Annotated in this window: 61 protein-coding genes (2 of these 61 running past the window's edge); 35 read left to right on the top strand and 26 right to left on the bottom strand. The window is 56.9% G+C overall.

The genetic code is table 11. The annotated features are described in order from the left end of the window. Together SCT_RS10345 and SCT_RS10350 are read right to left on the bottom strand one after the other, a co-directional pair. Nucleotides 1-1,261: the 5' portion of an ATP-binding protein gene (locus SCT_RS10345; protein WP_189799656.1), read on the bottom strand. 83 nt of this gene lie to the left of the window's left edge; only the first 1,261 of its 1,344 coding nucleotides appear in the window; its start codon is at nt 1,259-1,261; its stop codon lies off the left edge, out of view. Nucleotide 1,262: 1 nt separating this feature from the next. Then, nucleotides 1,263-1,985: a response regulator gene (locus SCT_RS10350; RefSeq protein WP_189799657.1), complete on the bottom strand. Its 723-nt coding sequence runs from the start codon at nt 1,983-1,985 to the stop codon at nt 1,263-1,265. Between the two features lie 168 nt (nt 1,986-2,153). On the opposite strand from SCT_RS10350, the gene SCT_RS10355 reads away from it, so the two are divergent. Then, a complete protein-coding gene (locus SCT_RS10355; protein ID WP_059422592.1) occupies nt 2,154-2,582 on the top strand; it encodes a Spy/CpxP family protein refolding chaperone in 429 nt (142 codons plus the stop codon). Nucleotides 2,583-2,684: 102 nt separating this feature from the next. On the opposite strand, the gene SCT_RS10360 is transcribed toward SCT_RS10355, so the two are convergent. The 13 genes from SCT_RS10360 to SCT_RS10430 form a co-directional block, all read right to left on the bottom strand. After that, nucleotides 2,685-3,290 (bottom strand): DUF4202 domain-containing protein, encoded by a 606-nt coding sequence (locus SCT_RS10360; RefSeq protein WP_059422593.1) that lies wholly within the window; start codon nt 3,288-3,290, stop codon nt 2,685-2,687. An 85-nt stretch (nt 3,291-3,375) separates the two neighbouring features. Next, a complete protein-coding gene (locus SCT_RS10365) occupies nt 3,376-3,603 on the bottom strand; it encodes a DUF924 family protein (protein ID WP_059422595.1) in 228 nt (75 codons plus the stop codon). Between the two features lie 53 nt (nt 3,604-3,656). After that, nucleotides 3,657-3,992, bottom strand: a complete 336-nt coding sequence (locus tag SCT_RS10370; RefSeq protein WP_059422597.1) for a DUF2288 domain-containing protein — start codon at nt 3,990-3,992, stop codon at nt 3,657-3,659. 10 nt (nt 3,993-4,002) lie between these two features. Continuing rightward, nucleotides 4,003-4,239 (bottom strand): GDCCVxC domain-containing (seleno)protein, encoded by a 237-nt coding sequence (locus SCT_RS17675; RefSeq protein ID WP_082098293.1) that lies wholly within the window; start codon nt 4,237-4,239, stop codon nt 4,003-4,005. Between the two features lie 427 nt (nt 4,240-4,666). Beyond that, entirely contained in the window at nt 4,667-4,930 is a 264-nt protein-coding gene (locus tag SCT_RS10380; RefSeq protein ID WP_059422601.1) for a Txe/YoeB family addiction module toxin, read from the bottom strand. Further along, a complete protein-coding gene (locus SCT_RS10385) occupies nt 4,927-5,169 on the bottom strand; it encodes a type II toxin-antitoxin system Phd/YefM family antitoxin (protein ID WP_059422603.1) in 243 nt (80 codons plus the stop codon). Before SCT_RS10385 ends, SCT_RS10380 begins: the two co-directional genes overlap by 4 nt. A 756-nt stretch (nt 5,170-5,925) precedes the next feature. Next, complete coding sequence (locus tag SCT_RS10395) at nt 5,926-6,498, bottom strand: GNAT family N-acetyltransferase (RefSeq protein ID WP_059422606.1); 573 nt, start codon at nt 6,496-6,498, stop codon at nt 5,926-5,928. Between the two features lie 29 nt (nt 6,499-6,527). Further along, nucleotides 6,528-7,031 (bottom strand): GNAT family N-acetyltransferase, encoded by a 504-nt coding sequence (locus SCT_RS10400; protein ID WP_059422610.1) that lies wholly within the window; start codon nt 7,029-7,031, stop codon nt 6,528-6,530. Then, the gene (locus SCT_RS10405) at nt 7,031-7,663 is read right to left on the bottom strand and encodes a DNA-3-methyladenine glycosylase I (RefSeq protein WP_059422613.1); all 633 of its coding nucleotides are present in this window, start codon (nt 7,661-7,663) and stop codon (nt 7,031-7,033) included. Before SCT_RS10405 ends, SCT_RS10400 begins: the two co-directional genes overlap by 1 nt. A 102-nt stretch (nt 7,664-7,765) precedes the next feature. Next, nucleotides 7,766-8,314, bottom strand: a complete 549-nt coding sequence (locus tag SCT_RS10410) for a D-alanyl-D-alanine carboxypeptidase family protein (RefSeq protein ID WP_059422615.1) — start codon at nt 8,312-8,314, stop codon at nt 7,766-7,768. Between the two features lie 115 nt (nt 8,315-8,429). Further along, nucleotides 8,430-8,822, bottom strand: a complete 393-nt coding sequence (locus SCT_RS10415) for a hypothetical protein (protein ID WP_159107895.1) — start codon at nt 8,820-8,822, stop codon at nt 8,430-8,432. Nucleotides 8,823-9,401: 579 nt separating this feature from the next. Then, nucleotides 9,402-9,962, bottom strand: a complete 561-nt coding sequence (locus tag SCT_RS10425; protein WP_059422622.1) for a hypothetical protein — start codon at nt 9,960-9,962, stop codon at nt 9,402-9,404. 80 nt (nt 9,963-10,042) lie between these two features. Continuing rightward, complete coding sequence (locus tag SCT_RS10430; protein ID WP_059422625.1) at nt 10,043-10,429, bottom strand: hypothetical protein; 387 nt, start codon at nt 10,427-10,429, stop codon at nt 10,043-10,045. Between the two features lie 152 nt (nt 10,430-10,581). Here SCT_RS10430 and SCT_RS10435 point away from each other — a divergent pair, with 152 nt between their 5' ends. After that, the gene (locus tag SCT_RS10435) at nt 10,582-10,797 is read left to right on the top strand and encodes a hypothetical protein (protein WP_059422627.1); all 216 of its coding nucleotides are present in this window, start codon (nt 10,582-10,584) and stop codon (nt 10,795-10,797) included. 65 nt (nt 10,798-10,862) lie between these two features. Here SCT_RS10435 and SCT_RS16805 read toward each other — a convergent pair whose 3' ends face one another. From SCT_RS16805 to SCT_RS17135, 3 genes are all read right to left on the bottom strand, one after another. Next, nucleotides 10,863-11,111, bottom strand: coding sequence for a DUF2798 domain-containing protein (locus SCT_RS16805; protein ID WP_202812143.1), 249 nt, complete (start codon nt 11,109-11,111; stop codon nt 10,863-10,865). Nucleotides 11,112-11,118: 7 nt separating this feature from the next. After that, entirely contained in the window at nt 11,119-11,547 is a 429-nt protein-coding gene (locus SCT_RS10440; RefSeq protein ID WP_059422628.1) for a carboxymuconolactone decarboxylase family protein, read from the bottom strand. Between the two features lie 186 nt (nt 11,548-11,733). Beyond that, entirely contained in the window at nt 11,734-12,105 is a 372-nt protein-coding gene (locus SCT_RS17135; protein ID WP_144408260.1) for a hypothetical protein, read from the bottom strand. Between the two features lie 150 nt (nt 12,106-12,255). Between SCT_RS17135 and SCT_RS10445 the strand changes: the two genes are divergently transcribed. From SCT_RS10445 to SCT_RS10500, 12 genes are all read left to right on the top strand, one after another. Further along, nucleotides 12,256-13,239 (top strand): integron integrase, encoded by a 984-nt coding sequence (locus SCT_RS10445; RefSeq protein ID WP_059422632.1) that lies wholly within the window; start codon nt 12,256-12,258, stop codon nt 13,237-13,239. Between the two features lie 47 nt (nt 13,240-13,286). Then, the gene (gene lnt, locus SCT_RS10450) at nt 13,287-14,804 is read left to right on the top strand and encodes an apolipoprotein N-acyltransferase (RefSeq protein WP_059422784.1); all 1,518 of its coding nucleotides are present in this window, start codon (nt 13,287-13,289) and stop codon (nt 14,802-14,804) included. After that, the gene (locus SCT_RS10455; protein ID WP_059422634.1) at nt 14,801-15,043 is read left to right on the top strand and encodes a GIY-YIG nuclease family protein; all 243 of its coding nucleotides are present in this window, start codon (nt 14,801-14,803) and stop codon (nt 15,041-15,043) included. Before lnt ends, SCT_RS10455 begins: the two co-directional genes overlap by 4 nt. A 73-nt stretch (nt 15,044-15,116) precedes the next feature. After that, nucleotides 15,117-15,344, top strand: coding sequence for a ParD-like family protein (locus SCT_RS10460; protein ID WP_059422635.1), 228 nt, complete (start codon nt 15,117-15,119; stop codon nt 15,342-15,344). Then, nucleotides 15,337-15,612, top strand: coding sequence for a type II toxin-antitoxin system RelE/ParE family toxin (locus tag SCT_RS10465; RefSeq protein ID WP_059422637.1), 276 nt, complete (start codon nt 15,337-15,339; stop codon nt 15,610-15,612). Before SCT_RS10460 ends, SCT_RS10465 begins: the two co-directional genes overlap by 8 nt. Before the next feature lie 81 nt (nt 15,613-15,693). Next, a complete protein-coding gene (glyQ, locus tag SCT_RS10470) occupies nt 15,694-16,614 on the top strand; it encodes a glycine--tRNA ligase subunit alpha (protein ID WP_059422786.1) in 921 nt (306 codons plus the stop codon). After that, nucleotides 16,611-18,731, top strand: a complete 2,121-nt coding sequence (glyS, locus tag SCT_RS10475; RefSeq protein WP_059422639.1) for a glycine--tRNA ligase subunit beta — start codon at nt 16,611-16,613, stop codon at nt 18,729-18,731. The genes glyQ and glyS overlap by 4 nt, the downstream gene beginning before the upstream one ends. Nucleotides 18,732-18,752: 21 nt before the next feature. Beyond that, nucleotides 18,753-19,295 (top strand): D-glycero-beta-D-manno-heptose 1,7-bisphosphate 7-phosphatase, encoded by a 543-nt coding sequence (gmhB, locus tag SCT_RS10480; RefSeq protein WP_059422788.1) that lies wholly within the window; start codon nt 18,753-18,755, stop codon nt 19,293-19,295. Then, nucleotides 19,292-20,008 (top strand): 1-acyl-sn-glycerol-3-phosphate acyltransferase, encoded by a 717-nt coding sequence (locus SCT_RS10485; RefSeq protein WP_059422641.1) that lies wholly within the window; start codon nt 19,292-19,294, stop codon nt 20,006-20,008. The genes gmhB and SCT_RS10485 overlap by 4 nt, the downstream gene beginning before the upstream one ends. Before the next feature lie 2 nt (nt 20,009-20,010). Continuing rightward, the gene (locus SCT_RS10490) at nt 20,011-20,754 is read left to right on the top strand and encodes a M48 family metallopeptidase (protein ID WP_059422644.1); all 744 of its coding nucleotides are present in this window, start codon (nt 20,011-20,013) and stop codon (nt 20,752-20,754) included. A gap of 180 nt (nt 20,755-20,934) precedes the next feature. After that, complete coding sequence (gene gloA / locus SCT_RS10495) at nt 20,935-21,312, top strand: lactoylglutathione lyase (RefSeq protein ID WP_059422646.1); 378 nt, start codon at nt 20,935-20,937, stop codon at nt 21,310-21,312. A gap of 100 nt (nt 21,313-21,412) precedes the next feature. After that, nucleotides 21,413-22,591, top strand: a complete 1,179-nt coding sequence (locus tag SCT_RS10500) for an ATP-binding protein (protein WP_059422648.1) — start codon at nt 21,413-21,415, stop codon at nt 22,589-22,591. A 173-nt stretch (nt 22,592-22,764) separates the two neighbouring features. Here SCT_RS10500 and SCT_RS10505 read toward each other — a convergent pair whose 3' ends face one another. The 5 genes from SCT_RS10505 to lptD all read right to left on the bottom strand — a co-directional run bounded on the left by SCT_RS10505 (nt 22,765) and on the right by lptD (nt 29,881). Then, nucleotides 22,765-23,148, bottom strand: coding sequence for a Rap1a/Tai family immunity protein (locus tag SCT_RS10505; protein WP_059422653.1), 384 nt, complete (start codon nt 23,146-23,148; stop codon nt 22,765-22,767). 951 nt (nt 23,149-24,099) lie between these two features. Further along, entirely contained in the window at nt 24,100-24,870 is a 771-nt protein-coding gene (gene rsmA / locus SCT_RS10515; RefSeq protein ID WP_059422657.1) for a 16S rRNA (adenine(1518)-N(6)/adenine(1519)-N(6))-dimethyltransferase RsmA, read from the bottom strand. Further along, nucleotides 24,867-25,877: a 4-hydroxythreonine-4-phosphate dehydrogenase PdxA gene (gene pdxA / locus SCT_RS10520; RefSeq protein ID WP_059422659.1), complete on the bottom strand. Its 1,011-nt coding sequence runs from the start codon at nt 25,875-25,877 to the stop codon at nt 24,867-24,869. The genes rsmA and pdxA overlap by 4 nt, the downstream gene beginning before the upstream one ends. An 82-nt stretch (nt 25,878-25,959) precedes the next feature. Next, nucleotides 25,960-27,291: a peptidylprolyl isomerase gene (locus SCT_RS10525; RefSeq protein WP_059422661.1), complete on the bottom strand. Its 1,332-nt coding sequence runs from the start codon at nt 27,289-27,291 to the stop codon at nt 25,960-25,962. Continuing rightward, on the bottom strand, nt 27,263-29,881 hold the full coding sequence (gene lptD, locus SCT_RS10530; RefSeq protein WP_059422664.1) for an LPS-assembly protein LptD: 2,619 nt from the start codon (nt 29,879-29,881) through the stop codon (nt 27,263-27,265). Before lptD ends, SCT_RS10525 begins: the two co-directional genes overlap by 29 nt. A 135-nt stretch (nt 29,882-30,016) precedes the next feature. Here lptD and SCT_RS10535 point away from each other — a divergent pair, with 135 nt between their 5' ends. The 7 genes from SCT_RS10535 to SCT_RS10565 all read left to right on the top strand — a co-directional run bounded on the left by SCT_RS10535 (nt 30,017) and on the right by SCT_RS10565 (nt 36,273). Further along, nucleotides 30,017-31,015, top strand: coding sequence for an aminoglycoside phosphotransferase family protein (locus SCT_RS10535; RefSeq protein WP_059422666.1), 999 nt, complete (start codon nt 30,017-30,019; stop codon nt 31,013-31,015). Nucleotides 31,016-31,109: 94 nt separating this feature from the next. Beyond that, a complete protein-coding gene (gene murU, locus SCT_RS10540; protein WP_059422668.1) occupies nt 31,110-31,799 on the top strand; it encodes an N-acetylmuramate alpha-1-phosphate uridylyltransferase MurU in 690 nt (229 codons plus the stop codon). A 3-nt stretch (nt 31,800-31,802) separates the two neighbouring features. Continuing rightward, nucleotides 31,803-33,110, top strand: coding sequence for an aminopeptidase P N-terminal domain-containing protein (locus SCT_RS10545; protein WP_059422671.1), 1,308 nt, complete (start codon nt 31,803-31,805; stop codon nt 33,108-33,110). A 5-nt stretch (nt 33,111-33,115) separates the two neighbouring features. Then, nucleotides 33,116-34,432, top strand: a complete 1,317-nt coding sequence (locus tag SCT_RS10550; RefSeq protein WP_059422673.1) for a UbiH/UbiF family hydroxylase — start codon at nt 33,116-33,118, stop codon at nt 34,430-34,432. A gap of 31 nt (nt 34,433-34,463) precedes the next feature. Next, the gene (locus SCT_RS10555; RefSeq protein ID WP_059422675.1) at nt 34,464-35,204 is read left to right on the top strand and encodes a DsbC family protein; all 741 of its coding nucleotides are present in this window, start codon (nt 34,464-34,466) and stop codon (nt 35,202-35,204) included. Then, nucleotides 35,201-35,806: a cyclopropane-fatty-acyl-phospholipid synthase family protein gene (locus SCT_RS10560; RefSeq protein WP_059422677.1), complete on the top strand. Its 606-nt coding sequence runs from the start codon at nt 35,201-35,203 to the stop codon at nt 35,804-35,806. The genes SCT_RS10555 and SCT_RS10560 overlap by 4 nt, the downstream gene beginning before the upstream one ends. Nucleotides 35,807-35,847: 41 nt before the next feature. Beyond that, the gene (locus SCT_RS10565; RefSeq protein WP_009207687.1) at nt 35,848-36,273 is read left to right on the top strand and encodes a bacterioferritin; all 426 of its coding nucleotides are present in this window, start codon (nt 35,848-35,850) and stop codon (nt 36,271-36,273) included. Nucleotides 36,274-36,331: 58 nt separating this feature from the next. On the opposite strand, the gene SCT_RS10570 is transcribed toward SCT_RS10565, so the two are convergent. Next, complete coding sequence (locus SCT_RS10570; RefSeq protein WP_059422680.1) at nt 36,332-37,303, bottom strand: sigma-54-dependent Fis family transcriptional regulator; 972 nt, start codon at nt 37,301-37,303, stop codon at nt 36,332-36,334. A gap of 225 nt (nt 37,304-37,528) precedes the next feature. Between SCT_RS10570 and SCT_RS16810 the strand changes: the two genes are divergently transcribed. The 14 genes from SCT_RS16810 to SCT_RS10640 all read left to right on the top strand — a co-directional run bounded on the left by SCT_RS16810 (nt 37,529) and on the right by SCT_RS10640 (nt 53,749). Continuing rightward, the gene (locus SCT_RS16810) at nt 37,529-37,918 is read left to right on the top strand and encodes a DUF2946 family protein (protein ID WP_082098296.1); all 390 of its coding nucleotides are present in this window, start codon (nt 37,529-37,531) and stop codon (nt 37,916-37,918) included. Nucleotides 37,919-38,159: 241 nt separating this feature from the next. After that, nucleotides 38,160-39,158: a transporter gene (locus SCT_RS10580; protein WP_059422687.1), complete on the top strand. Its 999-nt coding sequence runs from the start codon at nt 38,160-38,162 to the stop codon at nt 39,156-39,158. 175 nt (nt 39,159-39,333) lie between these two features. Next, nucleotides 39,334-41,673, top strand: a complete 2,340-nt coding sequence (locus SCT_RS10585) for a TonB-dependent receptor (RefSeq protein WP_237759659.1) — start codon at nt 39,334-39,336, stop codon at nt 41,671-41,673. A 13-nt stretch (nt 41,674-41,686) separates the two neighbouring features. Beyond that, a complete protein-coding gene (locus SCT_RS10590) occupies nt 41,687-42,916 on the top strand; it encodes a sialidase family protein (RefSeq protein WP_059422689.1) in 1,230 nt (409 codons plus the stop codon). Continuing rightward, nucleotides 42,916-43,401 carry a hypothetical protein gene (locus tag SCT_RS10595; protein ID WP_059422691.1) on the top strand — a complete coding sequence of 162 codons (486 nt, stop codon included), beginning with the start codon at nt 42,916-42,918 and terminating at the stop codon, nt 43,399-43,401. Before SCT_RS10590 ends, SCT_RS10595 begins: the two co-directional genes overlap by 1 nt. 263 nt (nt 43,402-43,664) lie before the next feature. Then, on the top strand, nt 43,665-45,953 hold the full coding sequence (locus tag SCT_RS10600; RefSeq protein WP_082098297.1) for a TonB-dependent receptor: 2,289 nt from the start codon (nt 43,665-43,667) through the stop codon (nt 45,951-45,953). 24 nt (nt 45,954-45,977) lie between these two features. Further along, entirely contained in the window at nt 45,978-46,874 is an 897-nt protein-coding gene (locus SCT_RS10605) for a hypothetical protein (protein ID WP_059422699.1), read from the top strand. Then, nucleotides 46,874-47,926 (top strand): 4Fe-4S binding protein, encoded by a 1,053-nt coding sequence (locus SCT_RS10610; protein WP_059422792.1) that lies wholly within the window; start codon nt 46,874-46,876, stop codon nt 47,924-47,926. The genes SCT_RS10605 and SCT_RS10610 overlap by 1 nt, the downstream gene beginning before the upstream one ends. Continuing rightward, entirely contained in the window at nt 47,919-48,590 is a 672-nt protein-coding gene (locus SCT_RS10615; protein WP_059422701.1) for a sulfite exporter TauE/SafE family protein, read from the top strand. The genes SCT_RS10610 and SCT_RS10615 overlap by 8 nt, the downstream gene beginning before the upstream one ends. Nucleotides 48,591-48,621: 31 nt before the next feature. After that, on the top strand, nt 48,622-49,290 hold the full coding sequence (locus tag SCT_RS10620; protein ID WP_059422707.1) for an energy transducer TonB: 669 nt from the start codon (nt 48,622-48,624) through the stop codon (nt 49,288-49,290). A 12-nt stretch (nt 49,291-49,302) separates the two neighbouring features. After that, nucleotides 49,303-49,959 (top strand): MotA/TolQ/ExbB proton channel family protein, encoded by a 657-nt coding sequence (locus SCT_RS10625; protein ID WP_059422710.1) that lies wholly within the window; start codon nt 49,303-49,305, stop codon nt 49,957-49,959. A gap of 4 nt (nt 49,960-49,963) precedes the next feature. Next, on the top strand, nt 49,964-50,404 hold the full coding sequence (locus tag SCT_RS10630) for a biopolymer transporter ExbD (protein ID WP_059422712.1): 441 nt from the start codon (nt 49,964-49,966) through the stop codon (nt 50,402-50,404). A gap of 179 nt (nt 50,405-50,583) precedes the next feature. Beyond that, entirely contained in the window at nt 50,584-52,854 is a 2,271-nt protein-coding gene (locus tag SCT_RS10635; protein WP_059422714.1) for a TonB-dependent siderophore receptor, read from the top strand. 136 nt (nt 52,855-52,990) lie between these two features. Next, a complete protein-coding gene (locus SCT_RS10640) occupies nt 52,991-53,749 on the top strand; it encodes an energy transducer TonB (protein ID WP_059422717.1) in 759 nt (252 codons plus the stop codon). On the opposite strand, the gene SCT_RS10645 is transcribed toward SCT_RS10640, so the two are convergent. Continuing rightward, the gene (locus SCT_RS10645; RefSeq protein ID WP_059422794.1) at nt 53,722-54,945 is read right to left on the bottom strand and encodes a murein transglycosylase A; all 1,224 of its coding nucleotides are present in this window, start codon (nt 54,943-54,945) and stop codon (nt 53,722-53,724) included. The two genes, SCT_RS10640 and SCT_RS10645, sit on opposite strands and share 28 nt — an antisense overlap. A gap of 260 nt (nt 54,946-55,205) precedes the next feature. Continuing rightward, nucleotides 55,206-55,324: the 3' end of a Co2+/Mg2+ efflux protein ApaG gene (gene apaG, locus SCT_RS10650; RefSeq protein ID WP_059422721.1), read on the bottom strand. The gene runs 265 nt beyond the window's last position; the window shows 119 of its 384 coding nt (coding positions 266-384); its start codon lies beyond the right edge, outside the window — the gene reads right to left on this strand; the stop codon is at nt 55,206-55,208.

Consider the following 55,324-nt stretch of genomic DNA (forward strand, 5'->3'; position numbering starts at 1 on the left):
CGATGTTGCGCGCGATGGTGATACCTATCCCAGTGCCGCCGGTGTCTCGCGAACGCGAGCCTTCTAGCCGGAAAAACGGGTCGAACACCGCTTCCAGCATATTCTCCGGGATTCCGGGTCCGCCATCCCGCACCTGCACGATCGCTTTATTCTTGTCCAGGCTGGCGGTAACCCGCGCGTATCCGCCGTATTTCACCGCATTGTCGATCAGGTTGGTGAGGCAGCGCCGCATTGCATTCGGCTGCGCCGCGATGGAAACCCCGGTAAGCCCGCTCAGCGTTACGTCCTGCCCTGCTTCCGCTGCGTCGGCGCAGACGCTGTCCAGGATCGAATCGAAATCCGTGCGCTGCATCGGCTCTTCGGAGTTCATGCTGCGGGCGAGATCGAGCCCTTCCTTGATCATGGTTTGCACTGCCGAAAGATCCTCGACCAGTCTGGCCTGCAGTTCCTGATCCTGAACCTTCTCAAGGCGAAGCCGAATCCGCGTCAGCGGTGTTTGCAGGTCGTGCGTGATGGCCGCAAGCATCTGGGTACGCTCCTGGATGTAGCGGCGAATTTGCGCCTGCATCGTGTTGAATGCGGAGGCGGCATGGCGTACTTCGGTCGGGCCGCGTTCGGCTAGCGGCGGTTGCTCGATGTTGCGGCCAAGCTCGGTAGCCGCCCGCGCCAGTTGCCTGAGCGGTCGAACTGACATGCGCGCGACTGCGTAGGCGAGCAGGCCGAGACAGGTCGCAAAGAAGAATAGATAAAGCAGCAGCCGCGGCTTGGGCAGTGTGACAGGCGGAGGGCTGCGGGGTTGCAGGACCAGGTGGAGAAACATTCCATCGTGCAAGGAGAGGGATACTGTTCGGCAAACGGCTTGTGGTCTGTATTGCGGCGGAGCGCCAGGTGTCTGTGACATTGCGGCGCAATCCGTTTTCTGCGACACGATATGGCGGTCTTCGCCCAAGCGCTGGAGCAGGGCCGAGGTGAGTGCGGTGTCCGGTTCCCCTTCATCGCCGATCCCGGTGCTGGCAATTTTGGCGATGAAGCCGTTGCGGCTGGCCGCGGCAGCAACCGGGCCTCTTGCTTCCCGGGGCGCCGCGTCGAGCATGAGAACGAGTTGTTCCACCCGTTCGGCGATGTGCAGGGACCGGATATGCGAAATGTCCGCCTGACGTGCACTGTCGGCAAGAAGAAAAGTGAGTGCGCCCGAGGCAAAAATGCCGCCCACCAGGATCAGAAAAACCCGGCCCACCATCGAGCCGAAAAATGTTTTCACGTCATTTCTCCACGCTTACCGGCGTCGCCAGCACATAGCCCTCGTTGCGCACGGTCTTGAGCAGCATTGGCACCTTGGCATCCTCTCCCAGTTTCTGCCGCAGCCGGCTGACTTGCAGGTCGATGGATCGATCGAAGGGGTCGGCGTCGCGCCCATGGGTGAGATTGAGCAGTTGATCCCGGTTCAATACCCGATTGGGATGTTCGAGAAAAATCTTGAGCAAGCGAAATTCTGCGCCCGAGAGCATTACCACAGTGTTTTGCGGGCTGATCAGATGGCGTGCCGCCAGGTCGAGAATCCATCCTGCAAAGCACAGTCGTTTCGCATTGAGCGGCTCCAGGTTCGGGGGCAGTGCTTGCGTGCGGCGCAGCACATTGCGGATGCGCGCGATCAGTTCGCGGGGTTCGAAGGGTTTTGCCATGTAGTCATCGGCCCCCATTTCGAGCCCGAGAATGCGATCGAGCGGCTCGCCGCGGGCGGTCAGCATGATGACCGGCAGATTGGAGCGTGCCCGCAGCGTGCGGCAAAGCGTAAGTCCGTCTTCGCCCGGCAGTGTGAGATCCAGCACGATCAGGTCGATACGCGTGCTGTCCAGTATCCGCCACATGCCCGTTCCGTCGGCTGCGGTCAGCGTGCGGAAGCCGTTTGCGTCCAGGTATTCGGCGAGCAGCGAGCGTATGTCGCGATCGTCGTCTACAAAGAGAATGCAGGGTTGAGTATCCATGGTGGCCATTATGCCGAAACCGCGGGGCTGTCTGTGGGTTGAATTGTAGCGGGGGGTATCGAATGATCGAATGGACAAAGAACGATACAAACTGAACATATTCCAGATACACAAGGCTGGTGAAATAGGCACTGTGCGAGTTGCACTAAACCATCAGGAGATTCAACCATGACCAAGTTTCGCAGAAACATTTTTCTCATCGGGCTTGCCGCTATCGGCCTTGGAACCGCACCGGTCCTGGCTCTTGCCAATACAGGATGTGGCCCCATGGGCGCCGGATCAGACAAATTCGCCGAGCGGATTGAGAAGCGCCAGGTTGAGTTGCATGACAAGCTCAAGCTTACCTCGGAACAGGAAACCGCATGGAAGTCGTTCCATGAAAAGATGAAGCCTGCTGTAGCCCGTAACCGGCCGGATCCATCTGAACTTTCTGCGCTGCATGCGCCAGAGCGCCTGGAGCGGATGCTTGCCTTGATGAAGGAACACGAAAGCCGGATGGCCGATCGGGTAGCCACTGTCAAGGAATTCTACGCGGTCTTGACGCCTGAGCAACAGAAGCTGTTTGACGATCAGTTCTCAAAACATCGCCGGCGTTGAGTTTTGCTTGCCAGACTGCTTTTAGTCGAGTGAAGTTGTAGTTGAGAAAAAGTAGCAGCAGTCGCAGGGCTCGCCTTGAGCGCCCTGCGACACTGAACCCCTCTAAGCGCCTGCCAGTGCTTTTTGTACCGACGCAAGCAAGTCTGCCGGCCAGAGTGGGGCGAGCGTAAGCGCTGTCTCGTGACCGCGCTCCGACATCTTCTTCCAGGTCTTCTGCACGATGCTGATCAGCTTCGGCTCGGTGTAATGCGGCGCGAAGGGGACAAAATAAAATTCCAGAAACACCAGGCAGATCACGTCTTCAAGAATCTGTCCATCGGGGTCGCCCAGTTTGATGCGGTCTTTCAACAACAGCGACTTGACCGTCTCGCACATCGCATCGTCGTAGCCCACCTGCCTCATGATCGCGGACGTGGTGTCGCCGTGAAATTTTGCCAGAGTGGTGCGCCAGTCGTTGTAGCCCTTGCGGTTCATCGGATAGTCGCTGCGCGGTATCTTCCAGCGGCAAATGTGCTGGGCGCGGGCGGCAAGCTGCAATGCCTCGGATGCGTTGGGTTCGAACTTGTCCAGCCACGCGGTCATGCGCTGTGAATACAGCAGTTCCTTGGGGTATTCCTTGCCCTCGAATATTTCCTTGTTGGGGTCAGTCCCGTTGGCGGCGTCGATGCGGGCAATTGCGTCCTTGAAACGGTCGGATACGGTGGTCATGGTGTCTCGCTCGAAAATGAATCAGGGTGCTATGGTAAACAAGGCGCAGCGCTTTGTTAACAAGTAGTTTTTATGCCGCAAATAATCAGCCCAGGAATACCTCGCCGGAATTGAAGTATTCAATTTCCTGGATTGTGCTTTCCCTGCCAGGGAGAGCGTTCCGATGCGGAAATCGGCCGAATTTGCTGGCGATATCCCTATGCCGTTTGGCAAAGCATAAATTGCTTTCCAGGCGGGTTTTTTCAAACAGCTTTACCAAAGGCTTCTGGTCCTCGTCCCGTTCAGGAATCGATGAAAACCAGCGCTTCCGCATTTCATCCGATTACCAGAAACCGATTATTTTTTCGCAGGGGATTGGGTTGGGCATTATTGGTACTGTGCAAGAGAGGTATCTTGGCCTTTGTGCTGAACCAGAATCCACGGGTTAACCACCACCGCCCATAGCGTGGCATCGGCATCCAGCCATGCCTTGGCCTGAGCATCGGACACTTTTTCGACTTTATGCGCCATCAGCCATTGTTCGATTTGCGTCTTGTTGTCGTTCGAAATCTGAACGGCCACCTCGATCAGGTCCAAGCCCTCATCAACCGCAATCACACTGCCGGCAGCAAAAAAACGCAGCAACTCCTTCCACGCGATCCGGGATGTTTCCAGATTGAGTTTTGCCCGGAGTATCTCATCCTGATTTTCTGATGTGCTCATGGATAAAACCTCAGGGATGGCCGCAGCAGGAACCGCCGGGTTTGCCTTCTAGCTGGATGGGCGGACACGGGACTGAGCCGTATGAACAAAACACGCAGCAATCGCCTGCTTTCGGGCGCAGCAAGACATGGCAGCTGGTGCACTCGTAAAACCACTGGCAAGCGTCGGTCGGCATGGTTTCGTGCTTCGAGTGACCGCAATGCGGGCAAGTGATGATGGATTCAAGGACGGGTTCAGTGCTCAGCATTTGTACCTCTAAAACTTGTTCGTACCACGCCGCTTTTGGCGCGTCCGCTCGACTGATGAGGGTTAAAGCACTTCCATTCGAGAAACGCAAGAAAAGTGGCCATAGCGCAACCTACTGCGAGAATTGTGAAAAGCCATACGACCTGATTGAGATTCCCGAAGCCATAGCGATTGGGGTAGTGCTTAAATTTCTCCTGTTCGCTGAGCGGGAGGTACGACAATTCTTGACCCCAAACTTTGGCGATAACAGAGTACGGTAAAGAGTTGTGCGTTGACACAAGCAACGACGCGTCGTAGGCCAAGTAGGCGAATGCAAATGTAAGGAATAGCAGAAGCCAAGGAAACATAGCGTGCTCTAACGTAAAAGTTCAGAGGCGCGGCGCTGCTTTATCGCGCAGCGTCCTCTGCAACGATAGGTTGGGCCGCTCTCACTCATAGTGCGACCACATGCGAAGCACACGAACCACGCGCTCTTTGGTGAAGACTTCATAGACCAAGCGATGCTGAATATTGATGCGTCTTGAATATGCGCCGGCCAAATCCCCTACGAGCTTTTCGTATGGAGGAGGATTCTGAAACGGGTCGGCGGCAAGAACGGCTAACAGTTCTTGTGCCTTGGTCTTTAGGCCAGCTGCAGCCAGCTTCTTCGCATCTTTCTCGGCATGCTTTGAATAGACTACCTGCCAACTCACCAGTTAAGCTCCTTGGCATTTTTGCCAAGAGGCTCGGCCATGCCTTCCTTGATGGATTCGCGCATGCCTGGAATCGAGAGCAGATAGAGCGTTTCTTGGATTGCCTGCCAATCCTCGGTGGACAGAAGAACGGCGCTCGTTCGTTTGCCTACGATGTGGATTGGCTGATGTGATTCAGCAGCCTGGTCGATGAGGCGATACAGATTGGCGCGTGCCTCGCTAGCAGTGAGTGTGGCCATTTGGGGTCTCCTAAAACCACAATGGTACGTATTGTCGTACGTTATGTCAATCCGCCCATTGAGAGGCACAACGTCGAAGCTAAGGGGCAAGCTGGAGGTGGGCGAAGCCCGCCATAAGCCTGTCCCGCTTGAGCGCCTTGTTATGTGTGGCCCTCCGTTTGTTTTAAGGGGGGTTGACCCTGCATTATGCTGCCGCGCACGGGACGAGAAAAGAATGTTTTCTTCAACAATCCGACTGAAAATCGTTCATCACGATTCCACGGAAAGAGCGATACACAGCGTGCCATCGTACAGTAGCCAAATATCAATTGTGCCCACGTTCCCACAGTAGGCACCCAATAAACTATCTGCAACGGTTCTGGGAGCGCAACAAGAAGAAGCATCAAATACCAAAATCGAACCTGGACTGGAAAAGCAGTAATGCTGTGCTCTCGTATTGTGAAGTGTATTAACTGGAATATAGTGAGACCTATGGCAAAGAAGAATCCAATTGGGTATCCGGCAACACCTGCAGTAAGAAGGCATGCGGTCACAAACCAGTACCGCCAGCTGAGTTCTTTGTAATCGATCATAAACATAATATCCCCCCTAAAGTTTTCATCACACATAACGTCCAAATTGAGGGTGCCGGGGCTGGCCGATTACAAAACTTGGCCGAAGCCCCGAAAGTTCAAAAATTCACAGGCCGTAAAGAGAACGCATATCGGCCAGTCCCGCTCGAATGCAGAGTTAGGCTGGGTGCTTGATTGCAAGATTTTACCCCGCGACTTTTTGTTGTGCCACCCATTGATCATATGACAACCGATACAAGCAGTGTTGGCGAAGTGAACTACCCACCGGCACATGGGGGTGCTCAAATGTTTCGGCAGTCTCACACATGCCAAGCCTTTCCATAACTGTACGTGACCTGAGATTGCGAGCTGTGGTAAAGGATACGATCTCCGGCAAACTAAGCAACTCGAAGCCAACGCGAAGAGCAGCCCTTGCGGCCTCAGTAGCGAAACCCTTGCCCCAGTATTGGAAGGCGAGCCGCCAGCCAATTTCGATACACGGAGAAAATGGAAGCTCGGCAATCGGTACGTGCAACCCTACAAAACCAATGAATTGACAGGTTTCCTTCGTTTCGGCAACCCAAAATCCCCAACCGCGCTCTGCGATTAGAGATTGGCAACGGTCAGCCATTGCGTCGCTTGCTGTTCGATCAAGCGACGCAGGAAAGAACTCCATGACCTTCGGGTCTGCGTTAAGCGTAGCGAATGGCTCACGGTCATTTGGGTGCCACTGACGCAAACGGAGGCGTTTAGTCTCGAACTCGATTAGGTTGGTCATTAATTCGTGATGACGCTTAACGTAGGAATTCAGCGGACGAAAAACACGTAGCTTTTGGCTGTACGCTGGAATGAAAGGTTAGGCTGTACCTCTGGATACAATTGGTTCTCCATCAGGAAGAACTCATCATCGTCGTTCACAACAGTCCAGCCTTCTCGTTCATAGAATCGCTTTGCCCCAGTGTTAATCTTGAATACTCGTAGCATTAGGTTTTTGCCGCCATCGTGAGAAATTTTCAGGATTTCTGACAGCACCTTTGCTCCAATTCCAATAGACCTTGTTTCAGGCTTGAGAATCAACATTCGCAGATAGTCTGTTTTTTCACCGAGTTCGACTTGGAAGTAGCCGGAAATAATTGAATCAGTTTCAATAAGGTAGGTCACAGAGGATACGAAGGCTTTTGCAAAGTCGGTGTCTTGCCATGATTGATCCCAACCCCAAATACACTCGATGTAGGCCTTCATAGCTTCATCGTAGAGCTGCCGAACTATGGACATTTCCTCTGGAAGTGCTGCTCGGGTTGTGGTGTTCATTAACGGCTTAACGGTAAAGCTCTGTCGCGCCGCTTTCTGGCGTCGGCTGGAGCGTCTTGTTGGGCGATCTTCTTCACTTCATCATGGCGAAAACAACCAACGACGTGGTCATTCACCATCCCGACAGCCTGCATGAAGGCATAACAAATAGTAGATCCAACGAAGTTAAATCCCCGTTTCTTCAGGTCTTTGCTTATCGTGTCAGATAGTGCGGTTCTGGCAGGCACCTCGACCAGCGATCGCCACGCATTCTGCCTGGGGTGATGGTCGACATAACGCCAAATGAAAGAGTCGAAGGAACCGAACTCTTCTCTGATTGCGAGGACGCCTCGTGCATTTCTAATGGTCGATTCAATCTTCAGGCGATTCCGCACGATACCGGGATCTGCCAGCAGTCGCTGAACATCCGTCGCGGAATAGCTAGCCACCTTATGCGGATCAAATCCGTGGAAAGCATTGCGATAGTTGTCTCGCTTCTTGAGGACGGTTAGCCAACTCAGACCTGCTTGCGCGCCCTCGAGAATTAGCAACTCGAAAAGACCGCGATCATCATGTAGCGGTACTCCCCATTCGTCATCGTGATATTTTACATACAGCAAATCAGTACCGCACCATTCGCATCTGTTTTTCATACGCTTCAATTCCAACGTTAAAAATCACCAGCCTGCGCGGCTTTGTGCGCAGGTCCGGTGGATTGCAGGGTTAACGTTTGAGTTCAGGGGCGCTGCGCGGCTTCATCGCGCAGCGTCCGCTGGAACGATGGGTTGGGCGTTGTTGAAGCACCAGTGCCAAGGCTCAAACTGGTAACCGTAGTTATTGCCAATGGGATAAGAGAGATAGTAGCCAAATTCGGAAGCACGCGCACGAAGCCAAGCAAATGCAGATGTTTGCTCGAATTCAAGCTCCAGCGAGCGGCAGCCAGGGCTTGATAGGTCAACGGCGCGTCCAGTGTGGTGCTCGCTGAACCCGGGCGGAGCGCACACGGTAAGTATGTCTTCGATAGGCGCGCCGGCCTCAAGCTTTCGGCGAACAATCTCGGTTTGGCGGTCGATGCTACGGAAGGCGGAGACTATGAATAGCGAAACACCATCGCTAAGGGCTGCGGACTTGAGATTGTGCCAAGCGTTCGCTGCGGCGGGAACCAGCAGGTGATCTTTGCCGTCGGCCCCAACTTCAGCAACTTCAAGACAGGACGCTTCCTCGCACTCGCAAAAGCCTCGAGCCGCCAAGAACTGGCTTGGAATACCCAGATCAGAATTTAGCGAAACAAGGCGAGGATTCATCACGGATCAAGACGCCCAACGTAGAGGTGAGGGGCGCGGAGTGAGCGGAGCGAAAATAGGCGAAGCCCGCCCCGCTTGTGGAGCGTCCCTCTCGACCGTAATGTTAGAGGTTGCACTATCCATGACGACCCCGTTTGACAATGGCATGGTAGCCCGACCCCGTAATAAATACTAACGCAACAGCCAGAACCTTTAGAGCGGTAGAGCCAATGAGGATTGGCACTGTAACGCCATCGAAGAAAGCGGCCGAGCCGGCTGAAATGAGATAAACCACTGCACTAGTAAAACTGTGAATAGCAATGCCAACAAGAGCAAGGGTAACGCCTGATGTCATACTCAATTTACTGCTGAATACAGCAGATACAACAGGTGCGGCGATGGCAATGGGCGCAAGGACTTGAATGGCCACTATAGAGAGGTTTTCATGAGAAAAATCGGGGACTATCAGCGCCATAAGCACTGAAATACCTAAGACCCATGCGACAAGTTTCAATGGAGCCACTTGCATTTAACCTCTAACGTTGGACATAACCGGCGCCAGCGGTTTTATCGCTGGCGTCCGTGTTGATGGATAGGTTAGGCACAGGCGCACAGGGTTTCCAAGCCGAGGTTCGAGCGACATGCCAATGTTTTACCGTGCACACGATGATGTTCCAATTATTCGGGCAAGTGAGGAAAGAACTTGGAGCTAAATATTGTGCGTGAGACCGCCCACGTGAGCGCCAAACTTAGCCAAGCAAAAGGCGTTGCTATGAAGGTGCCGAGCCCTCCCTGAGCACAGCCGGCACCATAACAGGTTCGAAGCTCATAGAACTCTATGGCGAATATGATGACATAACCAAGAACGCCAACTGAGCATGCAACTATGAGAAGCAGAGCAAGGGTGGCTCTGAGACGATATGCCTTGAGGAATGGGGGCGCCATACGCCACAGGCGGATGAAGATCAGCCCAAGAATGAACACAGAAGGCATGCCGAAAATACCTTCAATTAGCAGAATCCTAACTTCAGACATAATGTAATGTGCCTAACGTAGAAGTAACCGGCGCTGCGCGGCTTTATCGCGCAGCGTCCGGTTGACTGCCGGGTTATGCACTTTGCGTCACCAAGCGTGCAGCAAACAAGAACAGCCAATAGACCAAGGTTGAGGCCCCGAGGAACATGAGCAGGCCAATAAGCAGAACGACGAACTTTGAGGGCTGAGGGGTTGGGATTGCATTGATGATATTTGCCATTCCCTCGTCGGACTTTGTGTACGCGTTGACTTGGCTCCATGTGAGTGGCGGGAAATAGAGATATGAAATTGAGACTTGCTCGCTAGGCACAAGAGTTGGAATAAGGATCTCGGCAGAACCGTTGGAGCTTTCGAGCACGGTATAGCTTACGGGAGGATAAATCTGAAAGCCTTTGGGCAGAAAGTTATGCCCAACACGGATGTTATGTGCCGTCTTTTTCCCGGCATTACGGACGACAATGCAGTGAGTATTGACCTGCGTATTTTTGTCATCGTTTAGCGGGATTGCAGACGAGTGGACTAGATACGAGATCAGCTTTGGCTTGCCCTCGAAATATCGCTTCGCTATTGCGCCTATCAGAGCGGCGATAAGCGGTGACAGGAGTTTCGCGATTACTTCAATGTCGAGTGGCATAGTGATTCCTAAGTGCATAACGTTTGAATTCACCGGCCTGCGCGGCTTTTCGCGCAGGTCCGGTGGAATGATGGGTTGGGCTAAGCGAAGTGGCTCCATTTAGACCGAACCAAGAAAGCGATGAGCACAAGTCCAAGAAAGCTTGGCACTGCGTCTTGGACGGAGGGATACACGAGCGTACCAAATGCAATGCCAGGCAGAAAAGTTAGCGCGAGCAGATATATACCCCACTTCTTCCATAAGATTGCAGCAATGCCCCCTACGATGCGCAACCCCCACAGGATGGTTGATGCGTAGGCGAAGAACTGAACTTGAGAAGGATAAGATTGCAATGTGTCGAAGTCCTTAGAAATTGCAAGTAGATTGCTCAGGAACAAGTAAGCGCTGGTAACGACTACAAGCCAGAGAAAGCCGTTGAGAAAAGTGCCACGACGCTTTGTGTCTACCACTTCGGAATGATCACTCATCGGAAAGCCCAACGATCAAATTGAGGGGCTGGCCGCCACGAAACTTGGACGTAGCCCCGAGAGTTCAATAACCGACAGGCCGTGAAGAGTGTGCATACAGCCAGTCCCGCTCGAATGCAGGGTTGGGCGTGAGTCGAAGAAAGGAAATGAACATGCCTTGGTACGAAGTGATTGTAAAAGCCAGCCAGCAAATATTGGTCGAAGCCGAAACCCCGGAAGAGGCTGCCACCGTTGCCTTTGATGAGGCATTCGGGATGGAGCAATGCGAAAAGGAATGCGATTACCCGAAAGCGACCGTGGGAGGAACCGAACTTGAGAGCCTGAAGCGGCACGCGGATTTGATATTGCCGGATGGTGATGATGAATGACGCCCAACGTGGAGCTAAGGGGCTGCGCGCTTTTGCGCAGTCCCGCTTGAGCGCAGAGTTAGGTTTCATGTTGAGTCAGAGCGAGTTGTCGTGAGATAGCCAACCACCCGCCGTACAGTAGGGGCAACTACGAGAACAGTAGGAAATGCAATCGGGAAAGTAGTAGCGACGCTCCTTGCCCATCGCGCAAGAAAGTCAGTGGCGATTCCTTGATTAACCACGATAACTGCTGCCGATACGATGGAAACCATAATGATTGACAGAAGAGCCCCAAAAATAATGGGAGCAAAACGAGGCGGAATGGAGCCACGCATAAACTATCTATTGCCTCATGCTAATTGCAAGGCGATTCAGTGCGTTCATATTTGATATGGCAAATGTTAGATCTGATATTTCCTTGTCCGTAAAGAACTCCCGCAGTGTGGCGAAAACGTCGTCTGGTGCATGTGTGTTTGATATGTGCGTCAGCGCCTCTGCCCAAGCAAGTGCGGCACGCTCCTTTCCAGAGAAAGCATTACTTGCATGCCATCCAGCCAAACTGTCTAGCTTGTCTTGAGACTCACCATAATCGCGTAGAGTCTTGGAGTGTTTCTTTAGGCAAAACGAGCATCCATTGATTTGAGACACCCGTAGATAAATCAGCTCGACTAACTGTCGACCTAGCGAACTATCTTGAATACACAAGCCAACGGCGCGAAGACCCGCTAAGGCTTCAGGTGAGAGATCAAAGTACGGAAGGCGAAGTTTCATCGTTTCTCCTTACAAATTCGCGTAGCAGTATGGCCACTGCTGAAACCTAACGTAGAAGTGAGGGGCTGGCCGACCACCGAAAATGACCAGAGCCCAAAGCGTGTAATTTACCACAGGCCATGCAAAGCGCCGCTTCACGGCCAGTCCGCTCGACTGCCGAGTTAGAGCGCATTTGTGACCGGGGTTTCATTTGATGGGCCGGCGAACTTGTTTCCATAGTGACCAAGCGGATATTGCAAATGCGAGGGATGCAACAGTTGTCACGAAGGCCATGCCATATGTACCAAAAGCTTCATAAGCTGCAATATTTAGCCAAGACCAACGACCTGTGAAGGGAGGCAAATTTGGGCTTAACCATTGAGATATTGCGCTAACGGCGGCTATTGCGGCAACTCCGGCGGCCCCTTGATATTTGGCAGATTGGGAAGCGTTCCAGCCGTTCTGTATTTTTTGGCGAATGTCTGTGTCGGGTGCGCCTTGATCAATTCTTCGGCGATCCCAGCGAACGAACACAAGGAACGCTATAAAAAAAAGCAAAAACGATAAGATCGATAACAATTCGATTTCTCCGCGCGCTTTGCGCTCTAACGTAAAGTGTGCATCCTAAAATGACGCTTTATAAAGCGTCATTTCTGATGATATGGCCTGCACTGTGATCAAAAAATGGTTTAATATCATTTTGTTCCTGTTTTTTAGGGCATCCTAAAAATGACTGACTCTACCGCCTTGTCTACTTCGCCGCGCTTGTTGGATCAGGTACGCGGGAAAATTCGTTTAAAGCACTACAGTATCCGCACCGAGCAGGCTTATCTAGATTGGATTAAACGATTTATTTGTCATTATGGCAAGCGCCATCCGAATGAGATGGGCGCGCGTGAGGTGGAGGAGTTTTTGACATGGCTTGCAGTTGAAGGGCGGGTGGCGGCTTCTACGCAGAATCAGGCTAAAAGCGCCTTGCTATTTCTTTATCGCGAGGTTTTGGGGGCAGATTTGCCCTGGCTTGAGAACGTGGAACAGGCAAAAACGCCGAAACGGTTGCCAGTGGTGTTGACGCAGGCAGAAGTGCAGGCGCTGTTGCCGCGTCTTTCCGGGACACATTGGTTGGTGGCTAGTTTGCTATATGGGTCGGGAATGCGCCTGATGGAGGCGTTGCGCTTGCGGGTAAAAGATGTGGAATTATCGCGTAAGGAGATTCTGATTCGGGATGGCAAGGGGGCGAAGGATAGGGTGACAATGCTGCCGACCACATTGTTGAATCCTTTGAAGGCACACTTGTTGAAAGTGAAGGCGTTGCACGATCAGGATATTGCGGAGGGGTTTGGTGAGGTGTATTTGCCGCATGCGCTGGATAGGAAATATCCGAATGCGGCGCGGGAGTGGGGTTGGCAATATGTGTTTCCTTCGGGGAATCGTGCGGTAGATCCACGGTCTGGGGCGGTGCGGCGGCATCATGTGCAGGATCAGGCGGTGCAGCGGGCGGTGAAGCAGGCAGTACGGGATGCGGGTTTGGTCAAGCCTGCTACACCCCATACCCTGCGCCACAGCTTCGCGACCCATCTGCTGCAGGCCGGTTACGACATCCGCACGGTGCAGGAGTTGCTTGGCCATTCGGATGTGACTACGACGATGATTTATACGCATGTACTCAATTGTGGCGGCAGAGGCGTGAAGAGTCCGCTGGATATGGAGTAGATGTGACGAGGCGTTCCGCTCTATTCTTTACCCAACTGCCGGTACAGATGGCCTTCGCCCTGATACTCGGGGCGGTCAGCGTTTCCGGATTCGCGCCGGACGCTCTGTTCTTCCTGCCGCTGCTCACGCTGGCGGCGCTGTTTCTGCTCTGGTCGCGGGCCTCGTCGCGCAAGGCTGCGGCCTACACCGGTTTCGCTTTCGGGTTGGGTTTCTTCGGCGCCGGGGTGAGCTGGGTTTACGTCAGCATTCACGAATTCGGCGGTATGCCGATGTTACTTGCGGTAGTGGCGACCTTTTTGTTCTGTCTGGTGCTGTCTCTGTTCCCTGCCGCAGTGGGCTTGCTCCAGGCCGGTCCCGGCGGTCTGACCCGGCGCCGCGCCTTGTTGCTGATGCCGGCGCTGTGGGTGTTGATGGAATGGGTAAGGGGCTGGCTTTTCACTGGATTTCCCTGGCTGGCGCTGGGTTATTCGCAAGCCGTAGCCAGCCCGTTGGCGGGCTTTGCGCCTGTGATCGGTGTCTACGGCGTGTCTCTGATTTCTGCCTTGTGTGCCGGTGCGCTGGCGCTGGCGGCCGATGCCCGGTTGCTCGGGCGCGGCAAGGCAGGCATGGTTTTTCCGGCGATCATCATTCTGGTGCTGGCTGTGGCGGGGTTTGCGCTGAAGCAGGTCGAATGGGTCAAACCGCTGGGCGCGCCGGTTTCGGTCAGCCTGCTGCAGGGCAACATACCGCAGGAGATGAAATGGCGCGAGGACAAGGCCAAGACCACGCTCGACAGTTACATGGCGATGACTCTGGCGAGCTCGGGGCGCCTGATCGTGCTGCCGGAAACGGCGCTGCCGATGTTGTTGCGTGACCTGCCTCTGAGCTACCTGGAAATGCTGTCAGAGCGTGCGCGTGCGCTGGGGGGCGATGTGCTGGTGGGTGTGCCTGAGCATGCCGAGAGCGGGGATTATTTCAACAGCGTGTTGAGTCTCGGCAGTTCGCCGGTGCAGGTTTACCGCAAAGTCCATCTGGTGCCGTTCGGTGAATTTATCCCGTTCAAGCCGCTGTTCGGCTGGATTATTCATGTGCTTCACATCCCGCTGTCGGACTTCGCGCGCGGCGAGATCATCCAGCCGCCATTGCAGGTGGCTGGCCAGAAGGTGGCGATGGCGATCTGCTACGAGGACGTGTTCGGCGAGGAGCTGATCAACCAGCTGCCGGCCGCATCGCTGCTGGTCAATGTCAGCAACGACGCCTGGTTCGGCGATACCGTTGCGCCCTGGCAGCACCTGCAGATTTCGCAGATGCGCGCGCTGGAGGCCGGCCGCTATATGCTGCGCGCCACCAATACCGGCATCACCGCCATCATCAACCAGCGCGGCGAAGTGCTGAAGCGCGCGCGGGAATTCACCGTCACCCGGCTGGAGGGCGAGGCTCAGGGTTTTGCCGGGGCGACGCCGTATGTGCGATTCGGAAATTTCCCGCTACTCGGGTTGTTGGGGCTGCTGCTTGCGGCGAACCGGATCGCAGGCAAGGTGATGACAGCCAGAGAAAAACAAAAGCCGGGGCGCCGGAGACGATGAGCGGATGGTATTGCTATATGCTGGAATGTGCCGACGGCACGCTTTACACCGGCATTACCAACGACCTGGAAAAGCGCCTGGCGGCGCACAACAGCGGCACGGCGTCGAAATATACGCGCAGTCGCCTTCCGGTCAAAATAGCCTTCACCGAGACCCAGCCTGACCGCGCTTCTGCGAGCCGGCGCGAGTTGGAGATTAAGCGCCTGCCGCGCAGCGCGAAACTGGATTTGATGCGCTGAGCCGCTTATTTGATTGCAGCCACTCCACAAACGAAATACACTACAAATGTAGTAAATTAATCGGAGGCCCTCAATGAGTTTACCTGTACGAATCGACGAAGCGCTTTATGAGCACGCCAGAGATGTGGCCAAGGCTGAGCACCGGACGATTGCCGGGCAGATCGAGTTCTGGGCGACTGTCGGCCGAACCGCGCTCGACAACCCGGATTTGCCTACCGATTTTATCGTTGAGTTGCTGCGAGCCAAGCATGAGTCGCGGGAAAATTTGACCCGCTTTGTGCCAGGGCAACTTCGTGGCTGAAATCGAGGTTATCCAGACCAATGCTTTTCTGAGAGCCTACAAGCGGCTACATAACAACCAGAAAGATGCGGTGGATGAGGCAGTGGCCGCCATCGTGGCAAACCCGGAACTGGGCGAGGCCAAGAAGGGCGATCTGGCCGGCGTGTTCGTTTATAAATTCCAATGCATCAAGCAGCAATGCCTGTTGGCGTATGAATACGACCCATCGACACGGGTTTTGCTGCTGCTGGGTAGCCATGAAAATTTTTACCGGGAACTGAAGCGCTAGTCCGCACTTTTGGCGCAGGGTTTTTACCGGCCCGGAAAAGAAGTAAAATCAACCCCTTTCAAAAAATCGAACAACGAAATAATGCTGACTTTCCAGGAAATCATTCTCACGCTGCAGAAATACTGGGCCGAACGCGGCTGCGCCCTGCTGCAGCCCTACGACATGGAAGTGGGCGCGGGCACTAGCCATACCGCCACCTTCCTGCGCGCCATCGGCCCCGAACCGTGGCGTGCCGCCTACGTTCAGCCCTCGCGCCGACCCAAGGATGGCCGCTACGGCGAGAATCCCAACCGTCTCCAGCATTACTACCAATTCCAGGTGGTGCTGAAGCCCGCTCCTGAAAACATCCTGGAACTTTACCTGGGCTCGCTGGAAGAACTGGGCTTCGACCTCAAGAGCAACGACATCCGCTTCGTCGAGGACGACTGGGAAAATCCCACCCTGGGCGCCTGGGGCTTGGGCTGGGAAGTCTGGCTGAACGGTATGGAAGTGACTCAGTTCACTTATTTCCAGCAGGTCGGCGGCATCGACTGCAAGCCGATCACCGGCGAGATCACCTACGGCCTGGAGCGGCTGGCGATGTATCTGCAGGGCGTCGAGAACGTTTTCGACCTGACTTGGACCAAGGGCCTCAGCTATCGCGACGTGTATCACCAGAACGAGGTGGAGCAGTCCACCTACAATTTCGAGCACAGCGATGTGGAATTCCTGCTCACCGCCTTCAACGCCCACGAGAAACAGGCCAGGCACCTGATGGAAAGCCAGCTGGCCCTGCCGGCCTACGAGCAGGTGCTGAAAACCGCGCACACCTTCAACCTGCTGGATGCCCGCGGCGCCATTTCGGTGACCGAACGCGCCGCCTACATCGGCCGCATCCGCAACCTGGCGCGCAGCGTTGCCCAGAGCTACCTGGATAGCCGCGCAAGGCTCGGCTTCCCGATGGCGCCCAAGGATTGGGCCGACGAAGTGCTCGCCCAAATCGAGAAGAAGGTGGCGGCATGAGCATGAAGAATTTGCTGGTCGAAATTTTTGTCGAAGAGCTGCCGCCCAAGGCGCTGAAGAAGCTGGGCGATGCTTTTGCTGCTGCCGTTTCGGATTCTCTCAAGGCGCAGGGGTTGGCCGCAGCCGATGCTGTCGTGACGCCTTACGCCTCGCCGCGCCGTCTGGCGGTGCATGTTGCCGGGGTGGCCGCACAGGCTGCGGACAAGCCGGTTTCGCACAAGCTGATGCCGGTGAACGTGGGGCTGGATGCCGATGGCAAGGTCACTCCTGCGTTGCTGAAGCGGCTCGCTGCGCTGGGGCTGGATGAGTCTACGGTTCCGAATCTGAAGCGCGTCGGCGAGGGTAAGGGCGAAGCGCTGTTTTTCGATAGCGTGGCCAAGGGCGCGACCCTGACGGAAGGGTTGCAGAAGGCGCTGGACGAGGCGCTGGTCAAGCTGCCTATCCCCAAGGTGATGGCTTACCAGCTGCATGAAAACTGTGAACAGCCGGGCTGGAGCACCGTCAACTTCGTGCGCCCTGTGCACGGCTTGGTGGCCCTGCATGGCACGGAGGTGGTGCCAGTGAGTGCGCTCGGACTGAACGCCGGCCGTACCACCCAGGGCCACCGCTTCGAAGCCGCTGTCAGCCCGGTTAGCCTCAAGGATGCCGACAGCTATGCGGCACAGATGAAAAACGAGGGAGCGGTGATCGCCAGTTTCGAAGCGCGCCGCGCCGACATCGTGCGCCAGCTCGATGAAGCGGCGGCGAAAGTCGGCGGCGTGAAGCCGGTGGATGACGATGCCCTGCTGGACGAAGTCACCGGCCTGGTGGAGCGCCCCAATGTGCTGGTCGGCCACTTCGGCCAGGAATTTCTCGGCGTGCCGCAGGAATGCCTGATCCTGACCATGAAGGCAAACCAGAAATACTTCCCGCTGCTGGATATGGCAGGCAAGCTGAGCAACCAGTTTCTGATCGTCTCCAACATCCGCCCGGCTGATCCGAGTGCGGTGATCGGCGGCAACGAACGGGTGGTGCGCCCGCGTCTGGCGGATGCCAAATTCTTCTTCGATCAGGACCGTAAGAAGACCTTGGCTTCGCGCGTGGCGAAGCTGGGTAACGTGGTCTACCACAACAAGTTGGGCACCCAGCTCGAGCGGACTCAGCGTGTCACCAAGCTGGCCGGCGAGATCGCCCGCCATCTCAACGCCAGCGCCGAGCTGGCCGAGCGCGCCGCGCATCTCGCCAAGGCCGACCTGCTCACCGACATGGTGGGCGAATTCCCCGAACTGCAGGGCATCATGGGGCAGTATTACGCACTCCATGATGGCGAGCGAGAGGAAGTGGCGCGCGCCATCGAGCAGCATTACTGGCCGCGCTTCGCCGGCGATGCGCTGCCACAGGATAACATCGGTGCGGCGGCGGCGCTGGCCGACAAGCTGGATACCTTGGTCGGTATCTACGGCATCGGCCTGGTGCCGACTGGTGACAAGGACCCCTTCGGGCTGCGCCGCCATGCCTTGGGCGTGCTGCGCATCCTCGCCGAGAAGGGCCTGCCGCTCGACCTTCTGCAACTGCTGCAGCAGACCCGCGCGCTGTTCCCGACGGAAATGCTGGCCGATAGCGTGGCGCTCGATGTCCACGGCTTCATGCTGGAGCGGCTGAAAGGCTATCTGCGCGACAAGAACTTCGCGCCGGATGAGATCGACGCGGTGGTGAGCCAGGCGCCGACCCGCATCGACCTGGTGGTTCCGCGCCTGGATGCGGTGCGGGCATTCAAGCAACTGCCGGAGGCGGAAGCGCTGGCGGCCGCCAACAAGCGTATCCAGAACATCCTGAAAAAAGCCGGCGAATTGCCGGCGGGTGGGGCGGATCTGGCGCTGATGTCGGAGGCGGCGGAAAAGGCGCTGTTTGGGGCGATGAACGAATTGGCCCCGGGTGTGGTCTCATTTGTTTGCAACGGCGGCTATACTGAGGCGCTTACTGCACTGGCTGGAGTGCGATCCGAGGTGGATTCCTTCTTCGACCAGGTGATGGTGATGGCGGATGAGCCGCAACTGCGCAACAACCGGTTGGCGCTGCTGAAAAGCCTGGGTGAACTGATGAACCAGGTGGCGGATATTTCGAAACTGGTATCCTGACGGGATAGACTTATGCCCCAAATTAAACTGATCATTCTCGATCGCGATGGCGTGGTGAATTACGACAGCGACCAGTTCATCAAGAGCCCGGAAGAGTGGAAGCCCATCCCCGGCAGTCTGGAGGCGATTGCGCGCCTGAATCAGGCCGGGTTCAAGGTGGTGCTTGCGACCAACCAGTCCGGCGTCGGCCGCGGCCTGTTCGACATGGCCATGCTCAACGAAATCCACGACAAGATGCACAAGACTCTGGCCCAGGTTGGTGCGCGCATCGATGCCTGCTTTTTCTGCCCCCACGCCGCCGATTCGGATTGCGGCTGCCGCAAACCCAAGCCCGGCATGTTCCAGGAAATCGCTGCGCGCTTCAACATGAGCCTGGCTGGCGTACCCTGCATCGGCGACAGCCTGCGTGATTTGCAGGCATCGGCGGAAGTGGGCGGCCAGCCGATCCTGGTGCTTACCGGCAAAGGCATGAAAACCCAGGAAAAAGGGGGGCTGCCTGAAAACACCCTGGTTTTCGCTGACCTTGGTGAAGCAGTCAAGCACGTCATCCAGATCAGCGCATGATCTGGATTCGTTCCTTCATCTTCGCTCTGGGGATGTGGCTGTTCACCCCATTCTTTTTTTTCGCAGCCTTCTTTTCTCTGCCCCTCGACCCCGTCACCCGCTACCGCTTGATCGCGCACTGGGCAAAGATCATGCTGCGCTGGCTGAAGCTGACTTGCGGGCTCTCCTACCGCATCGTCGGCCGGGAGAACATCCCCAAAACTCAGGTTATCGTTCTGTCCAAGCACCAGTCGGCGTGGGAGACCCTGGCGTTCCAGGACATTCTGCCGCCGCTGGTTTGGGTGTTGAAACGAGAGCTACTGCGCATCCCGTTTTTCGGCTGGGCGCTGGCCATCGCCAGCCCGATTGCCATCGATCGGGGAGCAGGCAGGGCCGCACTGAAGCAGATCCTGGATCAGGGCAAGGAGCGCTTGGCAAAAGGCTTCTGGGTCGTGGTTTTTCCCGAGGGCACTCGTGTCAGGCCGGGCGAGAAAGGCAAATACAACATCGGCGGCGCCTGGCTCGCCACACATACCGGAACCCCGGTGCTGCCAGTAGCGCATAACGCCGGCGAGTACTGGGGCAAGAACGGTTTTCTCAAGCGGCCCGGTACGATCACTATCAGCTTCGGCCCGCAGATCGATTCGAAAGGGATCAAGGCTGACGAGCTGAACGCGCGGGCTGAAGCCTGGATCGAGGGCGAAATGGCGCACATCGCCGCCAAGGAATCCTAGCCTTGGGTCTCTTCGCCAAACCCCGCGCCGCCAGCGAAACCCGCACCCTCCGGCTGGATGGCCAGGAAATCCCTTATCTGCTCAAGCGCAGCCCGAAACGCCGGACTATCGGTTTGTGCATCGACCATCGAGGTCTGACCGTGAGTGCACCGCAACGGGCTGCCGATAGCCGCCTGGAGCAGGTGCTGAGGGAGCGTTCCGGGTGGCTGTTCGACAAGCTGCGAGAATGGCAGGAGCGCCAGCCGGCCTCCTTTAATTGCACAGACGGGGAAACGCTGCTGTTCCTGGGCAGCGAACTGGTGTTGCGCCTGATGGAAGGCGGCCCACGCGCTCAGTCGCATCTGCTGGAGGACGATACCCTGGTGGTGAAGGTGCCGGATACCGGCGATGCGGAAGTGGTCAGGCGCAAGCTGGAACAGTGGTATCGCGCCGAAGCGCGCCGCCATTTCGTTCAGCGGCTGGAGCATTACTCCAGCCGCATGGGGCTGGCGGTGCGGAACGTGGCCTTGTCCGATGCGCGCACCCGCTGGGGCAGCTGCAACTCGCGCGGCGATATCCGCCTGAGCTGGCGGCTGATCCAGGCGCCCATCAGCCAGATCGATTACGTCGTGGTGCACGAGCTGGCCCATATCCGGGAACTCAACCATTCCCCCCGCTTCTGGGCCATCGTCGAGGAAACTCTGCCCCATTACGCCGTGGCGCAGCGGGCGCTCAAGATTGGTGGCGCCCGCTACCACCGCTTCTAGTGGTCGCCAAGGTAAATCGTAAGTATGCAACACAAATAGACCGCCTCCCCCTTTGTAAAAGGGGGATTGAGGGGGATTTAGCAGACCCGGACTTGCCGCGACCGTTAAATCCCACCTGCCACCCTTTTCAAAGGGGGTATCCCGCTGGTTTAACTTGACTGACTTAGTTGGAGAAAAAGCATGAGAATTCTGCACACCATGATCCGCGTCGGCGACCTGGATAAATCCATCGCTTTCTACACTGATGTGCTGGGCATGAAGCTGCTGCGACGCAAGGAATACCCGGACGGAAAGTACACTTTAGCCTTTGTAGGTTATGGTGAAGAATCCGAGGGTGCGGTGATTGAGCTCACCTACAACTGGGGGGTGTCGAGCTACGAGTTGGGCACTGGCTACGGCCATGTGGCGATTGCCGTTGGTGATATTCGCAAGGCCTGCGAGGCAATTGCGGCCAAGGGTGGCAAGGTGGTGTACGGCCCGGCGCTGCATGGCGGGGCGACGTGGATTGCCTTCGTCGAAGACCCGGATGGGTACAAGATTGAGTTTATCGAGCGGTAGGCAGCTCGAGTAAGGCGTTTGGGGCCCGTTCGAGCCGAGAGAGTAACATCATGGTCAGTCATCCTTGCAATTCATGGAATGAAACTCCATAATTGCAAGGATGATTAACAGAATTCTCAGTACTCAACTCGCCGATGCCATCGCTCATTCTCCCGCCGTGGCACTGCTGGGGCCGCGCCAAGTGGGCAAGACCACGCTGGCTTTGGAGATAGTCAACGCCAACGACCGGCACGCGCTTTATCTGGATATGGAATCCGAGCGGGATAGGGCCAAGCTTGCCCAGCCGGAACTTTATCTGGCTGACCATCTAGACAAATTGGTCATTCTCGACGAGGTGCATCGTGCCCCGGGCTTGTTTCCCGCGTTGCGCGGCCTCATTGACCAGAGCCGCCGTGCCGGACGGCGGGCCGGGCTGTATCTGCTGCTGGGTTCGGCTTCCCTCGACCTGCTCAAGCAGACCGGCGAAACGCTGGCCGGGCGTATCGCCTATCTTGAGCTTACGCCCTTTCAAGTGCTGGAAACCCAGCACTTGCCAACCGATGTGCTGTGGGTACGTGGCGGCTTTCCTGAAAGCTTGCTCGCTCCTGATAACGCCCGCAGCCTGCGCTGGCGGCAAGACTTCATCCGCACCTACCTGGAGCGGGATATTCCCCAGTTCGGCCCACGCATTGCTGCCGAAACCTTGCGCCGTTTCTGGGGCATGCTTGCCCACCATCAGGGAGGCCTGCTGAACACGTCGCAGTTGGCTCGCAATCTGGGTGTGGACGTCAAAACCGCTGGCAGCTACCTGGATTTGCTGGTGGATTTGTTGCTGGTGCGCCGCCTGCCTCCCTGGCATGCCAATTTAGGCAAGAGATTGGTCAAATCCCCCAAGGTGTATGTGCGCGACAGCGGACTGGTTCATGCCTTGCTAGGCATCCCGGACAAGGAATCCCTGCTCGGCCACCCTGTAGTCGGTCAAAGCTGGGAATGCTTTGTCATTGAGAACCTGATCGCCGCTGCGCAAGGGGGTGGCAAAGGCGACGTGCAAGCCTATTTTTACCGCACCAGCGGCGGTGCCGAGATCGACCTGCTGCTGGCCTGGCCGGATGATCGCCTGTGGGCCATCGAAATCAAGCGCAGCCTTGCCCCCAAGGTGGAACGCGGATTTTATGCCGCCTGTGCCGACCTTAAACCCGCGAGAAAATTCGTCGTTTACCCCGGCCAGGAGCGTTATCGTTTAGCGGAAGACATCGAAGCGATCTCACTTGTCGGTCTGGCAGAGGAAATCCATGATTGATTCAAGAGAAAAAACAATGCGAAGCTGACCCCAATGGCACGGGGGTTTCGATTCCGTGGCCGTTGGTCATAGAGGTCTAACGTGGGCGTTGAGGAGCGCGGAAACAGCAAGCGAAGCTTGCTGGCGGAGCGTCCCTCTCTAACAGCGAGTTAGGCAAATGGTTGCCAATTATCTCAACGGCAAGGGAACACATTCTTCAGCGCCTTGAAGATTAGCAGCATGGCGGGCTCATTCTGCTCCGCCGGATGTGCGGTGATATACGCGCCAACCACGTGAGCAAGCTGTTCATTCGATGTGCCTGCACCAAGTGGTGGTAAGCAGTAGATTTTGTTTTGAGCCAAAGCGTCCGTTGCATTAACTACGCCAGTTACGTAACCGAGATACATCGCACTGGCTTCGCGCGCAGCATCAGATTGGCCCTGCGCAGGAGCAGAGAACGCTCTATAGAGGATGTGTAACTGTTTCCCATCCATCCACTCCGCTTTTGCAGGGAGTGGCAGGACAAGCAAAGCACACAAAAAAAAAGTCCACTGGTAGTCTGCGAAAGAAAATCTCATATTGGTTCTCCGGTTCGAAGTCTAACGAATAGCGTTTATCCGCCGCCCCTCCCAATCCTGCAAGAGCGCCGCAGCATATTGGCGGCGGATAAACCTTGTTGGACTGAACCGCGGGGCAGGCGGGACTTATGGGGATTGTAAGATTACGCTGGAAGAAGTCAACTGAATGTCATGAAGCGAAGGCGTCTGGCGAGGTGGAAGAGGGCGATCCGGCGGAGTCTGATGAGCGAGTAGCCTGGATGGAGTGAAGCGGAATCCGGGGAAAAGGGGTGCTGCATAAGGTGCGCTAAGCGCAAATGCTTAGATGCCGGGGGCTGCCCGGCAGCAGGTTACTTTATTTTGCTTGCCCAAAATACAAGTAACCAAACAAAAGGGCACCCTGCCGCGCCGGCCCTGCGGGCTACCTTCGGTTTGACGGCCAAATTGGGCGGCTGCGCAACTCGCCCTGACAGCTTGCACAAACCGCAAGCTGCTGCGGAGCTCGAACAGTGCTCGCCTTCATCCCAATTTGACCGTCAAACCGAAGCGGCGCAGAAGGGGAATTAGGTCTTGTGGGCGATTCTCGCCAGTGCTCCCCCTCTCCCCAGCCCTCTCCCTGTTGGGGAGAGGGGGTTGTTGTTGGTGTTATATTCCTTCTCCTTCAAGGGGAAGGCCAGGATGAGGATGGGGTGTGCTTTTCGTCCCCTTGATTCGCCGCCGAGCAGCACAGCCGAGCCGGGGGAAGTCGGCGAGCACTGTCTGAGCACCGTGGCAGGGCACGGGGTGTGTGCCCTGCTAGGGCGAGTTGCGCAGCCGCCCGGTTCGGCGAGCAGCGCAGGGAACCCCGAAGGGGCGGTGGATGGGCGTCGCCTTCTTTGGTACACCTTTCTTGGCGAAGCAAGAAAGGTGTACAGCTGCCGGGCTGCCCCCGGCACCTAAAACATTCGCGAAGCGCACAAAACCAAGCTACAGCTACCCCGCGCAGTAATTGGCAATCGCCACAAACTCCCCCACCCCCAAATTCTCAGCCCGCAACCCAGGATCAATCCCCAGCGCGGTAAATCCGGCATCATCCAGATAAGCTTTCAACGTATTGCGCAAGACTTTGCGCCGCTGCCCGAAGGCGGCGGTGACGATGGCGCCGAACAGGGCTTCATCCTTTGCAGGGTGCGGCAGAACCGCGTAGGGGATCATGCGCACGATGGCAGATTCAACCTTGGGCGCCGGGTGGAAAGCATCCGGCGGTACGATGAATATCAGTTCCATGGCGTAGCGGTATTGCAGCATCACCGACAGCCTGCCGTATTCCGATGTGGAGGGCGCAGCCACCATGCGTTCCACCACTTCCTTCTGCAGCATGAAGTGCATGTCGATGATGTTGCCGACGTATTCGCTGAGGTGGAACAGGATGGGCGTGGAGATGTTGTAGGGCAGGTTGCCGACTACGCGGATGCGCTCCCCTAGCGTAGAAAAATCGAATTTCAGCGCATCGCCGGCATGGATCGTAAGTTTTGCCGCTGGATAGTTATTTTGCAACCGGGTGATGATGTCGCGGTCGATTTCCACCACATGGAGGTGGGGCAGGATCTTGAGCAGCGGATCGGTGAGCGCACCCAGGCCAGGGCCGATTTCAACCATGACGTCATCGGGCTGAGGGTGGATGGTGCGGACGATGGACTGGATGACACTCTGGTCGGTGAGGAAATTCTGGCCGAAGCGTTTGCGTGGAATATGCCCGCTCATGGTCTGCCTGCTTTCTGATTGTGTGCCATTTCCAGCGCCAGTTGAATCGCTGCCGTGAGGCTGCCACTCTCGATCTTGCCGGTGCCGGCGAGCGTCAGCGCGGTGCCGTGGTCTACCGAGGTACGGATGATAGGCATGCCCAGGGTGACGTTGACGCCGCCGCCGAAGCTGGCGAACTTCAGCACCGGCAGCCCCTGGTCGTGGTACATGGCGAGCTGGCAGTCGGAGCCTAGCAGTTGATGGCGGGTGAACAGGGTGTCGGCGGGCAGCGGCCCGGCGAGATCCATGCCCTCTGCGCGCAGCGATTTCAATACCGGAGCGATAACGTCGATTTCCTCGCGCCCCATATGGCCGGATTCGCCGGCGTGGGGGTTGAGTCCTGCGACCAGAATGCGCGGGTTCGCCAATGCAAAGCGCTGCTTCAGGTCGCGGTGCAGGATGCGGATAGTCTGTTCCAGGCTTTGCCGGGTGATGGCGGCGGAAACATCCTTGAGTGGCAGGTGGGTGGTGGCCAGCGCCACACGCAGACCGCCGCCGACCAGCATCATCACGACTTGCGGGGTTCCGGTCAACTCGGCCAGGAATTCGGTATGACCGGTGAAAGGGATGCCGGCATCGTTGATCACGCCCTTGTGTACCGGGGCAGTGACCATAGCGTCGAAGGTGCCGGCCAGGCAACCGTGCGCCGCTGCCGACAAGGTGTCAAGCACATAGCGGCTGTTAGCCGGGTTCAGCTTGCCGGCAATGGCGGGTTCGGACAGGTCGCGGTGCAGCACTTCCAGCACGCCATCTCTGTCCGGCGCGGCAGCGGCAGGAGAAAAGTCTACCAGTTCGAGCGGCAGTCCCAGCTGTGCGGCGCGCTCGACAAGCAGGCCGCGGTTGGCGATAACGACGATGCGTGATCCGGCTGATTTCTGCTGTGCCTGGAGTACGCACAAATCCGGGCCGATGCCAGCCGGATCGCCTGCGGTGAGTGCGATGACTGGAATGCTGAGTGCTGAGTTCAAAGTCCGGCGTCCTGTGTGCTGAGTCCTGTGTGCCGAGTCGCAGAGGGTTTTACTCAGGGCTCGGCACTTTTAACTCGGGACCTTATTTGTCTTCCAGCCGGTATTCGACGAAAGCCTGGTCGCGCAGCTGACGCAGCCAGTTCTCATAGGCCTCGTCGGCCTTGCGGGCGCGGATTTCCTGGCGCGCCATGAGAGTCTGCCGTTCCTTGCTGACATCTTCCGAGCGGCGCTCCAGTACCTGGATCAGGTGCCAGCCGAAAGGCGACTTGACTGGTGCGCTGGTCTCTCCCGGTTTGAGGCCATCCATGGCGCGTTCGAATTCGGGTACGGTTTCACCGGGTGAAAGCCAGCCGAGGTCGCCGCCTTTTGAGGCGGAGCCATCCTCGGAGTGGAGCCGCGCCAGTTCGGCGAAATTGGCGCCGTTGTCCAGGCGCTCCTTGAGCTGGATCATGCGGTTCTTGGCATCGGTTTCCGAGGCGATTTCGCTGGTCTTGATCAGGATGTGGCGCGCATGGGTTTTTTGCACGATCAGTGCTCCTCCCTTGCTGCGCTTGTCGAGCAGCTTGAGGATGTGAAAGCCGTTCGGGCTGCGCAGCACGGCGCTGGTTTCACCCGGTTTCAGGCCGTTGACCGTTTCCAGGAACAGGGCCGGCAGGCGGCTGGCGGCTCTCCAGCCAAGTACGCCACCCTGCAGGGCATCCGGCGCATCCGAATAGCTGGCGGCCACTTGGGCAAAGTCCACTTTTTTCAGTTCAGCCAATGCCTTCTCGGCATGTGCGAGCTTGCTCTGTATCTGTTCCGGACTGGCTTGTTCAGGCACGCGGACCAGAATGTGCGCCAGGTTGAATTCGTCTTCCCCGCCGGTTTGAGCGGCGCGGCTGCTGAGGAAGTTCTCTACTTCGCCGTCGCTGACGGTGATACGATTTTCCACTTCGCGTTCGCGCAGGCGGCCGAGAATTATTTCGTCGCGGATTTCCTCGCGAAATTTGGCGAAGCTGACGCCGTCCTTTTCCAATGCGCCGCGGAAGGCTTCCACGGTCATGTTGTTTTCCTGGGCAATCCGTTGCAGCGTTTTGTCGAGTTGCAGGTCGTCGACGCGTATGCCGGTTTCCTTGGCAAATTGCAACTGCACCCGGTCGGTGATGATACGTTCCAGCATCTGTTTTTCCAGCACTTCCTGAGGCGGCAGAGGCGTACCCTGTTTTTTTAACTGCTGCATGACGATCCGCATCCGGTCGTTGAGCTCGAACTGGGTGATGACTTCATTGTTGACCACGGCGACGATGCGGCCGACCAACTGAGCCGGAGTCGAGGGTCGCGCGGGGTCGTTCCCGGCAGCGTGAGCGGAGGCCAGGAAAAAAACCAGCATGATTGCCAGGATATGGTTAACGGGGTTCTGGAATGTTGTTTTCATTAGAGATTTTTGTGGTTTGGGTATAGCCATAAATATTGCGTTTGAGCACGTCTAAAGGATTCGAGCCGATAGTGCCGATTCCGTTCAGCTCCAGCTGGAAGAAAATCGAGTCGCTGCGTTGTGAAGTGGTGGTGGTGAAACTGTGCACGACCGCCCGGAACGCCCAGCAACCTGCATTGTATTCGAGACCGGCCAGGGTTTCCAGATTCTTGCTATCCAGTATTGAATGGTTCCATCGGGCCAGCCCGCTCCAGCGTCCGGTCAGAGGCCACTGCGCGGAGGCGTCGATCTGCTTGATGCCGATCGGGGCGATAGGGGTGGCCGGGGTGTAGCGGTAGCTGACATTGAGGATGTTGCCCGGTGCAGGCAGATAGCGGCCGGTGAGTGAAAAGTTGCCGGTTTGTTTCAACTCGGGATCGTATTGCCACAAACTGTCTAGCGTCAGTGCATTCGTGATCCGGCCGCCGATAGAGGCTAGCAGGTCGGAATACTTTCTGACGGGGGGCGTTCCCCCAGGTAACGTGACTTGGGGCAGGCTCAGGTAGTAGCGTTGAGCGAGTGTGCCGCGCAGGCGCTCGATGCCAGTCTCTTCGAAGAAGCGGGAGGTGATTCCCAGCGTGACCTGGTTGGCATCGCTGATTCTGTCGACCCCGGCGAAGCGGTTTTCCGAGAATATCTGGGGAATGCCGAATCCGATGTCACCGGAATCGAATACTGGAATCTGGCTCTGGTCACGGTAAGGCGTGCGAACATAAAACAGCCGGGGTTCCAGCGTCTGCTGATAATCCGAGCCGAACAGGTTGATTTCGCGCTCGAAGTACAGACCGCTGTCGACGCTGAAAATCGGCAGGGTTCGGTTAATGTCGGGCTGTGTAGTGGTGCTGTTGTCGAAGCTGTAGCTGGTGCTGTGCAAACCGATCTTCGGGGTGATATAACCGTAAATCGGGGTCAGCGGGAGGCTGACGCTGGGGTACAGGCTGAAGCGCCTGGCGTTAGGCAGCGTGGGGTGGGAAAAGTTGACCAGCTCGCTGTTCAGCGCCAGGACTGCTCCCGGACCAAAATTATTTCCGCTCCAGCTGACTGTGCGGGCTCCGTTCAACAGCATCTGAGTGCGGCGGTAAGGGGTGACGATCGGCGCTGCTGGATCCTGCAGGGTCTGGAAGCTTTGCGAGCGCGCCGAGAAATTCCAGTTCATGCTCTCATAGGCGCCTACATGGGAAAGCATGCCGTCACGCAATAGGTTGATTTGTGAAGTGACGCCGATGTTGGTGCTCAGATCCCTGAAATAATTGTCGTCGGAGGCCCTCTCCAGGTTCAGCATCCCCGTCCAGCCTTTGCCCAGATTGTGGTTATGTTTCAGAGACAGGAAGCTGCGATCCAGGTTGGCCACTTGGTCGTTGGGCAGGACTTCCAGGTTCGCAGTCCCGGCGTAATATGGATCGATGTAGCGCAGCTCGCTCTTCAGCTGCATGCCGCGCCGGGTCATAAATCGGGGGGTGAGGGTGGCGTCGCGGTTGGGTGCGATATTCCAGTAATAGGGCAGTGAAAACTCTGCGCCGCTATTGGCGGTGCTGCCGAAGCTCGGGCTGAGGATGCCGGATTTTCGCTCGCTGTTGAGTGAGAAACTCATCCACGGCGTGTAGAGAATAGGCACGCTCATGAAGTCGATGTAGGCGTGGCTTGCCGTTCCTACCTGAGTGGTGCGGTTAATCTCGAGATCTCGGGCGTGGAGGTACCAGTCGTCAGATCCGGCTTGGCAAGTTGTGTAGCGGGCGTCCTCCAGCCGGTATTTGTTTTCTCCCTCGAATAACAGTATCGTCGCGTCGCCCCGCCCTGCCGGCTTCTGCTGGGTCAGTTGGAAAACCGGCTGTTGCAGGTAGCCTTCCTTGCTTTTTAGTTTGAGTTTAAGTTCGGGCCCTTCTGTAATGTCGCCCTTCTGTTCGATGCGCACATTGCCTTTAGCGAAAACTTCATCTTCGGGTTTGTTGTAGCGCAGCAGATCGGCGCTGATGACTTGGCCCCATTGGCGCAGTTCCGCTTCGCCTATGGCTTCTGTCTCGATATCATGATGGCCCTGGATGCGCATCCCGCCGATGAAAACCGGCGTGGATGGCGTGCCTGACGGTGGGTTCAAGGTCAGGCTCCGGCTTGGTTTGAGTGACAGGGGAGGGGCTTCCGTTTTCTGGGCGAGTGCCGCAGGTGCTGCGGCCACTTCGGCCTCGGTCGGTTGCGCAATGGCAACGGATTTCGGCGTGGGCTTGGTTTTTTGCTCGCTCTCCTGGATATCCTGCCTTGTCCGGGCAGGTGTTGTTATGGGTGCGGTAAGGATTTCAGCGACCGGAGCCACGGGGCTTGTCGCCTCGGGAGCAGCAGGGGGCTGTGCGGTGACAGGTTCGCGTCTTGGTGCCGGTACGGCCTTGGGCGCTGGCTGTAGCAGAACGGGGTCAATCTGGAGTGGTGGCAGACTCAGTGCGGCCTGCGATGCGGCAGGGAACAGCCAGAACAGGGCGAATGCAAGCGGCGTCGGACGGAAGTCATGGAATAGTCCGGCCCTATGCGGCAGTGGCTGTTCGCGGAAAGGTTTTTTCATGTTCTACAATATGGCAACAGCCTCGGTCAGCGCCAAATGGACGCGGATCGAGGCCATCTTGTGCGCTCGTTATTATTTGGGCAGGTATCGGTGATAAAATCGCACAAATTAGGCTTTTACGCAATGCGAGATTAAATGGACCGCCTTGAATTACTTGAAAACTGGCTGAAGCCACAATTTCCTAGCACATCTTATGCGCTAGCCCCGGCGTCGGCCGATGCCAGCTTCCGTCGTTACTTTCGGGTGAGTCTGCCGGATCGCTCGCTGATCGTGATGGATGCGCCGCCGGAGCACGAGGATTGTCGTCCTTTCATCCATGTGGCGGAGCTGTTCCGGAATGCGGGTGTCCACGCGCCCCACATTCTGGCGCAAGACTTGCAGCAGGGATTTTTGCTGCTGACCGATCTGGGCGCCACCACATATCTGGATGCGCTGAATCAGGACGTGGCAGCGGCGGATGCTTTATATGCCGCCGCCGCCGGAGCCCTGATCAACATCCAGCTTGCCAGTCGCCCGGACGTACTGCCGGACTACGATGAAGCACTTTTGCTGCGCGAAATGCGGCTGTTCCCGGATTGGTATGTGAGCAAGCACTTGCGAACAGAGCTCTCCAGCACTCAGGCAGAAATGCTGGACAAAGTTTTCACCCTGATCCTGCAGAATAACCTGGCGCAACCCAAGGTCTTCGTGCATCGTGATTACCATTCCCGCAATCTGATGGTAGACGGCGATGAGCCGGGTATCCTGGATTTTCAGGATGCGGTGTACGGACCTATTACTTACGATCTGGTTTCCCTGTTCAAGGATGCTTATATCCACTGGGAGGAGGAGCGGTTGCTGGACTGGACGATACGCTACTGGGAAAGGGCGAAGAAAGCCGGTTTGCCTGTGTCGCGCGATTTTGCCGAGTTTTACCGCGATTTCGAATGGATGGGTGCGCAACGCCACATCAAGGTACTGGGAATTTTTGCCCGGCTTTGCCATCGTGACGGCAAGGAAAACTACCTGAAAGATATGCCGTTGGTGATGGCTTACTTGCGCAAGGCGTGCGAGCGCTACCGCGAGTTGCATCCGCTGCTGAAGCTGCTGGACGAGTTGGAGAACCGTGTGGTGCAGGTAGGGTTAACATTTTGAATTCCCACCGCGGAGGACGCAGAGGACTCGGAGGTAAGGCAATTGCCATTCCTTTTGTTTGGTTTTCCTCTGCGTCCTCTGCGGTTCACTCATTATGAAAGCCATGGTCCTCGCCGCCGGGCGCGGCGAGCGTATGCGGCCGCTCACTGATGATACGCCGAAGCCTTTATTGGAGGCCGGCGGCAAGCCGCTGATCGTATGGCACATCGAAAGGCTGGCGCGGGCCGGTTTCACGGAGTTGGTCATCAACCATGCTCACCTCGGTGAAAAGATCGAGGCGGCCCTGGGTGACGGCAGTCGTTTCGGGGTGGGCATACGCTATTCTCACGAGATTGAAGCGCTGGAGACCGCCGGGGGCATCGCCAACGCCATGCCGCTGCTGGGGCCTGAACCTTTTCTGGTGGTCAACGGCGATATTTTCTGCGACTATGACTTCACTACCCTGCCGCGTGAACTGGGTGAGTTTTCAGCCTGGCTGGTGCTGGTGGGCAATCCAGATCACCATCCCGATGGGGATTTTGCATTAAGGCAGGGCAAGGTGCTGGGCGATGACGAGCACAAACTGACTTTCAGCGGGATAGGGATCTACCGCCCCGAGCTGTTTGCGGCGATTGCCCATGGAGCGAAGGCCAGACTCGCCCCGCTGCTACGCGAACAAATGGCTACAGGACGGGTTGGTGGCGAGCATCACCGCGGCTTGTGGCTGGATATCGGCACGCCACAAAGGCTGCAGGAACTGGACGACTTGTTGCGGAACTCCAGGCAGAAAGCGCTCTCTGAATAGGACATGATGAATTACCCGAGCTACACTCAGCGCCGCCGCCGGTTGGCCGAACAGATGCAGGAAGGCGTGGCGGTGATTCCCACTGCACCTGAGCGCCCTCGTAACCGTGACAGCAGTTATCCTTATCGGTTCGACAGCTATTTCCACTACCTGACCGGTTTTGGCGAGCCTGACGCGGTGCTGGTTCTGGTCGCCGGAGCTGCACCCAAAAGCATCCTGTTCTGTCGCGAGAAAAATGCCGAGCGCGAAGTCTGGGATGGCTTTCGCTATGGCCCGGAGGCGGCGCGCGAGACTTTTGGTTTCGACGAGGCCTATCCCATCGCGATGCTGGATGAGATGATGACCAAGCTGCTCGCAGACCAGCCTAGCCTGCATTTCCATCTCGGCGCCGACAGCGCCTGGGATGCGCGGGCAGTGGGCTGGCTCAACGCGGTGCGGGCCGAGGTGCGCAACGGTATTGTCGCGCCGTCCGCAATCAGGGACGTGCGCGTGCTGCTGGACGAAATGCGACTGATCAAATGCACCGAGGAAATCGCTACCATGCGCCGCGCTGCCGAAATTTCCACCGCCGCGCATCGCCGCGCCATGCAGCAGGTCCGACCAGGGCGGCACGAATACGAAATAGAAGCGGAATTGCTGTATGATTTTCGCCGCCAAGGTGCGCAGGCACCAGCGTATTCATCCATTGTAGCGGGAGGCGCCAATGCCTGTGTGCTGCATTATGTGGATAATAGTGCCGGACTCAGGGATGGCGATCTGCTGCTGATCGATGCCGGCTGCGAACTGGATGGCTACGCCGCCGATATCACCCGCACCTTTCCGGTCAACGGGCGCTACAGCGCTGCGCAGAAAGACGTGTACGAAATGGTGCTGGCGGCACAGGCGGCGGCAATCGATACCGTCAAAATTAGTGCCAGCTGGGACGAGCCGCACCAGGCTGCCCTCCAAGTGCTGGTGCAGGGCATGATCGATCTTGGCCTGTGTACGGGAAGTGTGGACGGGCTGCTGGAATCCGGTGACTACAAGCGCTTCTACATGCACAAGACCGGTCACTGGCTGGGGATGGATGTGCACGACGTGGGCGACTACAAGAAAAGCGGAGAGTGGCGCAAGCTGGAGGCGGGCATGGTGCTGACCGTCGAACCCGGCTGTTACATCCGGCCCGGCGAGGGTGTGCCGGAACATCTGTGGAATATTGGCATTCGCATCGAGGATGACGTGCTGGTGACGGCCCAGGGTTGCGAAGTTCTGACCTTGGCAGCGCCGAAAACGGTAAGCGAGATCGAGGCGGTTATGGGGGGGGCAGGGTGAGTGGCATGAGCGACCAATTCGACATAATTATCGTGGGCGCCGGCCTGGTCGGTGCATCATTCGCCCAGGCGATGCAGGACAGTGGGCTGAAGCTGGCGCTGGTGGAAAGCGTGGCGCCGACTGCGCCATCGCCTGAGTGGACCAGCCGGGTCTATGCCATCAGTCCGGGCAGCATCGAATTCCTCAGCGAGAGCGGGGCCTGGCAGCAATTCGATGCCGCCCGCATTGCCCCGGTGCTGGGTATGCATATCTACGGCGATGACGGGAAAGCTAATCTGGATTTCGATGCCCATCAATCCGGGCTGGCCGAATTGGCAGTTATCGCGGAAGTGCGCCATATGCAGTACGGCCTGTGGCAGGCGCTGCAGCGGCAGGAAAACCTCGAGTTGTTCTGCCCGGCACGCTGCGTCAGCCTCAGGTTGCAGGAAGAAATCGCCGTACTGCGCCTGGAAGATGGCCGCGAATTGCACGCTCCGCTGATTGTGGGAGCGGATGGGCGGGAATCCTGGGTGCGCTCGCAGGCCGGAATGGATGCCGAGCCTGCGCCCTACCGCCAGATGGGGGTGATCGCCAATTTCGAAACCGAACTGCCTCATGGCGATGCGGCCTGGGAATGGTTTCGCGGCGATGGTGTGCTGGCCTTCCTGCCATTGCCGGGCGACCGCGAAGGGCAGAGCAGGGGCCCCTCTGGGGATGCGACCCCGGAGCGGGATGCGGGCGCACCGGTCGCGGCCGCTGGCATCCCCTCCGCTGGCCGATCCCCCTTCGGGGGGCCCTCGTCCGACGCTCCGGTGCGCCACCGTATTTCTATCGTCTGGACGGCGTTCGAGGAACGTGCTGCCGAGCTGATGGCGCTGCCGCCGGATGAGTTCTGCCATCAGGTGCAGGAAGCGAGCCTCAGCGCCCTGGGAGAATTAAAGCTGCTCAGCAAGCCTGCGGCTTTTCCCCTGCGCTTGCTGCACCTGGAACACCTGATCAAATCCCGGGTGGCGCTGATCGGTGATGCCGCCCACAACGTTCACCCGCTTGCCGGGCAGGGCGTCAACCTGGGTTTCCAGGATGCACGGGAGCTGGCGAAAGTGCTGAAGGATCGTGGCCCTCAGCCGGACTGCGGCGATTATTTCCTGCTGCGTCGCTATGAGCGGGCGCGCAAGGCGGACATTCTGGCGATGCAGCTGGTTACCGACGGGCTGCAGAAGCTGTTCAACAATCGTAACCCGGCACTGAAGCTGGCGCGCAACCTGGGTCTTTCCCTTACCGGCAGCTTGCCCTGGCTGAAAAACGGTCTGGTGCAACATGCGGTGGGGCGGCATCTCAACTAATTAATTTTTTTCACCTTAGAAGGAAATTGTAATGCGTTCAAAATTTTTGGTGTGCCTGGTGTCGGGTTTTTTCTTTGCTGGCGCGGCACTGGCTGATACCAAGCTGGGTGCGGATGAGGTGGTAGTGAAGGCCGCCATCGAGAAGAAGTTTCCCGATATCAAGATCGAAAGTCTGCAAAAAACCCAATACGGTGGCCTATATGAGGCCGTCATGGGGGGGAGCCAGGTTTTTTATACCGACAAAAATGCCAGTTTCATTCTTGTCGGCAGCCTGATTGACGCCAAGACCCAGCGTAATGTGACAGAAGAACGGATTCGCGATTTGATGCGGGTGAAATTCGATACGCTGCCGCTGGAATCGGCAATCAAGCAGGTGAAGGGTAACGGCAAGCGCAAACTGGCGGTGTTCTCCGACCCGGATTGCCCGTATTGCAAGAAGCTCGATGCAGAACTTGAAAAGGTCACTGATGTGACGATCTATATTTTCCTGTACCCGATCGCCAGCCTCCATCCACAGGCCGGAGATAAGGCCAAGGCGGTATGGTGTGCACCTGACCGCGTCAAGGCGTGGGAAGATCTGATTCAGAAGGGAACCATGCCGCAGGCGGGCAGCAAGTGCGAAAACCCATTGGCGAAAATTGCCGAGCTGGGCCAAAAGCTCAAGGTCAACGGTACGCCCACGATCATCTTTGCCGACGGGATGCGTGTTCCCGGCATGATTCCAGCCGCCAACCTGGAAAAGCTGCTTAACGGCGAAAGGCCACAGAATTGAAAGAATTCTGGAATCAGCGCTATAGCGGCGACGAATTTTTCTACGGCACCGCCCCCAACGCTTTCCTGGCCTCGCAGCTTCACCGCTTCAAGCCCGGGCAAGCTGTACTGGCCGTGGCCGATGGCGAAGGACGGAACGGCGTCTGGCTTGCCCGGCAGGGACTGGATGTGACGGCGGTGGATTTTTCCCCGGTGGCAGTGGAAAAGGCGCAACGACTGGCGGGGCAATACGGGGTGACAGTGCGCCACGAAATCAGTGACCTGTTTACCTGGAGCTGGGGTGAAAACCGCTTTGATGCTGTTGTGGCGATTTTCACCCAGTTTGTTGGCCCTGAACAGCGACTCATCCTGAATGAACTGATGCTACGCGCTCTCAAGCCGGGCGGTTTGCTGATCCTGCAGGGCTACCGGCCAAAGCAACTGGAATACCAGACCGGCGGACCTTCCAGCGTAGAAAATCTGTACACGGCAGAAACCCTGCGCGAGGAATTTTCTTCCATGGAAATTCTTCATCTCGCCGAACATGACGACGAAATTTGCGAAGGGGATGGCCACTGCGGCTTATCGGCGCTGGTGGACTTGGTGGCACGCAAGGGTTTTTAGGGCTATATTGAATTTAGATTCATTCTAAAGGAGAGTCGGACATGAAAATTACGAAGAAGAAACTGCTCGAGGAACTCAACAAAGATCTGGAATGGGAATACGCCGCGGCGGTACAGTACGTTCAGCATGCTTCCGCGATCACTGGTGCACAGTATGAGTCGATCCAGAAGGAATTGATCATTCACTCCCAGGAGGAGATGATGCATGCCGTCATGCTGTCCGACCAGATTGATTTTCTTGGTGGGGTGCCCACGGTGGACGTGGAAAAGCGCGAAACCGACAGCGACAGCTTGGCGATGTTGAAGCAGGATCTAAAGGGCGAGGACAATGCTATCAATCGCTACAAAGAACGGATTGCCCAGGCCGAGGCGCTCAAGGAGTATGGTTTGCGCCGGGTGCTCGAGGATATCCTGATCCAGGAGGAAGAACACAAGCGTGACCTGCTGACGGTGATCAAGTCGAAATAGAGTAATTCAACAATAAAACGGCTCCTTTAGGAGTCGTTTTATTTAGGAAGCGGTCTGTTTACGTTTCGCCCACAAGGCCGGATTCTTCGGCGCCAAAGTATTTCTTTATCCGGTAAAGCAGGGTGTAGCGACTGATGCCCAGCAGCTTGGCGGCACGAGTGCGGTTGCCTCTGGTTTGCTCCAGGGCTTGCAGGATCAGGTCGCGCTCGGTCTGCTCCAAGTTGAGCGGGGCAGTCGCAGGGGTGGATGTGGTAACTCGCTGTCCACCGCGGATGCTGAGCGGCAGGTTTTCCACGCCGAGCGAGCCACGCTGGAAATTGCACAATATCGTCAGTCGCTCGCACAGGTTTTTCAACTCGCGCACGTTGCCGGGCCAAGGGTAAGCCTTGAGCACTTTCATCGCGTCCGGGCTGAAGGAAACGGCCTGCAGGCTGTGCTGCTGCGCCGCCATTTCAACAAAATGTTCTATCAGCAAGCCAATATCGCCCGCGCGTTCACGTAGCGGCGGCACTTCCATCGGTACCACCAGTAAGCGGTAAAACAGGTCGGCGCGGAAGCGGCCGATCTTCACCATCTTTTCCAGGTCGCAGTTGGTCGCGGCGATTACGCGTACGTTGGCCTTGATCGGCTTATCGTAACCCAGCGGCAGGATTTCGCCGTTTTCCAGGAAGCGCAGCAGCTTGGCCTGCGCTGTCAGCGGCAGTTCGCCGATCTCGTCAAGGAATAGAGTGCCATTGTGGGCCGCCCGCACCAAACCGTCGCGGTCGAAAACGGCATTGCTGAAAGCGCCGCGGCGGTGGCCGAACAGTTCGGATTCCACCAGGTTTTCCGGCAAGTTGGCGCAGTTGACTGCGATGAAAGGACGGCTTGCCAAAGGACTGTGGCTGTGCAGGAAGCGCGCCAGATTTTCCTTGCCGCTGCCCGACTCGCCGCTGATCAGCACGGTCGCGCGGGTGGCGGCAACCAGCTGCGCCGTATTCAGCAATTGGCGGAAGACGGGTGAGTGGCCGATAAGAAAGAAAGCATCCATGGGACATAGTATAAGAATACTGATTTCATACGTCAATATCCGATTTGTGAGTCAATTGATTAGAGCGTCGGAAGTCCCGCTACCCTAAATATTCTGCCAGACAGTAGCTTTAACCATCAACAAAGGTTGGTGAGACAGATTTGCCCTTTGGGATTTAATCCATCATTATTTTTGCGGATCACTGCAATTTGAAATCAGTATGAAATATACGCATAATGCAAAGCTATGCGTTTTCAAACCCTTCGTCGCTTTGCCATTCTTGCGCTGTTCGCCATGGTATTCAATGCCCTGGCCGCCACGGTGACCTATGCCATAGCGGCTGGAAAAGGGGTGGTCGTGGTGGAAATGTGCTCCTCGTTCGGCCTCAAAAAAATCGCCATATCCACAACTAACGGAGATACGCAGCATTCCCCTTCTTCCGTTCCAACAGCTAAACATTGTCCGTTCTGCCTGTCTCCTGATCATGCCGCTGTTGTTTTTCAGACAGCAGATAGCCCGCCACCCATTTTTATTTCGTTTTTCTTGCCATCACTTATGGCAGCATGGGCGCCTGTCCATGACCCACAATCCCTTTGGATTGCCTCGCTAAAACAAGAGCCCCCCGTTCGTTCCTGATCTTCGCCTTATAGCACTTCTGTGCCAGCCAGCCGTGTCATCGTGCGACTTGGTATGCCGGTTCATTGAAGTGCAATATTCACGCCGGTTTCGAGAAGAAACTCAAGCAGCTATGTTTACTATCCAGCGGTCAGCCGTCTTATCGGCTGGCCCAAGCATATGCCGCAGTTGTGGCGTACAGAATATTTTTCAGCTGGAGCGAAGTCGAAAATGAAGAATTAAGTATAAAAATGGGGTATCTATGAAACGTTATCTACTCTCAGCCGCCATCGCAATGATCGCAGCGAATGCAAATGCCTCTTGCGGGTCGGCCTTCTGTTCTGTGAACACTAGCTGGGACACACAAGGTCTTTCCAGTTACGAGGGGTTGCGTGTCGACATGCGCTATTCGTATGCAAAGGCTGATCAGTGGCGTGCCAGGTCGTCAAAAATCACGCCGGATGCGCCGAGTGGTAGTGATTCGGAAATCGAAGACAAGCGCACCGTTAATCAGGTGCTCAACCTCGATGCAGACTATACGATCAATTCGCGCTGGAATATCGCGCTTGGCGTCCCGCTGGTCATGCGTGACCACACCCATACCTTCGATTCATCCGTCACCACCCCATTCGAACAACAAGCAAAATTTACCGAGTTGGGCGATATTCGGGTAATCGGAAAATACAAATTTGATCTGGGCAACATGAATTCGGGGAGCGGGATACGGTTCGGTCTTAAATTGCCCACAGGTGCTATCAACAAAACCATGACGCCGCCCGATCCGGCTAACAATCCAACTGTTCCTTATGCGCTGGAGCGTTCCAGCCAGCCAGGAACCGGCAGTACTGATGCCATTCTTGGCGCCTACTATTTCCGTAATCTGCCGGGCACCAATTGGGGCTGGTTTGCCAGTGGTCAGGTACAGACTGCAATTGCCACCCGTGATAATTATCGACCGGGGAGAGAGCTAAGTTTCGATCTTGGAGCTCACTATGCGATAACGCCTGCACTTAACGCCTTGCTCCAGCTGAATGCGCAACATCGGGAGCGAGACACGGGAGGCTACGCCAACGTGGCATCGGGCGGCTACTCGTGGAACTTAAGCCCTGGCCTCAGCTATGCGATAACTCCGCAAACTCAATTATATGGATTCGTGCAAGCTGCCCTGAAACAGTACGCAAATACCGACCCGGCTGATCCGGCATCCGGGCAGTTGACTGCACCGTGGTCTCTGGCGGTGGGGGTCGGCCACCGGTTCTGAGCTTGTACGCGCTGTCGGGAAGAGCTGGTCGCACTTGCCTAAGCTGTAAAAGAAATGTCTCGATCTCGACTTGGTTGCGTGCTGTGCGATATAACAATGACTTATCATTGGCATGAAAGTTGCCATAGATCAACCTTTGATGTTAAGGCGGCCTTTGGTCGCCTGAAAACGATTTTTGACAAAATTAAAAAACGAGGGAGCGAAGCTGAAAATGAACGACAAGGTGTTGCGGGGGTTGGTGGCTGGGGTGTGTGCCAGCATGGCGGGTTCGGGGTGGTGTGTCGATGTGGATCAGAAATCCGATACGCAATTGCAAGAGATGGTCATCAAGGGCGATAAACCGGCTGTTCCGGCCAATTTGCCGGCAACGACCGAGGGTGTGACGGCAAAACAGATCGCAGAAAGTATCAATGCGGTGACCTCGGCCGAGGTGATCAAATACCTGCCGAGCATCGTTGTTCGCGAGCGCTACATCGGCGACCGCAACGGCATCGTTTCGACGCGGACGACCGGCACCATTTCCAGCGCGCAATCCATCGTCTATGCGGACAACCTGCTGCTCTCGAATTTTCTCGGTAACAGCTACAGCTACCCGCCGCGCTGGGGCATGGTATCGCCGGAGGAAATCGAACGGGTCGATATCATCTACGGCCCGTTCTCTGTCCTTTATCCCGGCAACTCGATGGGCGGAGTGGTTCAGATGACGACCCGGATGCCGGAGAGATTCGAAGCCCACGCGAATCTGCAGGTTTTCCGGGAAAGTTTCAACCTCTACGGCACAAACGAAAATTATGATGGCGCGCATGCCAGCGCATCCATTGGCAATAAAATTGGTGACTGGTCTTTCTGGATTAGCGGGGATCATCTCGATACGCATGGACACCCGATGAGTTTCGGCACCGCCACTGCAGGGGGGGGCGGCACTACGACTGTCACCGGTGCGTATAGAGACACCGATCCGACGGGTGCGGTGCGGGTGATTACTGGTGGTTACAGCATCGACCATACCTTGCAGGACAACGGCAAGTTCAAGCTGGCTTATGATTTCTCTCCGACTGTGCGTGCCACCTACACTTTGGGGGTCTGGCAGAACAACTCGGATACCAGTGTCGACAGCTACCTGAAGGACGCACTCGGGAACACGGTTTACAACGGGAACGTCAAAATCGACGGAACTAATTACAAGACGGCCAGCCTGAGTCCGGGCCACGCTGAAAGCGAGCACTGGATGCAGGGGTTTTCGGTGAAATCCAATACACGCGGCGAATGGGATTGGGAAGCGGCCGTCAGCGCTTACGACTACAACAAGGATATTTCCCGCACGGCAAACTACACCGCAAACAATGGGGTGGATTTGGGCACTGGGGCTATCCGCCAGGGCGGACAAGTCACCTTGATGGACGGCACCGGCTGGCAGACTCTCGACCTGCGCGGCGAGTGGCGCCCCGATGGCGACCTGAAGAGCAAGCACCAGGTAAGCTTTGGTTATCACATTGATCGCTATGAATTAAACTCCAATACCTATACTGTCGCTACGGATTGGCTTACCGGTGCCGCGGGGGCTTTGAGCTCGAATTCGAAGGGAAAGACGGAGACCCAGGGGCTGTACCTTCAGGATGCCTGGCGCTTTGCGCCCGACTGGCAGTTGGTCGTAGGCGGTCGCCAGGAATACTGGAAGGTATTTGACGGGAGTAACTACAATTCTGCCAACCCCAACCCCTACAAGCAACTGAACTATGCTGACCGGACAGACACGGCCTTTTCGCCCAAGGTTGCACTCTCCTTCCAGGCATCGACAAACTGGGCTTTGCGGGGATCACTTGGCAAGGCGGTTCGCTTCCCGACCGTCAGCGAGATGTTCCAGACTTTCACCGGGCCTGGAGGTATAAAGACGAACGATCCAAACCTGAAACCGGAGCAGGTCGTCTCTGGGGAACTCACGGCAGAGAGGGCGCTGCAAAATGGGCTGTGGCGTGTTTCGCTGTTCCAGGAAGACAAGCAGGATGCGCTCGTTTCACAAACCGATACGACAGTGTCGCCTAACATCACAAGCATCCAGAATGTCGACAAGATTCGCACCTACGGCATCGAAACCGCGCTGCAGCTTAGCGACTTGTGGATACGCGGCTTTGATCTTTCCGGCAGCGTCACTTATACCAATTCGAAGATTCTGCAGGACACCCAGCACCCGGCCTACGTCGGCATGGTTCAGCCGCGCATCCCGGACTGGCGGGCAACGCTGGCCGGTATCTACCATGCATCCGATCGACTCTCCTACAGCTTGGCGGCCCGTTACAGCGGCCGTCAGTACAACCTTCTGGATAACAGCGACATCAATCCCAGTACCTATGGAGGAGCCAGCTCGTTTCTGGTGGCCGATGCCAAAGTCGTTTACAAGGTCGCGAAACAGTGGAGCACTTCTATTGGCGTGGATAACATCGGCAACTACAAGGCCTATGTCGCCCACCCCTATCCGCAGCGCACCGTGTTTGCCAATTTGAAATTTGATTACTGATGGGATGGCGGGAATGAACAAAATCGCATTTGGCCTGCTGCTTGCCGTGATGAACCTGGCGGGTTGGGTTCAGGCCGCAGACCAGACCGCCCACGCAGAGCATGGCGCGCCACCTTCTCTTCAGGACAGGGAAAAAATGTGGAAGGCGATGCTGGCCAAGCCGTCGCTCGCGGTTTCCGCCGCATTCGACGAGAAGGGGGGGCTGTGGCGGGCATCGGTGCGGGATGGGTATGTTTCGGTGGATTTTTCCGGCGATAACGGAAAATCGTGGGGCCAGCCAGTCAAGGTAAATGCCGAGGCGGAGAACATCGCCGCGGATGGCGAAAATCGTCCCAAGATCCTCGTCAGGAAAGAGGTCGTCTACATTTCCTATACTCAGGCGCTGGAAAAGCCGATGACCGGCGATATTCGCTTCAGTCGCTCGCTGGATGGCGGCAAGACATTCTCCGCTCCGCTCACCGTCAACGACAACCGGGAAATAATCAGCCATCGGTTCGAGGCGCTGGAGGTGAACGACCGGGGGCAGGTTTTTCTCGCCTGGCTGGATAAACGCGATTTGAGCGCTGCCATCAGGAAAGGCGAGAAATATACCGGGGTAGGCGTTTATTACGCAGTGTCCGACGATGGCGGCGCAAACTTTCATTCCAATGCCAAGGCCGCCGACCATTCCTGCGAGTGCTGCCGCGTAGCAATGGCGCTGGATGCCGATGGTACGCCGGTGGTTTTCTGGCGCCATGTGTACGGCAAGAACGAGCGCGACCATGCCATGTTGCGGCTGGATGGCAAATCCTCGCCGATCCGCGTCAGCTACGACCGATGGGAAGTGGATGCTTGTCCGCATCACGGTGGCGCGCTGTCTGTCGCATCTGATGGCGTCCATCATTTCGTCTGGTTCGACAATGCGCCCGAGCGGCATGGGCTGTTTTATGCCAATTCTACCGATCGGGGCAAAACATTTTCCACGCCGTTGAATTTCGGCAATTTCGAGGCGCAGGCCGGTCATCCATATGTGCTGAGTGTCGGCAAATCCGTGCATATAGTCTGGAAAGAATTCGACGGACAGAACTCGGTCATCAGGGGGATGTCCTCCGCCGACGGCGGCAAGTCGTGGTCTCCGCCTCGCCAGATTGCTGCAACCACCGGCGCTTCGGATCATCCCCTGCTAATAGCCGACGGTACTCAACCCTATCTGTCGTGGAACACCGCCAAGGAAGGCTTCCGACTGATAGGGATGGAACTGTAATGCGGCGACTCCTATGTTTGGCAATGGCTGTGCTGTCGATGCTGACCCTTCCCGCGGCGGCGCAAGAGCTCAAGCCCTTTGTCGCCGGTAGCATGAAGGAAATTACCGCAGCCCGGCAGGGCAAGCCATTCATCTTGGGTATGTGGTCGCTGACCTGCACCCATTGCCGGGAAGAATTCGCCTTGCTGTCCAGCCTGGTAAAAAAGCATCCCGATCTTGATCTGGTACTGGTTGCTACCGATACGCCGGAAGAGGGCGAAGAAATCGGCACCACGCTGCGGCAATCCGGGCTCGGAGGGGCGCAAGCCTGGGTTTTTGCTGACCCTTTTGCGGAACGCCTGCGCTTCGAGATCGACCCCAAATGGCATGGCGAACTGCCACGCACTTATCTTTACGATCCTTCCCACAAGGCCTTGGCTTTCAGCGGCAAGCTCGATGGCCTGCAGTTAGGGCAATGGCTGAAGAAATACTACTCTCGTCGCTAACGTCACTAATTTCTCCCCGCCTCACCGCTGAATATCCGGCGTTTTTTTGCACTTCAACTTCGTCCGGCAATTTGGCCGGGTGTGTCAACTCACGCAACTGCGCCAAATGGCACCGCATTGATCTGCATCAACCTATTGTTTTTCAAAGCATGCGTTGATGGCATGAAGGTTGCTGATTAAATCCCCTGTCTAAATTGAAGATAAGAACATCCTTATATCTGGGTGTCGCAAATTTACACATTGTCAAAGGGGAGTAGTTGAAGATGAAACAAAGGAATTATTTATTGCAGCGGTTAATCGTGGGAATTTGCGCCGGTATGGCGGGTAGTGCCTGGAGCGCCGAAGTTGGCCAGGATGCCGCTCAAACCATGAAGGAGGTGGTGGTGACTTCCACTACTATCGACGACCGCTTTGAATTCAAGCGCGACGAGCCGTCGAGCATCAGCGTGATCAGCGGTAAGGAGGTGGATGATGCTCACATCGAGAACGTCATCCAGGTGTTGCGCTCCATCCCTGGGGTGACGGCTGACTTGTCCAGTGGCGACGAGATCAAGATCAAGCTACGGGGCATTGAAAACCAGCGCTATATGGGCGAGAAGCCGGGTGTGGCGATCGTGATCGATGGTGTGCCGGTGTTCGAACGCACCGGCAAGGTCAATATTGACCTCGACAACATTGAATCGATCAAGGTAATCAAGGGGGGTGCCTCCTACCTGTTCGGCGAAGACGCGCTTTCCGGAGCAGTGATCATCACCACCAAGCGTGGCGCCAAGTATGCCGGTGCAACTGTAAGCATGGAAGCCGGTTCGTGGGGTTACGAGAAACAGATGGCGCGAGTGGGATTCTCTGGTGAGAAAGGCAACGGCCACATCCAAGCCTCGCACCGCTACGGCGATGACTATTATTTCCAGTCGTCTTACAAGACGGATTATCTCAATGGCAATTTCAATCTTTATCTATCCGATACCAGTGATCTGACTTTCGGCTTCGAAAAATCAGACCGTAGCAAGGATAAGCACGGTTCGGTAAAAGGGGTGACTCAGGCCGAATTGGACCCACAAGGCGTGCTCGGGCGTGACTATACCCGCAAGTATGCTGTCGATCTGCAGAAGCTCAATCTGACCTATTCCAATAATTACGATCCCAGGAGCAATATTCTCCTGATGGGCTACGAATACCGAGACCACACGAATTTCCTGTCGGCACCCCAGTCGCTCTATACCAACGGAACCAGCGTGTTGCCGAGCGACCCAGGTTACTACGATGCCTACACTACTCTCAACAACTGGCAGCAGGTACAACGCGGCGCCAAGGGCGAGTGGCGTTCCTCGACCGGCAATGTCGGCTGGCTGGCCGGGCTGGATTTGCGCCGCAATGAATATCAGCAGTTGAACAAGGCCGGGGTGGATTATTGCAGCCGCAAGCAGGGCGCGGCCTGCGCGCCGGGCGCTTCAGTGACGGCTGGCACCATCATGACTGATGACAGTACCGACGAGTCGGTCAACGGTGCTTATGGTGAGGTCAAGTTCAGGCCGGCCACCGACTGGACACTGACTTTCAACGGGCGCTACGATGAACTGGGACTGGATTATTCCGCCAAGCCGGGTAAAGACAACGGCTATGTCGCGATTAACCGTTCTAAATCGTTTCAGAACAGTTCTTGGCGGGCTGGGGCGAATTATGCGCTTAAAAGCAACATGGACGTCTATGGCAATCTTTCCACCGGCTTCCGCACGCCGACCGTCGACCAGCTTTATCGCGGCTCGCTTTCCCCGTCAAGCGGCAAAACGGCAAACAACGAAAACCTGAGACCTGAGGAATCGCTCAACCTTGAGTTTGGTCTGCGTACCAAGACCGAATGGTTCGGCATTGAAATGGATGCGGATGCTTCGATATTTCAGATTGACCGCAAGGACTACATCATGGCCACCACCGGCCAGTATGCCGGATCGAGCCCAACGATTCAGGAGATGTACGATAACATCGGCGGTGTACGCAACCGTGGCTTCGAGCTAGCTCTGAAGAGCGACCGGAAGCGTGAATATGCCTTCGATCTGGCGTACAGCTACATCGATGCCTACTTCACCAAATACGATAACTTCTACCAGGTGCTCGGCAGTATTTATGCAACCAATCCTACCATGGCGCACTTCAATAATACCGGCAGGACGGTACCGCGGGTACCTTCTAATCAGATCAATCTGACTGGTCACTGGCAACCCTCCAGCCAGTTCCACCTCGGCCTGGAAATGGATACCAAGTCCTGGGCCTGGGCGGATGAGATCAACCAGGAAAAACTGCCTGGCCGCACGCTGTTCAACTTGCTGGCCAACTACGATATCAGGGAAAAAGGGTTCCTGAGTGCCAAGTGGTCCTTGTTCGCACGGGTAGACAACCTGTTTGACCGTAAGTACTGGGTCACTGCACGCGGCACCAACGACCAGGCCAATTACATTACCGGGGCTTACGACAACATTTACAACGCCAACGACCTTTCCATCGTGGTCGGCCGGCCGCGCACCTGGTATGCCGGCGTATCGGCAGCCTTTTAAGCAACCAGGAACAGGAGAGCATTCATGCAAAGACCAATCAACCTGATCCTGTCGGTAACCCTGATGCTGGCCTGCGCCTCTGGCGTGGCGGATGGAAGGCCTGCGGGAAACCCGGCTTCTGCCGCTGCCGGCCAAGGCAAATGGCAGGGGCGGGAATGGACAAAATACCCGCTGCTCACGCCGATGATGGGCAGGGGTGGCGACCGCGCGGTGGCGAAGCTGGCGGTGAAGAACCTCCAGCCAGCTGAACTGGAGGTGTTCGCCGCGGAGGGGCCGGTCGATCGCCTGCGCCGCCAGATTCCTGTCACTCCGGAGGGAACCCAGATCGAGGCGGTGACGCCAAAGATCGGCAACTACCACTGGGTGAGCGCGCGAGAGGAGGCGGAAGGGAAGGTGACGGTGGCCTCCACCACCTACTTCTTCGGCAACCCCGGCGCGGCGCCGACCGCATTGCTGCTTAAGCCGAAATACGAGCTGGAGATTATTCCCCAGCCGCTGCCGCGCGAGCACGGCGCCTACCGTGAAAGCGACAAATGGAAGTTCCTGTTGCGCTTCAATGGCCAGCCACTGGCCAACAAGGAGCTCAAGCTGGAGACCGAGTTCGGCACCAAAACCGCCTTTACCAGCGATGCGCAAGGGATGGTGACGGTGCTGTTCCCGTTGGACTTCAAGCCGGCCGACCCTGCCAAGGCGCACGACCACCACATGGGTCCGCGCAAGGGTAAATTCGTGCTGGCAGCGGAGCATGATGAAGGCGGCACGCATTATCTGACCGCTTTCAACTATGCCTATTCGCCCGACGCCACCACCGGCAAGAATCTGTTGGCGGGGGCCGGCTTCGGCGTTTTCGGTATGCTGCTCGCCGCGCCCCTGCTGCGCCGGAAGAAAGCCAATAACAAAAATAGCGTTAAGGGGGCATGATGTTTAAATCGATTTTTCCAACTCTAGGCCGTTTCCGGCTGTTCATTCAGATCGCCATGCTGCTGCTGACCGTCTATGGATCCAATGTGGTCGGCTTCTATATGGCGGAGAAGATTTCAAACGCTTTGCCTGCTCTCTCCTGTGCCTTCGACCAGCAGAACGGCTCTTATTGCGTGCTGATCCCTACCCAGCACCAGTTGCACCACCGTGTCGGCGAAGCACTGGTCAAGGCCCAGCAGTTCACCTTCCAGATGGTGTTGCCGCTACTGTTCACCCTGCTTACTTTCTTCACCTTCTTCGTGGTGCTGAGCAAGGTGTTTTGCGGCTGGATCTGTCCGCTCGGCACGATCCAGGAGTTGATTAACAAGCTCGGGCGGCGGCTCAACCTGCCCCTGCGCCGTTTCGAGGACGGCAGTGTGAGCAAGGTGCGGCCGGTGAAGTGGCTGGTGCTGATCGTGCTGGTACTGGCTCTGCCGCTGCTGGCCGGGCTGGGGGTAACTCCCCATGCTACCGGCGATGCTTACTGCCAGGTTTGCCCGTCGCGTCTCGCCACCACCTTGCTGACTGCCAATACCGAACAACTGGCGATCCGCACTGGCAGCACACTGGATTTTGTTTTCGGCGCCATTGCCAACACCCTGTTTGGTTTCATCCTGGTGGCGGCGTTAGCGGTGCGTCAGCCGTTCTGCCGCATCTGCCCGATGCTGTCGTTCAACGCGACTTTTCAGCGTTTGTCGCCGATGCGGCTGGTGAAAAAGCAGCACGACAAGTGCGACAAGTGCGGCATATGCGCCAAGGCCTGCCCGATGGACATCCACGAGATTGCCCGCGAGCATGGTTCCAAGGCATTCCACGAGGATTGCACACTATGCGGGCGCTGCGTCGAGTTCTGCCCGGATGACGACGTGATCCAGATGAAGTGGGGGCCGATCGCGCTGTTCAGTTCCAGCCGCGAGTACTACAAGCGGCGCATGAAGGGCGAGATGCCGGATGGTACGATCAAGGCCGCCGCAGTATCGCGCAAGCCAGAATCCGGGGTGGAGAATGCTTGATGTCATCATGTCCGGCGGCACTGCGCCCCTGTTACCCGAGACCATCAGCCTGTTTTCTGTCTGGCTGCTGGGCGTTTCCATGGGATTGACCGCATGTACCGTCACCTGTTTGCCGTTCATGGGCACCTGGGTACTGGGGCGCGGCGGCAGTAACCGCGAGGCGCTGTTCGATACTGGTGTCTTCGTGCTCGGTCGGATAACGGCTTATAGCCTGCTCGGCGGACTGGCCGGGGCGCTCGGTGTGTGGCTGACCCATGCCCTGAGCGGCGGTGTGGGCAATGCCTTCATCGGTGCCGCCAGCCTGGGTGCCGGCATCTGGCTGCTGCTGCCTGCGCGGCGTAAGGCAGCATGCGGCGCGGCGCAACGGGGGGCGGGCGCCCCGCCATTTTTGCTGGGCTTTTCCCTGAGCATGACGCCGTGCGCGCCACTGGCCTCTCTTCTGGCAGTGTGCGCGCTGTCCGGCGGCACTTTGTCCGGCGTTGGTTATGGATTGTCTTTCGGTTTGGGCGCGGCACTCACCCCGCTGCTGGTTATTGTGCCCCTGCTGAGTTTGTTCGGACGCAATCTGCGCGAGGGGCGGCAGTGGCTGGGAAAATGGCTGCGCTGGGGAGCGGCAGTTGTATTGATCGCGATCGGGTTGCGCCGTTTGATTATGTTATTCTAGGCGACATTTTGGATCGTATTTGGAATACGCAATGATGCAAGTCGAATCCGACCGGGAGTGGCCGCGTTGGCTACCCTCGTTCGGTCTGGTCGTTCTCCTGCATGTGACGGTATGGTGGGGATACACTCATTTCAAGAGCGAGCTCATTCCGCCTCGGCCCCTGCCGGTGGTGCAGGTTTCGCTGATCGCACCGCCCGCCCCCCTGGAACCGAAGGTGGTTCCGCTGCAGCCCCCGCCACCCAAAGTGGAGCGGCAGCCGAAACCGGTTGTGAAGAAAGCGGTTTCGGCACCGACACCGGTTCCGGTGATGCAGCCGGTCGTGGAACATGCGCAACAGCAGGCGCCAGTGGCGATCGCGCAGCCATCTCCGCCAGTTCCATCCCCCCCCGCGCCGCCTGCACCCGAGCCGGTGCTGGAGTTACCACGCTATAATGCCGCCTACCTCAGCAACCCGCCGCCGGCCTATCCGCTGGCGGCGCGGCGGCGCGGCATCGAGGGAACGGTGCTGGTGCGCGCCGAAATTTCGGCTGGTGGCGAGTGTCAACGTGCCGAGCTGAAAAAAACCAGCGGTCATGAAATGCTCGATCATGCCGCGCTGGAAGCTGTGAAGAAGTGGCGTTTCATGCCCGCCAAGCGGGGCAGCCAGGCGGTTGTTGCCTGGGTCGAGGTGCCGATTACGTTTAAACTCGAAAATAATTAAACAGGATTGTTCATGCCCCATTTTTCTTCGTCGGATATTGTAGTCATCACGCTGTGGGTTCTGGCCGTGTTCTCGGTTGTGACCTGGACCCTGATCGTCGTCAAGGGGTGGGCGCAATGGCGTTTGTCACAGGAAAACAAGCGGTTTAGCCAGACATTCTGGAATGCAAAAGGCTTGCGTGAAGCGGAGCAGGCTGCCACCACCGCTGCCGGGCCGCTGGCGCGTCTCGCGCTATGCGGATTCACTGCGTTGCGCGACATGCACAAGGGCGGTGAACAGAATCTGCAGCACAGCGGCGATCAGCAGGACATCCTGGAGCGCTGCCTGCGCCAGCAGGTGCAGAAGGAACAGAATCGGCTCGACAGCGGCCTGATGGTGCTGGCGAGCATCGGCTCCACCGCGCCTTTCGTCGGTCTGTTCGGCACGGTGTGGGGCATCATGCACGCGCTGCAGGACATCAGCAAAAGCGGTTCCGCCGGGCTGGACGTAGTGGCTGGCCCGATTGGCGAGGCGCTAATCGCCACCGCCCTCGGCATCGCCACCGCCATCCCCGCTGTGCTGGCCTACAATTACGGCTTACGCCGTACCCGGTTGTACGTGGCGGAGATGGAGGATTTCACTACCGATTTCCTGCACTTGGCGATGAAGTCAGGATTTAAGGTGGAGTAAGGCGATGGGACTGCACAGCCGTTCAGAACAGACCGCGATGAGCGAGATCAACGTCACTCCACTGGTGGATGTGATGCTGGTACTGCTGATCGTGTTTATCGTCACCGCACCGCTCCTGATGCAGGCGGTCAAGGTCAATCTGCCCAAGACCGCGGCGGTGTCGCCGATGAAACAGACCAAAACCATCCAGATGGCAATTGACGCCCAAGGTGGTGTGTTCATCGACCAGCGCCTGATCCACTTCGATACGCTGGAGGCCGAACTGAAAAAGATCGCCGCCCAGGATAGCGACTCCAATGTTCAGCTGCACGCCGACGAAAGCGTGCGCTATGGCCGTGTCGCCCAGGTGCTGGCACTACTGCAGCGCGTCGGCATCACCAAGCTGGCTTTCGTCACCACTCCCAGCGGCAAGGTGCCGGCTCCGGAAGAAAATCACAAGCAGTAACCCAGCAGGGCATTCTGCCCAATCCACTCCTCGATCTGCGTCTTTTGCCACACCCTGTGCGAAATTGCACAGGACGGGCTGTCTGCTCCCACTGATTCGTAAAGGTTTTTTTCTGGCACATGGATTGCATTAGCAAGTGGCTATTTGCTTGTTCAATTCATAAGAAGGGAATCATAAAAATGACGTTCAAACCCCGTATTCTTGCTGCCTCGCTGGCTGCGATCATGCCGTATCACTTTGCGCTGGCTGCCGATGAAGCACAGCCGACGAAACTGGAAGAAGTCGTCGTCAGCGCCTCGAAAATCGACACCCAGCAAGCTTTCGGCGCTTCCAGTTTAGGTGAGGCAAGTCTTGCCCCCATGCGGTCTTCCACCAGCGATGCTGCCAGCCTCCTCAGGGATGTGCCCGGTGTCAGCCTTTATGGTGCCGGTGGCGTTTCCAGCCTGCCAGTGATTCAAGGTCTGGCCGATGACCGTCTGCGCATCAAGGTCAATGGCATGGATCTGATTTCTGCCTGCGCAAACCACATGAATCCACCGCTTTCCTACATTGATCCATCCAACGTGGGCAGTATCCAGGTATTTTCCGGCATCACGCCGGTGAGCGTGGGTGGTGACAGCATTGGCGGCACCATTCTGGCGAATTCTCCGGCACCAGAGTTTGCCGCAGCAGGGCAGGGAACGCTGCTCAAAGGGCAGGTCGGCGGTTTTTATCGCAGCAACGGTAATGCTACGGGCGGCAATCTTTCGGCCACGGTCGCGAGCGAAAAGCTGAGCATGACGTATAGCGGTTCAACCGTGGAGTCCGGCAATTACAAGGCTGGTGGGGACTTCAAGCCGGCAGGGCTGGCTTTCATAAAAGGCAGTAATTCTTATGTAAATTCGACGAAATGGCTGCCGGGCAATGAGGTTGGGTCGTCCATGTATAAATCGACGAATCAGTCCATCGGTTTTGCGCTGCGCCATGAAAACCATCTGGTTGAACTCAAGCTGGGATTCCAGGACATCCCCTATCAAGGCTACCCGAATCAGCGCATGGACATGACCGGCAATGACAGCGAACAGGTCAATCTGCGCTATACCGGCCAATACGACTGGGGCACCCTGCAAGTGCGAGCATATAATGAACATACCCGGCATAAGATGAACTTCCTCGAGGACAAGGCATTCTGGTACAAGAGTGCAACCCAAACGATACCCGCACCCGGCATGCCGATGGATACGGAAGGGCGGAATACGGGCGCTCTGGTCAAGGCAGACATTGTTCTTTCCGAGCGCGACATTCTCAGGGTGGGTGGCGAAGCCCAGCGTTACCGTCTGAATGACTGGTGGGACGCGTCCGGTAATGGCGGAATGTCACCGAACACATTCTGGAACATCAACGATGGCCAGCGCGATCGTTACGCCGCCTTCGCCGAATGGGAGGCTCGCTGGACTCCGCAATGGCTCAGTCAGTTCGGGGTGCGTAGCGAAACGGTGAAGATGGATACGGGCACGGTGCAGGGCTATAACACTGGCGCCACGTATTTGGCAGATGCAACAAAATTTAACACCAGCGACCGCAGTCGTACTGACAACAACTGGGACATGACCGCACTAGCGCGCTATACGGCGGATAGCAGCAAAACTTACGAGTTTGGCTATGCCCGGAAAACGCGTTCGCCCAACCTCTATGAGCGCTATAGCTGGTCAACTGGCGGCATGGCCATGAACATGGTCAACATGAATGGCGATGGTAATGGCTACGTGGGCAACCTGGATCTGAAGCCGGAAGTTGCGAATACCATCAGCGCCACCGCCGACTGGCATGATACCGAGCAGCAGAATTGGGGACTAAAGGTCACGCCTTACTACACCTACGTCCAGGACTACATCAATGCGCGGCGTTGCAGTTCTTCAAATACGAACTGCGGCCTGGCAAACCAGACCGCGACGACAGGTTTTGTTTTCCTCCAGTTTGTTAACCAGGACGCTCGCCTCTACGGCCTGGATGTTTCCGGTTATTTCCCGCTGGCCAAAAACACCGGCTATGGCAGCTTCACGGCGACCGGCATGTTGAATTACGTCAACGGAAAGACCACGAGCGGCACGGACGACAATCTCTACAATATGATGCCGCTGAACGCGAAACTGGCCGTAGTGCAACGCCTGGGTAGCTGGACCAACACTGTAGAGGCCCAGTTTGTGGATGCCAAGGATGACGTATCGCAAATTCGCAACGAGCTTAAAACCGCAGGCTACGGCTTGCTGAATCTGCGCAGCGGCTATACGTGGAAAAAGGCACGGTTCGATGTGGGTGTGGAGAATGTCTTCAATAGGCTCTACAACTATCCGTTGGGTGGGGCCTATGTGGGACAAGGAACGACGATGCCCCCAGGAGTCGCTCCTTACGGAATCGCTGTTCCAGGCATGGGGCGTTCGATCTATGCCGGCGTAACCGTGAAGTTCTGAGGTTGTCAAAAGGGAGCGCAGCACTCAGCTAATCGCGAATGTTGTCCTCGCACATGGGCGCTTTAGCCCATATTTAAAGGGTGGCCTAGCGCCTCCCTTTTTTATTCCGGCTACTGCCGTTTATACTTGCGACGGTATGACCGAATTTAACCCTAAAGGACCCCGATCCGCTACGAGCCATGAAACCGGCTCGTGCGAGATCGTATGCCCCACCCCCATCAAACTTGGCGACCTCGATGCAGTGGATCGCTTCGTCTTGGCGCTGGCTGCTTCCCTGGTATTGCATCTTGCATTGATCCTTGGCGTTCAGATTAAAGCGGCGCAGCAGTCAGGAAAGGCGCAGTCAGCCATGGAGGTGCGGATAGAGCGGCAGGCAGGGGAAGTCAGCAGTGTGGCACTTTCAACCGGCGATCCCTCTGTTGTCCAGGTGACGAATGAGAGTAAGACTGCAGAGCCGGTGCGCGATCAGAAGGAAGTGCCGCCACCTGCCATGCCGGCTTCGCCAGCTGTAGATCAGGCCAACTCTTTGTTGCCAGCGCTGGAAGTCCCTCTGCTCGAAGATCCCACCTGGTATCCGGCCAAGCAGGTGGATGTGCATCCCACCGCGCTATATGAGATCAAGCCGGTCTACCCCGAGCAGGGTGTGGAGGGTAATGTGGTTTTGCTGCTGCTGATCGACGAGGCCGGTGCGGTGAAAGAGGCTACAGTGATGGAAGCGAACCCCGAAGGGGTTTTCGAGGAATCCGCGCTGGCAGCTTTCCGCGAGGCGCACTTCGCGCCCGCGCAAAAGAATGGCCGGGCTGTAAAAAGCCGGTTGCTGATCCGGGTGTCTTACGAGTTGAACGACCGGAAAAAACCGGCGGTGATTCAGCCGCCGTTGCCGTTGACCCCCTGACCGTTGCTGGTTGCGCCATTTTGCGGCGGCGTGTAGCCCTTGGGTAACAGCACCCACATTTTCCCGCTTTGTTTCATGCTGCCGGCCAGCTTGCCGGCGTCCTTGCCAAAGCCCCAGAAAAAATCCGCCCGCACTACGCCACGGATCGCACCGCCGGTATCCTGTGCCAGCATCAGGCGATTGAGCGGCTTCGCGCTATTCGGCCAGGTGGTGGCGAGGAACACCGGCGCACCCAGGGGGATGTGGCGCGGGTCGACGGCGATGCTGCGTCCGGCGGTGAGCGGCACACCCAAGGCGCCGAGCGGGCCAGGAAGATTATTCGGCATATCACGGAAAAAAACATAGCTGGCGTTGAGGTTGAGCAGTTCGGGAAGCTTTCCCGGATTCTGCTTGCCCCAGTCCTTGATGCCCTGCATCGAGGCCTTTTCCAGCGGCAGGTCGCCGCGCTCCACTAATGCCTTGCCGATGGATTTATAGGGATGGCCGTTCTGGTCGGCATAGCCGATGCGTAGGGTTTCGCCACTGGGCAGCGCGATTTTTCCGGAACCCTGAATTTGCAGGAAGAACAGTTCGACTGCGTCATCCACCCAATAGAGTTCCTTGCCCTTGAGCGGCGCTACACCGTTGTCGATTTCGGCGCGGTTGTAATAGGGCACCACCCGGCGACCCTCGAGCCGGCCGCGCAGCCGCAGGTTTTTCAGTTCCGGATAGACGCTGCTTAAATCCACGATCAGCAAGTCATCGGGCAAGCCGTAAAGCGGATGGCGGTAGCGCTTCGAGGGGGTACGGCTGCCATTAAGCAGCGGCTCGTAATAACCGGTGATTAGCCCTTCGGAACCGCCGTCGGGCTGCGTGGCCTGATAGGGGATGAAATATTGTTCGAAGAATTCCCGCAGGGCTGCGTTGCTCGAGGAGGCAACTCCCGTTGTTGCAACGCAGGGCGCTTGCCATGCCGGTTGTTTCTGCAGCGCGACGCAACTTTTTTTGAAAGCGTCCCAGGCGGCTGCCAGGTCTTCGTCCTGCCAGCCGGCCAGCGCCTCCCAACCGACCGACTGAAGTGGCGGCGCTACCGGGGTTGGCGGAACGACCGGAATGGCTTGCGGCGGCGCGACGGGCGGAGGAATAGGGGCCGGTTTTTCCAGCGTGGCACAGGCGGAAACCGCCAGAGTAAAAAGCAGGGCAAGTAGGTTTTTCATGGAAATATTGGATTCCGACTCGAGTTCAATGCTGAATAATCTGATAAAAAGCAGTAAATGTAGGTTGGGTTGGGCGCGGCATTTTGCGCCGTAACCCAACAAACTCAAGCTTCCTTCTAAGCACCGGTGTCGCCTGGAGGAGGCGCCTACTTTTGGGGAATGTCGCCTAGAGGCGCCTACTTTTGGTTGGGTTTGTTGGGTTACGCGATAAGGCCGCTAACCCAACCTACATGACTGTGGCTAATTGCCAAGTCTTTCCGTTAGTGCAACACGCGCGGCATGTTCAGGGAAAATTCGGCAATCGGCGCGTCGAACTTGGTGCCGTCCTCAGCCGTCATCTGGTAACTACCATGCATGGTGCCGACCGGAGTGGCGATCA

The organism is Sulfuricella sp. T08, assembly GCF_000971475.1.
Taxonomy (GTDB): Bacteria; Pseudomonadota; Gammaproteobacteria; order Burkholderiales; family Sulfuricellaceae; genus Sulfuricella.

Coding starts and splice junctions, on each gene's coding strand:
- SCT_RS10350 (WP_189799657.1), bottom strand. CDS start 1,985: ATGGATACTCAACCCTGCATTCTCTTTGTAGACGACGATCGCGACATA.
- SCT_RS10355 (WP_059422592.1), top strand. CDS start 2,154: ATGACCAAGTTTCGCAGAAACATTTTTCTCATCGGGCTTGCCGCTATC.
- SCT_RS10360 (WP_059422593.1), bottom strand. CDS start 3,290: ATGACCACCGTATCCGACCGTTTCAAGGACGCAATTGCCCGCATCGAC.
- SCT_RS10365 (WP_059422595.1), bottom strand. CDS start 3,603: ATGCGGAAGCGCTGGTTTTCATCGATTCCTGAACGGGACGAGGACCAG.
- SCT_RS10370 (WP_059422597.1), bottom strand. CDS start 3,992: ATGAGCACATCAGAAAATCAGGATGAGATACTCCGGGCAAAACTCAAT.
- SCT_RS17675 (WP_082098293.1), bottom strand. CDS start 4,239: ATGCTGAGCACTGAACCCGTCCTTGAATCCATCATCACTTGCCCGCAT.
- SCT_RS10385 (WP_059422603.1), bottom strand. CDS start 5,169: ATGGCCACACTCACTGCTAGCGAGGCACGCGCCAATCTGTATCGCCTC.
- SCT_RS10395 (WP_059422606.1), bottom strand. CDS start 6,498: ATGACCAACCTAATCGAGTTCGAGACTAAACGCCTCCGTTTGCGTCAG.
- SCT_RS10400 (WP_059422610.1), bottom strand. CDS start 7,031: ATGAACACCACAACCCGAGCAGCACTTCCAGAGGAAATGTCCATAGTT.
- SCT_RS10405 (WP_059422613.1), bottom strand. CDS start 7,663: ATGAAAAACAGATGCGAATGGTGCGGTACTGATTTGCTGTATGTAAAA.
- SCT_RS10410 (WP_059422615.1), bottom strand. CDS start 8,314: ATGAATCCTCGCCTTGTTTCGCTAAATTCTGATCTGGGTATTCCAAGC.
- SCT_RS10415 (WP_159107895.1), bottom strand. CDS start 8,822: ATGCAAGTGGCTCCATTGAAACTTGTCGCATGGGTCTTAGGTATTTCA.
- SCT_RS10425 (WP_059422622.1), bottom strand. CDS start 9,962: ATGCCACTCGACATTGAAGTAATCGCGAAACTCCTGTCACCGCTTATC.
- SCT_RS10430 (WP_059422625.1), bottom strand. CDS start 10,429: ATGAGTGATCATTCCGAAGTGGTAGACACAAAGCGTCGTGGCACTTTT.
- SCT_RS10435 (WP_059422627.1), top strand. CDS start 10,582: ATGCCTTGGTACGAAGTGATTGTAAAAGCCAGCCAGCAAATATTGGTC.
- SCT_RS16805 (WP_202812143.1), bottom strand. CDS start 11,111: ATGCGTGGCTCCATTCCGCCTCGTTTTGCTCCCATTATTTTTGGGGCT.
- SCT_RS10440 (WP_059422628.1), bottom strand. CDS start 11,547: ATGAAACTTCGCCTTCCGTACTTTGATCTCTCACCTGAAGCCTTAGCG.
- SCT_RS10445 (WP_059422632.1), top strand. CDS start 12,256: ATGACTGACTCTACCGCCTTGTCTACTTCGCCGCGCTTGTTGGATCAG.
- lnt (WP_059422784.1), top strand. CDS start 13,287: ATGGCCTTCGCCCTGATACTCGGGGCGGTCAGCGTTTCCGGATTCGCG.
- SCT_RS10455 (WP_059422634.1), top strand. CDS start 14,801: ATGAGCGGATGGTATTGCTATATGCTGGAATGTGCCGACGGCACGCTT.
- SCT_RS10460 (WP_059422635.1), top strand. CDS start 15,117: ATGAGTTTACCTGTACGAATCGACGAAGCGCTTTATGAGCACGCCAGA.
- glyQ (WP_059422786.1), top strand. CDS start 15,694: ATGCTGACTTTCCAGGAAATCATTCTCACGCTGCAGAAATACTGGGCC.
- glyS (WP_059422639.1), top strand. CDS start 16,611: ATGAGCATGAAGAATTTGCTGGTCGAAATTTTTGTCGAAGAGCTGCCG.
- SCT_RS10485 (WP_059422641.1), top strand. CDS start 19,292: ATGATCTGGATTCGTTCCTTCATCTTCGCTCTGGGGATGTGGCTGTTC.
- gloA (WP_059422646.1), top strand. CDS start 20,935: ATGAGAATTCTGCACACCATGATCCGCGTCGGCGACCTGGATAAATCC.
- SCT_RS10500 (WP_059422648.1), top strand. CDS start 21,413: ATGATTAACAGAATTCTCAGTACTCAACTCGCCGATGCCATCGCTCAT.
- SCT_RS10505 (WP_059422653.1), bottom strand. CDS start 23,148: ATGAGATTTTCTTTCGCAGACTACCAGTGGACTTTTTTTTTGTGTGCT.
- rsmA (WP_059422657.1), bottom strand. CDS start 24,870: ATGAGCGGGCATATTCCACGCAAACGCTTCGGCCAGAATTTCCTCACC.
- SCT_RS10525 (WP_059422661.1), bottom strand. CDS start 27,291: ATGAAAACAACATTCCAGAACCCCGTTAACCATATCCTGGCAATCATG.
- lptD (WP_059422664.1), bottom strand. CDS start 29,881: ATGAAAAAACCTTTCCGCGAACAGCCACTGCCGCATAGGGCCGGACTA.
- SCT_RS10535 (WP_059422666.1), top strand. CDS start 30,017: ATGGACCGCCTTGAATTACTTGAAAACTGGCTGAAGCCACAATTTCCT.
- murU (WP_059422668.1), top strand. CDS start 31,110: ATGAAAGCCATGGTCCTCGCCGCCGGGCGCGGCGAGCGTATGCGGCCG.
- SCT_RS10545 (WP_059422671.1), top strand. CDS start 31,803: ATGATGAATTACCCGAGCTACACTCAGCGCCGCCGCCGGTTGGCCGAA.
- SCT_RS10550 (WP_059422673.1), top strand. CDS start 33,116: ATGAGCGACCAATTCGACATAATTATCGTGGGCGCCGGCCTGGTCGGT.
- SCT_RS10555 (WP_059422675.1), top strand. CDS start 34,464: ATGCGTTCAAAATTTTTGGTGTGCCTGGTGTCGGGTTTTTTCTTTGCT.
- SCT_RS10565 (WP_009207687.1), top strand. CDS start 35,848: ATGAAAATTACGAAGAAGAAACTGCTCGAGGAACTCAACAAAGATCTG.
- SCT_RS10570 (WP_059422680.1), bottom strand. CDS start 37,303: ATGGATGCTTTCTTTCTTATCGGCCACTCACCCGTCTTCCGCCAATTG.
- SCT_RS16810 (WP_082098296.1), top strand. CDS start 37,529: ATGCGTTTTCAAACCCTTCGTCGCTTTGCCATTCTTGCGCTGTTCGCC.
- SCT_RS10580 (WP_059422687.1), top strand. CDS start 38,160: ATGAAACGTTATCTACTCTCAGCCGCCATCGCAATGATCGCAGCGAAT.
- SCT_RS10590 (WP_059422689.1), top strand. CDS start 41,687: ATGAACAAAATCGCATTTGGCCTGCTGCTTGCCGTGATGAACCTGGCG.
- SCT_RS10595 (WP_059422691.1), top strand. CDS start 42,916: ATGCGGCGACTCCTATGTTTGGCAATGGCTGTGCTGTCGATGCTGACC.
- SCT_RS10600 (WP_082098297.1), top strand. CDS start 43,665: ATGAAACAAAGGAATTATTTATTGCAGCGGTTAATCGTGGGAATTTGC.
- SCT_RS10605 (WP_059422699.1), top strand. CDS start 45,978: ATGCAAAGACCAATCAACCTGATCCTGTCGGTAACCCTGATGCTGGCC.
- SCT_RS10610 (WP_059422792.1), top strand. CDS start 46,874: ATGTTTAAATCGATTTTTCCAACTCTAGGCCGTTTCCGGCTGTTCATT.
- SCT_RS10615 (WP_059422701.1), top strand. CDS start 47,919: ATGCTTGATGTCATCATGTCCGGCGGCACTGCGCCCCTGTTACCCGAG.
- SCT_RS10620 (WP_059422707.1), top strand. CDS start 48,622: ATGATGCAAGTCGAATCCGACCGGGAGTGGCCGCGTTGGCTACCCTCG.
- SCT_RS10625 (WP_059422710.1), top strand. CDS start 49,303: ATGCCCCATTTTTCTTCGTCGGATATTGTAGTCATCACGCTGTGGGTT.
- SCT_RS10630 (WP_059422712.1), top strand. CDS start 49,964: ATGGGACTGCACAGCCGTTCAGAACAGACCGCGATGAGCGAGATCAAC.
- SCT_RS10635 (WP_059422714.1), top strand. CDS start 50,584: ATGACGTTCAAACCCCGTATTCTTGCTGCCTCGCTGGCTGCGATCATG.
- SCT_RS10640 (WP_059422717.1), top strand. CDS start 52,991: ATGACCGAATTTAACCCTAAAGGACCCCGATCCGCTACGAGCCATGAA.
- SCT_RS10645 (WP_059422794.1), bottom strand. CDS start 54,945: ATGAAAAACCTACTTGCCCTGCTTTTTACTCTGGCGGTTTCCGCCTGT.